Raw genomic sequence first — 57,671 nt, 5'->3', positions numbered from 1 at the left:
TCGCCCTGATCGCAGTAAATTGGATAGTTATGGTATTCCTGTGGATGATGTGATGACGCTGGTTGCCGATGCCATTGGCGGTTCTTCTGCGGGTCAGGTGATTTCTGGCAATGAACGTTATGATATTTATGTGCGTTTGGCTAAAAACTATCGCAATAATGCAGAAGTGATTGGTGCATTGATTTTGCAAACTGCATCGGGTGCATGGGTGCGCCTTGAGGACGTGGCAAGCATTGGTGTGGAACAAGGCCCGCCGATGATTAAACGTGATGACGTGCAACGCCGTATTGTGATTCAAAGCAATGTGGAAGGTCGAGATATGGGCAGTATTGTGGCTGAGCTTGATCAGCGTATTCAAGCTGAAATTGAATTGCCTACAGGTTATTCGGTGGTGTTTGGTGGGCAATTTGAAAATCAAAAACGGGCGCAAGCCAAGTTGATGGTGGTAGTGCCACTTTCATTGTTGATGATTTTCTTGCTGCTATATTTCATGTTCCATTCAGCGGGCCAAGCCACATTGATTATGTTGAATGTGCCGATGGCATTGATTGGTGGGATTTTAGCATTACTGGTATCGGGTCAATATTTATCCGTGCCGTCCAGTATTGGTTTTATTGCACTCTTTGGTGTGGCTGTGCTCAATGGCGTGGTATTGGTGGATGCGATTAACCGACATTTGGGTGATAGTGTTGATGTGGATGAGGCGATTCGTCATGGTTCTGAAAGCAGACTGCGGCCTGTATTGATGACTGCCTTGATTGCAGGGCTTGGGCTTGTGCCATTATTGCTGGCAACTGGCATTGGCTCTGAAATCCAAAAACCACTGGCAACTGTTGTGGTTGGTGGTTTGGTTTCCTCTACATTTTTAACCTTATTTGTGTTACCTTGTTTGTATGCATATTTTAGTAAAGGAACGGTAAGTGACGCACGAAGGACATAATCATGTAAACGATAGCCATGAAGGACACCACCATGGTTTGGGTGCTGCGCTGTGGTTAACAGCAGCATTTATGTTGGTCGAACTGGTGGGTGGGTATATTTCAAACTCATTGGCTTTGATGGCGGATGCAGGACATATGGCATCCGATGTGATGGCACTTGGCTTGGCAATGGTTGCGCAGCGTATTGCTGCGCGACCTGCGCATGCAGGCATGACCTATGGTTATGGGCGCGTTAAGGTGCTTGCAGCACAAGTCAATGGTTTAACATTATGGTTTTTGAGTGGTTGGATTGTTTGGGAAGCTATAGGGCGCTTGGCCAATCCTCCTGAGGTGCAGGGAACTATGGTGTTGGTGATTGCTACTGTAGGTTTGTTTATCAACCTTATTATTATGCGTTGGTTGCATGGTAGTCATGATTTAAATACACGTGCTGCATACTGGCATGTGCTTGGTGATGCTTTGGGTTCAGTGGCTGCTATGGTTTCAGGGGCTGTGATTTTGTTAACAGGTTGGATGCCTATTGATCCAATATTATCCTTTTTTGTGGCTGCGGTGCTTGTTTGGGGAGGTTGGCGTTTGGTTCGTGAGACGACCTTGGAGCTGATGGAAGCCTTGCCAAAAGGGGTGGATATCAACCTTGTTCAACAGAAATTGTTGCAAGTGAAAGGGGTGGTTGGTGTGCATCATATGCATGTTTGGAAGCTACCCAATGCCAAACTTGCGGCCTCAGCACATATACAGGTGGAAGTGATGGAAGACTGGCCACAAACACTTTTGCTTTTGCAGGGGGTGTTGGCAGCCTACCATGTTGAACATGTTACGCTGCAAGCTGAGTTGGTCTGTTGCTCTGAAAGCATAGAAGGAAATTGTCGATAATGTTCGTTTATAGCTTATATTGGTTTGGAAGCGGTCTATAGATAGAGTAATATTTTTCTTGTCCTTATGGGCACTATCGGTAAGGTGGATTTTTTGTTAAGTCAAAGCTATTTATAGCTTTGAAGCTGGTTCACAAAAAGTGAGAAATAAAAAGTATGATTTAGGAACTTGCCAAAAGTGAAAGCTCACGTTAGAAGGCGGTTCTAATTTCAACTGGGAGGACAAACATGTCTGCAGAAATTGAAGCAAAGATTATTAAAATTGTAGCTGATCAACTGAATGTTGATGAAAGTGAAATCAACTCTGATTCATCTTTTGTTGATGACTTGGGCGCTGATTCTTTGGATACAGTAGAGCTAGTTATGGCATTCGAAGAAGAATTTGGCGTAGAAATTCCTGATGATGATGCTGAAGGTATTCAAAGCGTACAAAACGCTATTGATTATATCGCTGCAAAGGCTGACTAATTGTGAGTAAACGCGTTGTTGTCACGGGTGTAGGTCTTGTAACCCCACTTGGTACTGGAACTGATCAATCATGGAATAACCTTATTGCGGGTAAGTCGGGTATTGGTCGTATTACGCATTTTGATGCGGAAGCGGCGGGTATGGCTTTTTCCATAGCAGGTGAAGTGAATGACTTTGATGTCAACGCGTTTATCAACAAAAAAGATGCACGTAAAATGGATAGGTTTATTCATTTTGGTGTAGCAGCAGCAGATATAGCACTCAAACAATCAGGGCTAGAAATCACAGACGAAAACGCAAAACGCGTTGGTGTGGTGATTGGTTCTGGTATTGGTGGTATGCCTGCGATTGAAAAAACCATGCGTGCTTATGAAAAAGGTGGAGCCAGGAAGATTTCACCATTTTTTATTCCCATGACCATTATTAATATGGTTTCAGGTTGGGTATCCATGCTAACGGGTGCAAAAGGACCGAATACTGCAACAGTTACAGCATGTGCCACGGGTACACATGCTATTGGTGATGCATTTGAAATCATCGCTAGAGGTGATGCAGATGCCATGATTGCAGGTGGTGCGGAAGCTTGTGTTTGTGAGCTTGCCGTGGGTGGTTTTTCAGCAGCAAGAGCATTGTCCACACGTAACGATGATCCCCAAACAGCATCTCGTCCTTGGGATAAAGACCGTGATGGTTTTGTGATGGGTGAAGGTGCTGGTGTTTTGGTGCTTGAATCTTTGGAATCTGCACAAAAACGTGGCGCTGAAATCTTGGCTGAAGTGGTGGGTTATGGTATGTCAGGAGATGCTTATCATATGACATCGCCTGCACCAGAAGGCGAAGGTGGTGGTCGTTGTATGCAAGCTGCTTTGGATGGGGCAAAAATCAATCCTGAAGAAGTGGATTATATCAATGCACATGGTACATCAACCCCAATGGGGGATTTGTGTGAAACCCAAGGTATTAAAAATACATTTGGTGAGCATGCGAATAAATTGATGATTTCATCTTCAAAATCAATGACAGGGCATTTACTGGGTGCAGCAGGTGGTATTGAAGCAGCGTTCTCCGTGTTGGCTGTTCATCATGGTATTGTGCCACCAACGATTAACTTGGAAAATCCAAGTGAAGGTTGTGACTTGGACTATGTACCCAATACAGCACGTGAAGTGAATATTGATGTGGCTATTTCAAACTCATTTGGGTTTGGTGGCACCAACGCATCGGTTATTGTCCGAAAATTCAAATAATAGCAAAACAACAACTTTATACACGAACAATTACAGCAAGAGCATGCAGTGCTTTTGCTTTTTATGCTGCGCATCAACATCTTTGCAAAGCATTGTTAGAAGACCCTAAAGGTTCTGGGAAGCAGTTTATTGTTTCCCAAGCTGGGCAAACAAATACCCTTAAAAACAAACAACAACGCGATATATTTTTTAATACATGGCGTAAAGAAATTACAAGCTCACGTATCAACTTTCCAAGTTTACAATTTATTTTTTACTTGGCTTATGAAGCAGGTTTGTTGTTTGAAGACTTACCACAGCCCAAACATGAAAATGACAGCACACTGATTTGGTGGCACCAACCTGAATGGTCGTTGTGTTTTGATGATGAAACCAAACATATCTATATGTCATCCACGGTGTCTGAAGATGTGTTGGATATGTTGGAAGATTTATTGCAAGACACCATGCAGAACGCAACCTATCCGATGAAGATGGGGGCGGTTGATGAAACAAGGTTTGATTATCAACAAGCTGTGAATGCTGTAAAAATATATATTCAGGCGGGTGATATTTTCCAAGCCAATATTGCGCGCTTTTGGTCTTCGCCATTGTCTAAAAATAATTTATTCGCTCTGTACAGTAAACTTCGTGAAGTGAATCCCGCGCCTTTTGCCTGTTTTGTTGAAACAGATGAGGTCTCACTTATTTCAGCATCACCAGAGCGGCTTTTTTCTATCAGTGCAGATGGAGAAGTGTCGGCAAGGCCCATTGCAGGCACACGCAAACGCAGTGAAGGTGAGGCAGATGATGCTTTGCAACATGAGTTGCTTTTATCGGAGAAAGAACGCGCTGAACATATTATGCTGGTTGACTTAGAACGTAATGATTTGGGTCGCGTGTGTGAAGCGGGCAGTATTCATGTGGATGAATGTATGGTGATTGAAAAATATGCCACGGTGCAACATATTGTATCGAATGTACGCGGGAAATTGGCGCAAGGTTTTGATTTGTTGGATGTGCTTGCTGCCAAGTTTCCTGGTGGCACCATTACGGGATGCCCCAAAGTACGTTGTATGGAAATCATCCATGAATTAGAGCCACAGCCACGCGGTCCTTATACAGGCGGTGTGGGTTATATGGCATGGGATGGCAGTGTAGATATGAATATTCTCATTCGTACTTTTTGGCATCAAGATGAAACGCTACATTGGGCGGCTGGCGCAGGTATTGTTGCTGATTCTGTACCCGAACACGAACAAGTAGAAACCGAACACAAAGTGGCGGGTTTATTGCGAGCTTTTAATGATTAAACAAGTTGTAGTGACCGATGCTTGGTATGAACACGATGGTAAGTTGTTACTTAACCCAGCCCTTCAAGCTTATGAGCATCATTTGTTGAAGATGAAGCAGTCATGGGCAAAAAACATGGTGGTCACCCCATTATCTTGGTATGCCCAACAAGGCAAACAACCAGTGGCGGCTTTGTTAGCTGCTATTGCGCAAGGTCTACCTGCAGGTGCTAAGCAATATTGGGTCGCTTCGCCATTTCATGCGCGGCTAACACGAACCTCATTGCGGGTGATGCCTGAAGCCATGTTGGATTGGTCAGCGCAAGAAGGACAGCAAGTATGTGCTGCTGTGAACCCATTATTGGCAGAAGATGGGCTTGAGCTTTTTATGGTGGGTGATGTGCTTATGTTGGCAGCGCAAGATGTTTGGCAAGTGGATATGCCAGACTTTGCGCAGGTTTCGGGGCAAAGTTTGCCCAATCAACATCAGGGCAGTAAAGATGTAGGGCGTTGGTTGCGTATCATCACTGAAATACAAATGAGCTTGCATCAACATCAAGTGTTTAGCAAAGAAGGCATGCAAATTCATGGCTTGTGGTTTTGGGGGCAGTCAGAGACAGTTGCTGATATGCATGATTTAACATTGCCGCATGTTGCAACACGGAATATATATTTGAACACAGTGCTAAAAGCATTGGATAAACAGCAACATGCTTCAGTAATCGTGAGTGAGGCTGAGTTTTTACCATACTTGTTGCCTACACAATTACCCAATGATTGGTTGTTGCTTGGGGCAGGGCAGGCAGTAACCTTGCGTAGTCATGGCTTGACGGCAGCATTGGCAAAAGTAAAAAAACCAACTTGGAAAGGGATGTGAGTGGTTATGCAGTATTCAGCAGCAAAAGGTTTTAAAGCCGAAGCAGAAAAAAAGGTCGGTGTATTGTTGGTGAATCTTGGTACACCTGATGCACCAACGCCAGCGGCACTGCGTAGTTATTTAAAACAGTTTCTTGGTGACCCTAGGGTTGTCGAAGCCAATCGTTTGATTTGGTGGTTTGCACTCAATGTTATCATTCTTAATATTCGCCCCAAGAAATCAGCCCATGCTTATCAAACGGTGTGGACAGATGAAGGCTCACCCTTGATGGTGATTAGCGAGCAGCAACAAAAAGCTTTGCAAGCCAAGTTTACAGGTGATGAAGTGGTGATTGAGCTTGCGATGACTTATGGTAATCCAGCCATTGCGCAAGGCTTGAATAACTTGCGTGAGCAAGGATGTAATCGTTTATTGATTCTACCGCTTTATCCCCAATATTCAGGCAGCACCACGGCTGCAGTGACCGACCAAGTGTTTGATGTGCTTGGGTCATGGCGCAGAGTGCCCGATGTGCGTGTGTTGTCGGCATACCACGATGAGCCTGCTTATATTGATGCCCTAGCTCATTCAGTGCGTGAGCATTGGGGTAAACATGGTAAAGCCGAAAAATTGATGATGTCTTTTCATGGCATTCCAAAACGTTACGTGAATAATGGCGACCCATATCAGTTGCACTGCGAAAAAACCTCAAAACTTTTGGCTGATGCATTGGCTTTAAAAGATGATGAATGGATGCTTACTTTCCAGTCTATCTTCGGGCGTGAAGAATGGCTTCAGCCTTACACTGCAAGCCAACTTAAAACATGGGGTGCAGTAGGCATCAAAGATGTGGATGTGATTTGTCCGGGTTTTGCAGCGGATTGTTTGGAAACCTTAGAAGAAATCACGGTGGAAAATAAAGGCTACTTTATTGAAGCAGGCGGCAAGGACTTGCGTTATATCGCTGCGCTGAATGATAGGGATGACCATATTACTGCACTTGAAGGTCTAATAAAACGCGAATGTGTTGGTTGGTTATAAACCTTTTAGCAAACGAACACGGAAGGTTTTACCTTTAAGTTTGCCCGCGCCCATTTTTTGTTGGGCAATATTCACAACGCTGCTTTCCACAGCGACATAAGACCAGTTGTCACCAATATTAATTTTACCCACTTGTTTGCCAGCAATGCCACCTTCGCTGGTGAGTGCACCTAAAATATCGCCTGCGCGTAGCTTTTGTTTTTTGCCGCCGCCGATTTGTAGGGTCTGATAAGTTGCAGGTTTTGGTTTTTGCGCCAATACCGATTCAGGTGGTAAAGGCTCTGCTTTGATATCTTGCTTTAATACATCTGCAAATAAGGCGATTTGATGCCCTTCGTTAGGTGTGAACAGGCTGCAAGCTGTTCCCTTGCTGCCAGCGCGCCCTGTGCGCCCGATACGGTGGATGTGTGACTCAGGGTCATGCGCCAAATGGTAGTTGACCACCAAATCAAGGTTATCAATGTCTAAACCACGCGCAGCGACATCGGTTGCCACCAATACACTGATACTTTTATTGGCAAACTGAATCAATGTTTGGTCGCGGTCGCGTTGTTCCAAATCACCCGTTAAATCCAAGGCGCTAAAGCCATCTGCTACCAGTGTGTCGGTGACATCCTGTGCGTCACGTTTGGTGTTGCAAAAAACAACCGCAGATTCGGGAGCATAGGTTAAGAGTATGCGTTTGAGTGCATCCAAGCGTTGCCCATCATTTTGTAATTCAAAAAAGTGTTGGCTTATGGTGCTGCTATCGTGGATGGATTCCACTTTAATCACTTTAGGCTCGCGCATCATTTTCTTGGCAATGGTTTTTACCTTGCCTGAATAGGTTGCGCTGAATAATAAGGTTTGCTTTTGAGAAGGCGTTTGTTGATTGATATCGGCAATGGCTTGTTGGAAACCCATATCTAACATTCTATCTGCTTCATCGAGAACCAATGTGTTCACGTTACCCAGTTGTAGTGTTTCGCGCTTGAGGTGGTCTTGAATGCGCCCTGGTGTGCCCACGATGATATGTGCGCCAAATACTAAAGAAGATACTTGGCCTCGAACAGGCACACCGCCACACAAGGTTAACACTTTGATATTACCTAATGCACGCGCCAAGACACGAATTTCTTTGGCGACTTGGTCTGCCAGTTCACGGGTTGGGCAAAGGACTAAGGTTTGTGTGGTTAAAACTTTGCCTGCAAGTTTATGCTCATCCAAGTGTTGTAGGGCAGCTAACGCAAATGCGACAGTTTTACCCGAACCTGTTTCCGCCTGTGCAATCACATCTTGTTTACCCAACATAATCGGCAGGCTTTTTTCTTGGATAGCAGTCATTTCCGTGTACCCCAAGGATTCGATGCTGCTTAGGAGTTCAGGTTTTAGGTTTAATGATGCGAATGAAGCTGATTTCAATGGATGTCCTGTGTTGAAGGTTTATTTTTCTTTCCAAACAAATTTGGGTTTTCCCAAGCTTAAATTTTTACGCGGCTCATCTTGTTTAGGCTGGGTTTTAATACACTTTTTAACTTGAGGTTTGGGTTTGGTCTTTTCTTTGGCTTCTGATTCAACGCGGTACTTGTTTTGCAGACCTTGTAGGAAATTACGTAAAACTTGGTCTTTGCATTGGCGCGATTGTCTATGCTCAGGGGCGCGGAAGAATGCACTTAATTCATGTTTACTGATACGTAAACCCGCATCCTCAAGCAAGGCAAGGATGTCATCATCTTTAAGGTTAAAAGCGATACGTAACTTTTTGAAAATAAGATTGTTGTTAAGCTTGTTTTCGGGGTTGGGCTGAATGCCTTCGCGTTTGCCTCGCTTTTCATTAATCAAACCATTTAAGAATGTTGCCATGGTTCTATCCATACATTCTTCATAACCTGCAGCATCTTCTTTTTTTAACCAAGCACTAATTTGTTGGCGAGATACAGCACGATTTGCCGAGGCAAATATGGCAATCATTTCATTGTCGCTTAAATTAAGGGTATAACGCAAGCGGCGTAAAATATCATTGTTTAACATGGTTGTTGCTGCTTAATCAAAATACCTACTTGAGAAGTTCGTTAAAACGGTCAAACAAATAATCTGCATCTTGTGGACCAGGGCTAGCTTCAGGGTGATATTGCACTGAGAAGATAGCTTTGTTTTTAACTTTGAGACCTTCCACAGTGTTATCAAACAATGAGCGATGGGTGATTTCAACATGAGCAGGTACATCATCATCTGCAACGGCAAAACCATGGTTTTGACTTGTGATTTCAACTTTGCCTGTGGTTAAATCTTTCACAGGGTGATTGCCACCACGATGTCCAAATTTAAGTTTGAAAGTTTTAAGTCCTAAGGCTTGAGATAATAATTGATGACCCATGCAGATACCAAAAATAGGGGTGTCATGTTCAATCAGTGTTTTGATAGTTTCTACAGCATAACCCACAGCTGCTGGGTCACCAGGCCCATTGGATAAAAAGATACCATCAGGGTTCATGTCCAATACTTCTTGTGCAGATGTGTTGGCAGGGACTACGGTTACTTTAATGCCGCGGTCAGTTAATTTTCTGAAAATATTATTTTTGCAGCCAAAATCATAAGCCACCACATGTTTGCTAGAAGTAGGGCTTGTGAACACTGCATTATCAAGGTTATAAGTACCTTGACGCCATGTATCGCTTGATTTACGGCTGACTTGACCAACCAAGTCTTTGCCTTCAAGTCCTTCCCAAGCTTTGGCTTGTTTTACAGCTTCTTCTTCGCTCATACCATCGGAAGCAATCACACCTGTTTGCGCACCGTTGTCGCGGAGATGGCGCGTTAAGGCGCGGGTATCAATATCTGCAATGCCTACAATGTTAGCTGCTTGCAAATAAGCTTCTAAGCTTTGTTCTGCGCGGTAGTTTGATGTTATGCGAGCTGGTGCGCGAACAATCAAACCACGCACTGAAATTTTATCGGATTCCTCATCCACTTCATTCACACCGACATTGCCGATGTGTGGGTAGGTGAATGTGATGATTTGTTCGGTATAAGATGGGTCAGTTAATATTTCTTGGTAGCCAGTCATCGACGTATTAAAACATACTTCTCCGACTGTGTTTCCTGTAGAGCCAAAGGCTATACCATGAAAAATACGACCATCTGCCAGCGCTAAAAATGCAGGAGTTGGCGTGGTTGCAGTATGACTCATGAGGCACCTCTTAAAATGGGAGTGGTAAAGAACGGCGCAACTCTATGGTTTTGATTCTAGACTGTCGATTATTGTTTTTTACTTTGCCGTAAATGTTTCGTGTAGATTAAAATATAGGCTTATAGTGATTATAATTTAGGCACACAAAGAGGTGTTTATGCTTTAATTTGTGTGTTTTACTTCGTTTTTGCAGATGGCATTGGGGTTGCTATATGTTCGTAGCAAATAGCGTAAAGCCAAAAGGCTGACGAAAAAATGGAGAACGACAAATGACAATGAAATTAAAAAATTATGCAATGGCATTGATGGTTGGTACAGGTATGATGGGTGTAAGTGCGCCTGCTCAAGCAGCCGACTTAGAAATTGGTGCAGATATTGGTGTATATAGTGAGTATGTATGGCGTGGTACTGCGTACAGTGCAGGTGCTCCAGCTGTACAAGGTGATTTCGCAACAAGCTTTAATGATAACCTATCTGCAAACGTTTGGTTTTCAAATGTGATTGGTGGTGTAAACGGCCCATCGACTGAGTTTGATTATACCTTGGATTATTCGGGTGAAGTAGGTGATATTGGTTATTCTGTTGGTGCAATTGCTTACCGTTTCTTAAATGCAAGTCCTGATAACTCGTTGGAAGTTTATGCGGGTGTATCTATGGATATGTTAAGCGCAACATTGTATTACGATACCGATTTGTACAAAAAAGACATGTATTTGGAAGTAAGTGCTGAAATGGAATTGGCTGGTTTCTTAACTTCAGCAACAATTGGTTATGTTATTCCTAATGTTGGTACCAGTGAAGTATCAGTCATTACTTTAACTGCAGGTAAAGACTTTGAAATGGGTGATGTAACAGTAAGCCCATCATTTGCTTATAACATTGCTTCTGGTCCCAATGCCGCTGTAACAAATGCTGCAGGTTATGTGACTTCTGGCGGTGACAAAATGGTTGCTGGCGTAAACTTCGCATACTAAGTGATTTAAGGTGCGGTATTCATACTGCACCGCTTTATTTTTGAACGTATAAAGGGAGAGAGCAATGAAGAAAATTACTGCTGTTATCAAGCCATTTAAACTTGATGACGTAAAAGATGCATTGATTGAGCTTGGTGTTTCAGGCATGAGTGTTAGCGAAATTCGCGGACACGGTCGTCAAAAAGGACATACAGAGCTTTATCGTGGTGCAGAATACAATGTGGACTTTGTGCCCAAAACTGAAATTTCAACTGTAGTAACAGCCGACCAAGTAGATGCTGTGGTTGAAGCAATTATCAAAGCTGCAAGCAGTGGAAAAATTGGCGATGGTAAAATCTTTGTGACAGATGTGGAACGCGTGATTCGTATCCGTACTGGCGAAGAAAATGCCGACGCATTGAATTAAGGGAGATTTAAACAATGGAACAGTTATCAGGGGATATTCTCCAAACTAAATACGCACTCGACACCTTCTACTTTTTGGTGATGGGCGCATTTGTGATGTGGATGGCAGCGGGTTTCTCAATGCTTGAAGCAGGTCTTGTTCGTTCAAAGAATACAGCGGAGATTTTGACTAAAAATATCGTGCTTTATTCAATCGCTTGTATTATGTACATGGTTGTGGGTTACAATATCATGTATACAAATGCAGGTGATATTTTTCCATCAGCATTAACATTTGGTCTTGGTGGCGCAGTCGCTGATGATGCAGGTGCAGCAGCAGCTGTATTGGCAGGTGGCGATGATGCACCATATTATTCAATGTTATCTGACTTTTTCTTCCAAGTGGTGTTTGTTGCAACGGCAATGTCTATTGTATCGGGAGCCGTTGCTGAGCGTATGAAGCTTTGGGCTTTCTTTGTGTTTGCAATCATCTTCACTGGATTTATTTACCCACTTCAAGGCATGTGGAAATGGGGCGGTGGTTTCCTAGATGCAGCAGGATTTAGTGATTTTGCGGGTTCTGGTGTGGTTCACATGGCAGGTGCTTCTGCGGCATTAGCAGCGGTTCTTTTGCTTGGTGCTCGTAAAGGAAAATACAATAAAGATGGTTCTGTGAATGCTATTCCGGGTGCAAACCTTCCGATTGCAACTTTGGGTACATTCATCCTTTGGTTGGGTTGGTTTGGTTTTAATGGTGGTTCTGAGCTTAAAGTATCAGATGTTGCTGAAGCCAATGCGACAGCGATGGTGTTTGTGAATACCAACATGGCAGCAGCAGGTGGTGTGGTTGCAGCATTGATGCTAGCTCGCATGTGGTTTGGCAAAGCTGACTTAACCATGGCGCTGAATGGTGCATTGGCAGGTCTTGTTGCGATTACAGCAGAGCCGCTTACGCCATCACCAGAAATGGCAACATTGATTGGTGCGATTGGTGGTTTGATTGTGGTTCCTTCTATCGTATTTATGGACAGAATGTTTAAAATTGATGACCCAGTGGGTGCAATTTCTGTACATGGTGTTGTCGGTATTTGGGGTTTGTTGGCTGTGCCCATGACCAATAATGATGCAACACTTGGCGCACAATTGATGGGTATTGGTACCATTTTTGTATTCGTATTTGTTTCAAGCTTTGTGATTTGGATTGCGATTAAAGCCATTATGGGCATTCGTGTTTCCGAAGAAGAAGAGTTTGAAGGTCTTGATGTTGGTGAATGTGGATTGGAAGCATATCCAGAATTTGGTAGCAGCAAGTAATATCGTAGATATGAAAAGTTTGTGTTACCTGAGGTTTTATTTTTAAAATAACAAATTTGTTTTGTTACCATTCTATTTGCATGAATCGGTAAGGCTTTGGGTAACACAGAGGGCAGGTGAGAAATCACCTGTCCTTTTTTGTGAATTTGGCTATTTTTTTGCATTAAAAAAAATTCACGGTTATGTTTTGCCCTATGTAAATAGAATACAATGTGTTTCGGCACATTTGGAGGGTATATGAAACAGGTCACTGCCATCATCAAACCGTTTAAGCTTGATGATGTAAAAGATGCACTTTTAGAAGTCGGTGTAAGCGGTATGAGCGTGAGTGAAATACGCGGTCATGGGCGGCAAAAAGGGCACACTGAACTTTATCGTGGTGCGGAATATATAGTGGATTTTGTACCTAAAACCAGTATTTCGACCGTAGTGAAAGAAGAGCAAGTGGATGTGGTGATTGAAGCAATTGTGAAGGCTGCAAGCACGGGTAAAATTGGTGATGGTAAAATTTTTGTGACCAGTGTTGAGCGTGTTGTTCGTATCCGTACCGGCGAAGAAGACGCCGATGCGTTAAGTTAAGGGAGACGATGATGGATGTGTTTTTCTTAACGGTGGGGGCAGCCATGGTGCTGGCTATGCATGCTGGGTTTGCCTTTTTAGAAGTAGGTACAGTACGCAAAAAGAATCAGGTGAATGCTTTGGTTCGGGTGATTACGGATTTTGGTTTTTCTACGATTGCCTATTTGTTTATGGGTTTTTATGTGGCTTATGGTATTACTTTTTATGCACCAGTTGGTCAGCTTGAAGTGATGGAAGGTGGCACCAATGGTTATAAAATGGTTCACTTTTTCTTTTTATTAACCTTTGCTGCAGCAATCCCTGCGATTATCTCAGGTGGTATTACAGAAAGGGTTCGCTTTTGGCCCAATGTGTTGGCAACGGTGCTTTTGGTTGGTCTTATTTATCCTTTTTATGAAGGTATGATTTGGAATGGGAACTATGGTTATCAAACTTGGCTAGAAGCAACTTTTGGTGCGCCATTTCATGATTTTGCGGGTTCAGTCGTGGTACATGCCATGGGTGGGTTCTTGGCTTTGGGTGCTGTGATGACGTTGGGCGCAAGGCTTGGCCGCTATACAGAAGAAGGTCGTGTGAATGCCATATTGCCATCGAATATACCCTTTTTAGCATTGGGTTCTTGGGTATTATGCGTGGGTTGGTTTGGTTTTAATGTGATGAGTGCAGGCACTGCTGATGGGGCATCGGGTTTGGTCGCAATGAACTCTTTACTGGCTATGGTTGGTGGATTATTGGCAGCATTGGTTGTGGGTAAAAATGACCCTGGTTTTGTACATAATGGTGCTTTGGCTGGTTTGGTCGCTGTATGTGCGGGCTCAGATATTATGCATCCTTTCGGCGCATTGTTTGTAGGTGTGGTTGCTGGTGCCGTGTTTGTGTATGGCTTTGAACTTTTGCAGAACAAATTGAAAATTGATGATGTATTGGGTGTGATTCCTTTGCATGGTGTTTGTGGTGCATGGGGTGGAATTGCAGCAGGCATTTTTGGTTCAACTGCTTTGGGTGGTGCTGGAGGTGTTACCTTTATGGCGCAGTTGGTTGGCACACTTACAGGGCTAGCCATTGCGGTTACGGGTGGTTTTGTTGTATATACTGGTATCAAAGCAACGCTTGGCATCCGTTTATCTGCAGAGGATGAACATATAGGTGCAGACTTAGCCATTCATCAAATTAGTGCCAACCCTGAAGAGGATATGTCGCGCTAAATTTTCTATGTTGTAATGCTAGGTGAAAAAAGCTGCAGAGATGCAGCTTTTTTGTTGAGATAGGTGCGCTGCTACGTGGAAGTTATTATTTTAGGGCTGCTGTTGGTAATTTAAATGTGGCCAAGTTTTATAAAGTTTAAATGACTTATTCTGCCAATTGAAATGACCTGCTATATTTGCATCAGCATCAATCGTGATACGACCACTGCTTTGTTGCTGGTGTTTGGTGATGTTTAGCGCTGCGGTAAATTGCTCTCGTTTACGTATCGATAGTGCCAATTTATCTGCTTGGATGCGTTTGTTATTTAATAGCCACTTGGCATTATAGACCATGATGTCACCATCACCTTGCCAGCTGTTTAACTTACCCTGTGGGTTGAAATGAGCATCAAGGTTTAAGGTTGCGTAAACACTGCCTTCAAGGTAGCCATCAAACTGTTTATGCAGCCATAACCAGCTATTGAGGCGAATACCACCAGCTTGGATAAGGCTTGTGATGTGTAGTTGATTGTTTTCGGCAGCGATAGTTAGTTTTTTGGCGCGTAGTTTGCCTTGGTAGAAGTGGGACTTCAATTTCTTAAACTTTAACGCATGTTCATTGAGATTATAGGTTGCTGAGGTTTGACTCAATGTGCCCAATGGCATGATAAGTTTTTGTGCAGTAAAACTTCCTGTCGCGGTGAGTGGTATTTGCAGTAAGCTGGTTAAACCAGCGCTGTCTAAGTATTCAGCATTGATGTTCACTTGGGCATGTTGGTTGGTGGTAAACTGGACACGGTTTTTTTCAAACTGCCATGATAACTGGGGTATATGCCATTGTTTGCCTACATAGTTGATCTGACCTGTGAGTCGATGTTTTTTTACACCAAACTTATGAAGCTGAAGCTGTGCATGAAGCAATTGTTGTTGTTCTAAGTCTATATTTATATTGCCTGCGATATTGCCATGCCACTGCTGCAAAGGCTGAGCCAATATAATTCCCTGGTTACTCAACTGATTAAAATCTATTGCCATGTTTTGTAGTGTTAATTTTGCTGGTTTGAAGGTGATGTTGGCATAACTATCTGCCAATTGAATTGATGATCGTAAAGAACTCGGCTGTACCTCATCATTTTCCCATATGATATTGCCTTGTAAGGTGAGGGGAATATTTTTAGGTTTTTTGTAACCTAACCAAGAAAATGAACTTTGACTGGCATCAATGTCAAAGTTTATGGTGTGACTTTTCTCTGCTGTATGTTTGATAACAAGGTGCCCCGTTAATGTACCATCACCGCTAATATTTTTGTTATGTGCTTGCTGGTCAAACATGATTTGACTCAAAGGCAGCCATAAAGAGCTATGTTGCAATTGTAAGGGGACCTTCCAACTATCAGGCTGCAGCGTTGCTGAAGTGATATTGATGCTTGCATTTTTGTTGTCTGCTGTGGATAGAGTCGCTGATTGTAAATGCCAATGTGATTTATTGGAGAATGAGAGACCTTCAAATGTAAACTTGCCCGCACCAATATTGACTTCTTTTTGTTGTGGTAATGGTGTTGATAAGCTGTAATTTATTTTGTTCCAAGAGAATTGACCTTGGCTACTAAAGTTATCTGCATTCCAGTCCGTTTGGATAAGAATATTTTTTAGACTGTTATTTTGTGCAAAATGTTTATATTTTGTATTGTTGAAAAGGTTGGCAATAGGTTCTAAGTTTAACGATGTGCTTTGGCTGTTGATTTGGCATGTGTTCCAAGTGTTACAAGAACCTGAAATTTGCACATTACCAGCATCTTTTATTTTAAGCACCATGTCACTAATCACAAAAAGTTTCGATTTATTTTCTTTCAGCTTACCACGTAGCTCCATATAGTTCCGTTTGTTTTTTTGCAGGGCAAGGTGTCCAAATGTTTGCCATGGTTTGTCTTGGTACATATGGGCTGTAATAGAACCCGTTAATGTTTCCAGCGTTGTATCGTGTGCTATAAAAGAAAGGGGGATATCAATCAGCTTGATGCGGGAGAAACCACGGGTGAGTTTTCCATGTCTGAGATGTAGATAGCCGTGCGCATCAATACGACCATCACCAATATGTGCGCGTAGTTCAGCGCGAGGATTTTTGTTTTTTCCAATATCACGGATGTCGAGGTCGGTTTGTTCTAGGGTAATGTGTTGTTGTTCAAAATGAATCTCACTTTGAGAAATATCAATGCGTTTTAGTTTAAACCGCTCGCTTTCTATAAAGTTCAACCAAGATTCTTTTTCAGTTTGCAAAACATTGATGTCCGCAAAACGAATATAAAGAGCCTGTGGCAAAGCTTTGCCTGTAAGTAGTGCTGCCAAGTTTAAATCAATTGAAATTTGTTCAGCTTGCAAAGTAAAAGCTTGGGTTTGGATGTTTACATCGTTTAAACGAATCGAACCCATATACATGGGGCTAAGATTTAAACCTTTTGCATCCAGTATGACGCCTGTTTGCGCCAATTGTGTTTTGATTGCATGGTAAAGCTTTGTTTCATTGATATTGCTAAGGGTAAAGGTTAAGGCAAGGGCGGCCACCACGCTGGCAAAAATCCACCGACGTGATGACTCTTTCATATCCTTTTAGCCCAAAAGTTCTTTGAGGCGTTGGTTGACCATTGCAGGGTTGGCTTTGCCCTTGGAGGCTTTCATCACTTGCCCGACAAAGAAACCGAACAATCTATCTTGTCCGCCTTTGTATGCTTCAACTTGTCCTGGATTGGCATCCAAGACTTCTTGAATCATGCTATCAATGGCACCCGTGTCAGAGACTTGTTTTAGTCCTTTTTCATCAATAATGGTATCCACATCTTTACCTGATTCCATCATGGCATCGAGTACATCTTTGGCGATTTTTCCTGAAATGGTGTTATCAGCAATTCTATCTAGCAATGATGCCAATGCTTGTGCAGATATGGGTGATTCAGAAATATCTTTACCCAACTCTTTAAGGCGACCAAGCAGCTCATTGGCAAGCCAGTTGGCACATTGCTTAGGATTCGCGGGGTGGGCAGCGACCAGTGCTTCATACCATTGGGCTAAAGCTTGGGTTTGGGTGAGTACATCCGCATCATAAGCAGATAAACCAAATTCCGTTTCAAAGCGTTTACGCAATTGGTTGGGTAACTCAGGCATACCCGCTTTGATGTTATCAACTTCTTCTTGGGTGACACGCAATGGTGGCAAATCAGGCTCTGGGAAATACCGGTAATCATGGGCTTCTTCTTTGCTACGCATCGAACGTGATTCATTTTTCACCGAATCCCAAAGGCGAGATTCTTGTTTGACTTCACCACCGTCTTCAATGATTTCAATTTGACGCAAGACTTCAAACTCAATGGCTTGTTTGATAAAGCGGAATGAGTTCATATTCTTCATTTCAGTGCGTGTGCCCAAGGGTTCACCTTTGCGGCGTACAGAAACATTGGCATCACAACGGAACTGACCTTTTTCCATATCTGCACCAGAAACGCCTAGAAACTTGATGATTTGATGCAGTTGTTTCAAATAAGCAATGGCTTCATCGGCAGAGCGCATGTCTGGCTCAGATACAATTTCCATCAATGGAATACCTGAGCGGTTCAAGTCGATGTGCGACACAGCATCCAAACCTTCATGCATGGATTTACCTGCATCTTCTTCCATATGAATACGGGTCACACCAAGACGTTTTTCACCATCTTTGGTAGGGATATCGATATAACCACCTTCAACGATAGGTACTGCAAATTGAGAGATTTGATAACCTTTTGGAAGATCTGGGTAGAAATAGTTTTTACGGTCAAATTTGGATTCAAGGTTGATGTTTGCGTTGATGGCAAGCCCCGTCAAAATGGTTTTACGCGCTGCTTCATCATTAAGCACGGGCAATTGACCAGGCATCCCCAAACATACAGGACAAGTTTGTGAGTTTGGCTCTGCACCAAATTCAGTTGAGCAGCCACAGAAGGCTTTGGTTTTGGTATTGATTTGGCAATGAACTTCTAATCCGATTACAACTTCCCAGCTCATGTTTCACCTCCGAATTCTTTTGGATGCTGATTGTGCCAGTCCGTAGCATTTTCGTAAGCAGATGCAGCTGCCAAAATTTTATCTTCCTGCCAAGCAGGGGCAATCCATTGTAAACCCACAGGTAAACCTTGGGCGAAACCACAAGGTTGTGACAAGCCAGGTAAACCTGCCAAGTTCACAGCAATGGTGAAAATATCAGATAAATACATGGTTAATGGGTCTTCAGTTTTTTCACCCGATTTAAATGCTGGAATGGGGCTAGTTGGTGTGGCAATCACATCCACTTTTTCAAAGGCCTCTTTGAAATCTTGGCTGATAAGTGTGCGTACTTTTTGTGCTTTTAAATAATATGCATCGTAATAACCCGATGAAAGAGCGAATGTACCTGTCAAAATACGACGTTTGACTTCATCACCAAAACCTTCATCGCGTGAACGGGCATACATATCTTCTAAATCTTCAGGGTTGTCACAACGATGGCCAAATCGAACCGCATCATAACGCGATAAGTTGGTCGATGCTTCCGATGGCGCAATCACATAATAAGCTGCCACTGCATATTCGGTGTGTGGTAGTGAAATATCAACAATTTCAGCACCCATATCTTCACATTTTTTCAATGCAGCTTCCACTTGGGCGCGTACTTCCTCATCCATACCATCAATAAAATACTCTTTGGGTTTACCAATTTTTAAACCCTTCATATCTTTGGCTTCACAAGCGGTTAACCAATCAAAGTTTGGCGCATCAGCAACAGAAGTTGCATCACCTGCATCATGTCCAGACATAATAGATGTGAGCAATGCTGCATCTTTAACGGTACGTGTCATTGGACCAGCTTGGTCTAATGATGAAGCAAATGCGATGATACCACGGCGCGAAATACGACCGTAAGTCGGTTTTAAACCCACCAAACCAGTCAATGCCGCAGGCTGACGAATCGAGCCACCTGTATCAGTGCCCAATGCTGCAGGGGTTAAACCAGCAGCCACGGCAACTGCCGAACCACCCGATGAACCACCCGGGATACAATCGGTGTTCCAAGGGTTTTTACAGCCACCAAATGCAGATGTTTCATTGGATGAACCCATGGCAAACTCATCCATATTGGTTTTTCCAACCAGTACAGCGCCGGCTTCTTTTAAGCGGGTAATCACATGCGCGTCATAAGGCGCTTCAAAACCTTCCAAGATATTTGAACAACAACGCGTTGGACCATTTTGCGTGCAGAAAATATCTTTGACGGCAATCGGTAAACCTTCGAGTGGACGTGGCTCGTGATCTGCGCGATAAGCATCGGATGCTTGGGCTTGGGCTAATACATGCTCGGCATCGATGTGTACAAAAGCATTCAAATCATCGTTGTATTGTTTGATGCGATCCAAATAAAGTTGGGCAACTTCAACAGCAGTTCTTTCGCCTGCATTGAGCTGAGCTTGAATGTCACTGAGTGAACGGAATGGCATAATATGTCCTCAAAAAATGAATTTGGTTTTTAGGGGGAAGTGAGATGGTTACTCAATCACTTTGGGTACAACGTACAAACCAGACTCCGTACGCGGGGCTGGTTTTTGCAAAGCATCACGACGATCGGTATTGGTAACAATATCAGCGCGTTGTGGCATGGCGACATCATGTGGATGTGCGGTTGGCGATACACCTTCGGTGTTCACCTCACTGAGTTTATCAATATATCCCATAATACTGGATAATTGTGGGGCAAGTGCTTTGGCCTCATCGTCGGTTAAACGAATGCGGGAAAGGTTTGCAATTTTTTTTACGTCAATGTCCATAAAGACCACCTGATTCTAAAGTCTGGCGCAGTCTAATCGGCATTACGATATTTCTCTAGTGCTTAAATCCACTCCTCAGCTTTTCTTTGTATTCAGCCAGTGCTATGGCAACTTTCCCTTGTAAAATATACAAGCCGATAAAGTTGGGCAATGCCATGGCGAGTAATAATAAGTCGCTGAAGTCAAGGATATTGCTAGGGCTGCCCAATGTTGCCAGCACGATAAAAATTAAGAAGGTGATTTTATAAACCATGGAAAAGCGTTCGCCAAACATATATGTCCAGCAGCGCTCGCCATAATATGACCATGAAATCATGGTGCTAAAAGCGAATAGAACCACGGAAAGGGATAAAATACTGGAAAACCAAGGTATAACAGAACCAAAAGCTACAGAGGTCAAGGCAGCACCCTGTTTGGCATCAATCAGTGCGACATGTTCAGGTGCATTGTACACACCAGTGACCACTATGACCAAAGCAGTCATGGTGCAAATAATAATGGTATCAATAAAAGGTTCGTATAAAGCTACAATACCTTGGCGCACTGGGTATTTTACCGATGCTGTAGAGTGGGCAATCACGGCTGAACCAATGCCCGCTTCACTGGAAAATGCAGCGCGTTTAAAGCCCTGTACAATTACGCCAACCAAAGCACCAAACCCTGCCTCCATGGAGAATGCACCCTGCCAAATCGTAGCAAGGGCATCTGGGATTGCGTCTATGTTGGCAATAATAATCCATAAACATGTCACCACATAAATAAGCACCATGGTTGGCACAATCGCTTCAGCAGCGTGAGCAATGCGTTTGATGCCCCCAATAATCACAAAACCAACCAATGTTGCCATAATCATGCCAAACATCCAAGGGTAGTCTTTAAAAAATGTTATTTCATGTTGCACCGCCCCCATGGCCTGTGAGACTTGAAAAGCATTGCCACCACCCAATGAGGCTGCGATACAAAAAAGAGTAAACATGATAGCAAGGGTTTTACCTACACCTTTAAAACCTTTTTCTGCTAAACCTTCGGATAAGTAGTACATTGCACCACCCATCAGCCGCCCATCAGGGCGAGTGTGGCGGTAAAGCTGCCCCAGTGTAACCTCGGTAAACTTGGCGGACATGCCAAAGAAACCTGCAATCATCATCCAAATAATAGCGCCTGGCCCACCAATGATGATGGCAATGGCAACCCCTGCGATATTGCCCAAACCAACAGTAGCTGAAAGGGCTGTGGTTAACGCTTGGAAGGGCGTCACTTCACCTTTGTCTTCAGCGCTTTGGTATTTGCCACGTAAAATACTATAAGCATGTGCAATCATGCGTAAGTTGATAAAACCAAAACGAAAGGTCATGTAAATTGCGCCCATGCTTAACCATGCAACAATAAATGGAAACTCTGCTTCACCAGGAAAAACATCATAAAAAAGCACGGTGGCGAGATAGCCATTCATGGTGCCAAAAAAGCTATCCACACCATTGCTTTCAGCAGCAAAGACAGGTGTTGAGCTCAATAAAAATAGGTAAATTGATACTAAAAACTTCATAAATGCGTCGCCCCTCGCCATGATGTACGTGCCCTTGTTTATGTTAGGGAAGTTTTGAATAAGTCATGAATTTGTATCTTGCGCCCAGAGTACCCAAATTCTACATTGTGATTTTGAGCAATAGCTTGGCTATTCCATGCAGCTCACACTTTGTTTACGAGCGTCTACTTTTGGTGACCTTGCATACTTTGAATCACCATCTTCTCCACCCAAACTTATTCATAATTCCCTTCGTGCGCCGCTAGTCTGCCCTGATGATGATTCGCTGCAAGTTTTTGACATGTATAGCTTTGACGTTGCATCTCAAGCTTAGTCTCTTACGATACGTGCATGACGGTTTTATTTCGGTGGATATTTGTGTCCAGTTTTATGCGTATTGTTGCGATTGCTTTGGGTGTGATTCTTTTGTTTATGGTTGCAGAGTCTTTCAGTAAAGCAGCATTGATAGGCAAAACGATGACAGTGAGTCTTTTGTTTGAGTATTTAATGCTCAAAGTTCCTTTTATGGTTGCAGACTTTTTACCAGTAATTGTGCTGCTGGGTGCGGCAATTTATATGACAGAAATATCACATCATCATGAGTTGGTTGCACTTAGAGCGGCGGGGGTGTCACTGCGTTTTATTTTAACACCACTGTTGGTGCTTGCGAGCTGTGTTGGTTTTTTTACGTTTGCATTGGGTGAGTGGGTTGAACCTGTCACCAATGTACGATTAGATACGATGGAAAAGACGCTGGTGCAGGGTAGAAAACCTGTGCGAATGGATGGGGAACAATGGTTTCGTGATAAAGGTAGGTTCTTTCGTATACAACCACTGCAAGGTAAATACTTCAAATTGATGATGTTAGAAACAGATGAGCAAGGTCAGTGGAAAGGGCGAACAGATGCAAGTAAAGCATATTATGAACAAGGCGTTTGGTTTTTAGAAAAGGTGTACGTCAGTCACCCTAATGAAAAACAAGGCATTCATGTGCAGCGCCTACCGCAGCTTACATTGCAATCCAATATTGGTCCTAAAACTGTTGCTGCACCAAGGGCAAGGGATATGCAGTGGCTTACGCTTTATCGGTTTACACAGGCATTGTCGGATGCAGGTTTGGATGCAAAACAATACCAATATCAACTGCATAAAAGGATTGCAGGACCTCTGGCATGTTTGATTATGGTGATGTTGGCATATAGTTTGTGTGGTAATATGGGTAGCCGTATTTCGGCAAACTCTAAAGGTTTGCTGGCTGCGTTAACATTGGGCTTGTTGTTTTACATTTTTAACACATCGATGAACGTGATGAGCAATGGCGGATACTTGCCGGCTATTTATGCAGCCTGGTGGCCGGACGTGATGTTTTTAGGTATTGCAGGTTATTTATTGTTACTGAGGGAAGGTTATTAAACTTATTCAGAGCTTCCTTAATTTTGTACGGGCTCTGAATTGTTAGCGCACAATATAGCTTCCAGTTGTTCCACCAAAGTATGGGGCAGGTAAGGCTTTTGTAAAAAAGCATGAAACTTCACGTCTTGATGCTGTTGGGTAATGTCTTCAACCGTATAACCCGATGATAAAATGATGATTGCTTGAGCATTGATGTTCCATAGGGCTTTGGCACATGTGATGCCATCCATTTCTGGCATGGTCATATCGAGAATAGTGGCATGAATTTCATGTTGATGTTGCTTGTAATAGGTGATGGCTTCTGTGGGGGATATAAAAGCAGCCACTTGATAACCTGCATCTTCCAATACCAATGTTGTGATTTGTAAAATAGAGTTTTCATCATCGATAAGTAAGATGGTTTTGCGCATAGTATGGTGCCTCATGTCTATAAATTATTCCTGCCCCCTATTCATGCCTTACATGGCTAGAAGCACAAAAGATGCCAAGTATTATATGTAATTTTATAGGCAGCTTGAAGTGATTTATGTGTTTGGTTTGGAGAAAAGTGTGGCTATATTATAGATTAAAGATGAAGTAATGCTGACTTTAAGATGAGGGAATTTCAACAAAGGTAAAGAAACGTTTATGTTGATGTGTCGTTTGCTTTCTCGCAATCTTATTCATACGCTGCGACACTATATATTGTGAAGTCTTGAAGTTTTAAGGGGTTTGTTATGCAAGTAGTTATGGTGAAAGAAGCAGGCGGTGTGGAAGTATTACAACTTGGTGATATAGCCAAACCTGAAACATGTGCAACAGATGAAGTGATTGTCAAAGTGATGGCGGCAGGGGTGAATCCTATTGACACAAAGTTGCGACAGAATGGGATGATGTTTGATGCTGCCTACCCTGCAATTTTGGGTTGTGATGGGGCCGGTTTTATTGAGTTTGTTGGTTCAGATGTCAATCATTTGCAAGTGGGTGACCTAGTCTATTATTGTTATGGTGGTTTGGGGCAAAAATCGATTAACGGTGATAGTGTGGGTAATTATGCTGAGTATGCTGTGCTTAAAGCTGCATTTGTTGCCAACAAACCCGATAGCCTTGATTTTGATTCGGCAGCAGCAGCACCTTTGGTTTGTATAACTGCGTGGGAAGCGTTGTTTGATAGAGCTAGGTTACAATCTGGGCAAAAAGTGTTTGTGCATGCAGGTGCTGGTGGGGTTGGTCATGTTGCCATACAACTAGCAAAACTGGCTGGGGCAGAGGTGGCGACAAGCGTAAGCTCTGCGGAAAAAGAAGCTTTTGTGCGCGAACTTGGTGTAGATATGGTGATTAACTATACCAAAGAAGATGTTACACAAGCATTGTTAGCCTGGACAGATGGACAAGGTGTGGATGTTGCTTTGGATACTGTAGGCGGCGATGCCTTGAAACAACTTGTCCCTGCGATGCGTTTGTATGGAGACCTGGTGAGTTTGTTGCAAATTCCTGAAGATTTGGATTGGAAAAACTTGCGTGTAAAAAATGTGCGTGTCAGTCAGGCTTTGATGCTTACGCCGATGTTATTGCAATCGAACTTACTTGGTGAGCATCATGCTGCCATTCTAGAGCAATGCGGACAGTTTTTTGATGAGGGTAAGTTATCAATATATGTGGATAAGACCTTACCTCTGCAAAATGTTAAACAAGCACATGTAAGCATTGAAGAAGGGCATCAAACAGGTAAAATTGTATTGCAAATGCATATGGATGAGATGCAAGCGTAACCATGCAGTGTAGAATTTATTTGGATGTCAATTTTGCGCCTGAAAGCTTGGTGGATATTGGTTTTGAGCAGACCAGATATTTACGGCAAGTGATGCGTTTGCAAGCAGGTGACACGATTGTTGTTTTTAATGGGCGCGGGGGTGAATACTTGGCTGAGCTGATGCGCCTGAGCAAAGATGGTGGGCAATGCCAGCTCGTTGAATTTATTGATGTTCATCGTGAGCTACCATGTCGTGTGCATATTATTCAAGCCGCGAACCGCAGTGAAAAAATTGAGACGGTGTTGCAAAAAGCGACAGAAATGGGTGCGTCCAGCTTTCAAATTGTAAACAGTGAGCGGGCAACATTAAACTTACCGAGCAACAAACGTGACAAACGGTTGCAGCGTTGGCAGAAAATTATTGTTGAAGCAGCAGAGCAGTCGGAACGCACAGCTATGCCTGAAGTGGTTTGGCATGATAAGGTGAGTCAAACAAGTCATCATGGGCAATGTTTTGTGCTTCACCCAAGGGATGCAAGCATGTGGCAAGATATACGCAGTGACTTGTTGCAACAAAAAGATATTACTTTAGCCGTGGGGCCCGAAGGAGGATGGACCAACCAAGAGTTGGATTATTTTCAATCCCAAGGGTTTCAGCCACTGTGTTTTGGTGCTAGAGTAATGCGTACAGAAACAGCAGCGCCAGCATTGCTGGCAGCGATTCAAGCTGTATTATAATTTTACTGGATAAATAAAGGAGTGGATATGCATAAGGTAATGAAACTATCATTGGTAGGCTGTTTATTGCTTGGGCTTGCAAGCTGTGCAGGTAAAACCACGGTGACAAGAGTGGATACAGATACTGTACAAGACTTAAGTGGTAACTGGAATGATACCGATTCTAGACTGGTTTCATCGCGGTTGGTAAATGATATGTTATCACGAAAATGGTTGACCAAATACCAAGTTAAATATGGTAAGAATCCTGTGGTGATTGTGGGTCAGGTGCGTAACCTTAGCCATGAACATATCAACATTCGTACTTTTATTGCAGATATGGAGCGTGAACTTATCAATTCGGGCGAAGTTGAGTTTGTGGCTTCAAAAGTGGAGCGTAGTGAAATTCGTGGTGAGCGTGCTGACCAAGCAGACAATGCAAGTATGGATACGCGAAATGTTTCCGGTGAAGAAACTGGCGCAGATTTTATGCTTAAAGGGCAAATCAATACTATTTTTGATGCTGCTGGTGATACACAAGTGAAATATTATCAAATTGATTTAACACTGATTAGCCTTAAAGATAATCGCAAAGTGTGGTTGGGTCAGAAGAAAATCAAAAAAGTACTTGAAAAATCGAGTTTTCGCTAATCTTTAACCTTTGATGAACAAGCGCGTTGTATGGTTGCCTTTGGCTGTGTTTTTTGCTGTACTTTCAGGGTGTGCAAGTTACAGCCAAGGCTTTCAAAAAGTTGAATTGCTTTTAAGCCAACAAAAACCTGAGTTAGCTTTGCAGGAGCTAGAAAAGAACCCTAGCACTGGGACAGATAAACTTTTATATTTGTTGGATAAAGCGATGTTGCAACGTATGAGCGGTTTATATGAAGCCAGTAATACTACATTTGAGCAAGCCAAAGCTTTGATGGATAAGCTTGAAGCGACCAGTGTGACTGAACAACTTGGTGCACTGACAATTAACGACAGCGCCATGAGTTATGAAGGTGAAGATTACGAACAAACCGCAGTGCATATCTATGCTGCGCTGAACTACATAGAATTGGGCTTGTGGGATGAAGCGCGGGTAGAAGCCTTGCAAATTGATGAACGCATCAAACGTGTCAAAGAAAAGCGTGATGGCAAAGCAGTTGAAGATCCATTTGCTAGCTATTTAATGGGTTTTATTTTTGAGCAAGAGGGTGAGTATAGTGATGCTATGATTGCTTACCGCGATGCATACCAGACCTATCAAAAGTATCAGCAGCCTACGCCGTTGTTTTTGCAACGGGACTTGTTGCGACTGAGCAAGTATTTAGACCTTAGACAAGAGTACCAAACATACATAACAAAGTTTGGTATCAAAGAAAAATATGAGGTTGCACAATTACAAAAACAAGGTGAGATTATATTGTTGATTCACCATAGCCTTGCTCCGATTAAACGGGCGCATGAGACATTAGTGTATAGTTCAACAGGTGTACCTTTGCGTATTTCTTTGCCCGTTTATCAATCACGTCCCAGTTATATTCATCAAGCTCGTTTGCTGGTGGGTAATCGGGCAGTACAAACTGTCATGGTGGATAGTTTTGATAAGTTGGCACGTTTATCTTTGAAGACGCATAGAGCTGCAATGACAGCACGTTTGATTGCTAGAGCCTTAATTAAGAAACAAGCTGCACACCAAGCAGAAGATAAAGGCGGGGCTTTGGCTGGTTTTTTGGTTGATGTTGCAGGTATGGTTACAGAAACAGCAGATACCCGAAGTTGGTTAACGTTACCTAAGAATATTCTTCTTGCTCGTTTACCGCTTCCTGCAGGTACATATTTTGCAAGATTGGAATTGTTAGGTCCGAATGGTCATGTTGTTCAAACGGTTGATTTAGGGGATATAACGTTAACACAAGGTAGAAAAAGAGTGATTGAAAAAAGTTTTATTGGCCCATATTTACAGTGATAGGTTATCATTTAGAATGAACCAGAAGCTGAGAATAGGGCTTGCTTTAGGCAGTGGTTCAGCGCGTGGTTGGGCGCATATTGGTGTGATTTCAGCTTTGAGAGATATAGGCATTGAACCGCATGTGATTTCAGGTTGCTCGATTGGCGCACTTGTGGGTGGCGCTTATGCCAGTGGTCATTTTATGGATTTAGAAAAGTGGGTTTCAGCACTGACTTGGAAAGAAATTGTTGGTTTTTTGGATATGTCAGTTATGCGAGGGGGGGTGATTCGGGGTGAGAAGTTGCTAAGTTTTGCCAGACAGTATATGCAAGAAAAGCCTATCGAAGCTTTGGATATTCCTTTTGCCGCAGTCGCTACAGATTTGGAGAGCGGACGAGAAGTTTGGTTGCGTGAAGGTTCGCTATTAGAAGCTGTGCGTGCATCGATTAGTTTACCTGGATTGTTTACACCAGTGCAGAGAGAAGGTCGCTGGTTGGTAGACGGCGGTTTGGTAGACCCTGTGCCTGTATCACTATGTCGAGCTTTGGGTGCAGAGGTGGTGATTGCAGTGAACTTGAATGGTGATTTATTGGTCAAACATGAAAAACGACAAGATGTAGTAAAAGAAACAAATAAAAGCTTGCGGGCGAATGATTCACTGTGGGAACGTGTATCTGATACATGGAAAAGTGAACTAAGTGAACGTAAGAATATGTTGTTAAAACAATGGTTGAGTAAACGCACGGGTGCGCCAGGTATGTTTGAGGTGATGTATGGCTCACTTAATATTATGCAAGATAGAATTACGCGTAGTCGTCTAGCAGGTGACCCTGCTGATGTGATTTTAGAGCCTAGGCTTGGGCATATTGGCTTAATGGATTATGACAAAGCTGAAGATGCGATAGCAGAAGGTAGGGCAAGTGTGGAACGGTTAAAACCGCAGTTGTTGGCGTTGTTGCACTAGGAGTCTGTCGGACTTATGATAATCTACTGTGAAAAATCGAATATTCATGCTTTTTCACCTGTGTTTTCGTTGAATAGCCTGCTATTCGCCTTATATTCATGCAAAAAATCAAAGAATCTCGATATTTCTCGCTACAATTACCATAAGTCCGACAGACTCCTAAATTATTCCATATCCTCAAAAAACCACTGCATATCGCTTAAATCATGAGCAATGGGTGCTTGGGGTAAATTGCGAATCACTTCTTGACCATAACGTTTGGTATGCAATCGCGAATCCAAAATAGCAATGGCTCCTCGGTCGCTGGTGGAACGAATCAAGCGACCTGCACCCTGCCTAAGCACCGCAATTGCTTCAGGTAATTGGATGTCCATAAAACCATTGCCACCTTGTGCTTCACAGTCTTTAGTGCGCTCTTTAAGCAATGCATCGGTAGGTGGTGCAAAGGGGATTTTATCAATAATGACCAGTGACAATGTTTCACCAGGTACATCTACACCCTCCCAAAAGCTACGGGTGCCACACAAAATCGAGTGTTTATCCTTACGAAATGCTTCGAGAATCATATCGCGACTACCACTTTCACCTTGCACCAAGACTTGCCATGGTAGTGCTTGTTGCAAATGGGTGGCATAGGTTCTTAAAGCATAGTGGGAGGTAAACAAAACAAATGCTCGCCCACGTGAGGTTCGCAACAGCGCTTCAATTTCGCCTTGCATCACTTGTTGGTAGTCCTGAGCTCTGGGGTCGGGGATGTGTTTAGGCAAATAGAGCATGGCTTGCTGTTGATAATTAAACGGTGAGGGGTGGTAACTTTCTTCTGCCAACTCTTGGTTTAATCCTAAGCGGGCGCGATTGTAGTCAAACTTATTGGATACACGCAGTGTGGCTGATAAAAGTACAAATGATGCCTCACGCTCCCACAAATGTTGGGTCAGTACAGGCCCTGTTTGTATGGGGGCAGAGATATACTGTTTTCTGTCATCTTTGCCTTCTTCCCATACCACATAACCCTCTTGAGGGGTGAGGATTTGCTGCATTTCTTCAAGAATCATGGTGGCGCGTTCTACCATTTTAAGCATATCATCATGGCGCTCCTCTCTTGAAATCGCGATATCGAGTAAAACTTCCCAATCATTTTTGATGGTTTTGAGGTCTTTATCTGCCCATTGGGTAATGACTTCGGCACCCAGTTTACGAACTTGTTCTTTTAAATCAGTTTCATCACCAAGGGTATCAAGCACAGCTTGTATATCATTGACCCAATAGATCAATTTGCTACGAGAGAGCTGAATGCCAAATTGGCGGCTTGCTAAATCAGGTAAACTATGAGCCTCATCAAGCACATAGGTGTCGAATATGGGTAAGACCTCACCAAAGTCGCCCGATTTAAGCGAAGCATCCGCTAGCAATAAACTGTGGTTGGCAATGACAATGTCAGCTTGTTGGGCTTTTTGCCGTGCTTTCATGAGTGGGCATTGCTTGTAATGTTCACATTTGCTGCCCGTGCATTGATCTGCTGTTGCAGTGACTAGTGGACCAATGCCTTTTTCAAATACATCAAAGTTTAAGGTGGATAAGTCACCATCGGTTGTTGTTTCTGACCACTTGGCGACTTTAAGCAATGATTTTTTTGCCCAAATTTCTTGTTGGTTGCTTGTGAGATGTATATTGAGGCGCTGGGGGCAGAAATAGTTGCTTCGACCTTTGAGTAAAGCGACTTTTCGGCGTACCCCCAATGCATTTTGTACTGCTGGTAAATCACGAAACATCAGTTGGTCTTGCAAAGCTTTGGTATGCGTGGAAATCAACACCTTATCCGATGAGCGCAAGGCAGGAATAAGGTAAGCCAGTGTTTTCCCTGTGCCTGTTTCAGCTTCGGCAATCAGTATGTTTTGCTGCGCCATTGTGGCGCTGATTTTTGCTGCCAAGTCTACCTGCTCTTGGCGATAGCTATAGCCTTGAAGCCCTTGGGCTAACGAAGATTTGGCATCAAAGTCTGCGTGAACTTGTGCAATAAAAGAAGTTTCGATAATAAACTCAGAGGGTCTTTATTGGGTGAGGCGGGTGAGTGCTTCGCGATACTTATCCGCTGTTTTTTGCATAATATCGACATCAACTTCAGGTGCTGGTGGTGTTTTATCCCAATCTTGCGCTTCTAGCCAGTCGCGAATGATTTGTTTATCAAAGCTTGGAGGGCTGATACCTGGTTGGTAGGTGGCAACATCCCAAAAACGAGAAGAATCAGGGGTTAAAACTTCATCAATTAAGGTGAGCGTACCATTTTCATCCAAGCCAAACTCAAACTTGGTATCAGCAATGATAATACCTTTTTCCAAAGCATAGGTTGCAGCTTCTTGATAGAGTTGAAGACTGACATCACGGATTTGTGTGGCAAGCTCTGTACCAATGATGTCACACATGGTTTCAAAATTAATATTTTCGTCATGTTCTCCCACATCTGCCTTGGTGGACGGGGTAAAAATAGGTTCAGGTAGTTTGTCGGCAAGCTTTAAACCTTGAGGCAGACTGATACCACAGACAGAATCTTGTTTTTGATATTCTTTCCAACCTGAACCAATCAAATAACCACGAACAATGGCTTCAATGGGTAAAGGTTTTAGGCGTTTGACTACCAAAGCGCGGCTACGTACACGTTCACGTTCACCTGCATTGGGAATCGCATCATCTAAGTTTAAGTCAGACATTTGGTTGGGAATGATATGCCCAAGTTTATGAAACCAAAAGTCCGAAACCTGGTTTAATATTTCACCTTTTTGGGGCACAGGTGATGGCAATATAACATCAAATGCAGATAGGCGGTCTGTAGTAACAATCAATAGATGTTGATCATCAATCGCATACATATCACGAACTTTACCGCTGTGTAAAAGTTTCAAACTTTGAATGTCGGCATGCAATAATGTTTTGGGGCTGCTCATATTGTCTCTCACTATGATGATAAAATTAATCGCGAAACGTGCCATAGTGAGCTTAAAGCGACAAGTATTGTGCTTGTTAGCGTTGGTGCACAGTGATATAAAAGAAGAATGCAGTGTTTTATATAATCACTTTAAATATTTATGGTTAAGCTGTTGAGAGTGTTGTAAACACTACGTTTCTCTAATGTTTTTGTGTTATTTTGTGCCTTAAGTTACCTTTTTTTTGTTGCATATTGTATGACTTGTTCGCATAGTTAATGCCTTGCCACACAGGGATGTGAGTTTGAAGGCATTGGAGATTTTATGTTTAAGTTTGTACTGATGATTGGTTTGGTATTGTCCATGAGTATGTTATCTGTGGATCATGCTTCTGTTGGTATAACTCAAGTGCAAGCCGCGGATAATATGGCTCAAGTACGTTTGATTTTGAAAAAGCTTCGTGGTTCCATGGCAAGTATGAAAGATTTTGACGAGCTTGAAGCTGCTGGTATGGATAAAGCAGATGTGGATAAATTGCGCAGAGCAATGAAGTCCAAAATAAAACAAATGACCAAGGATGCTGTCGATTTAATTACAGCATTATAGGTTTACTCTTTCGCACTATATTAAGGTGCTTCATTAGTAGGATTTTTTTGTTAGGGTTCGCGTATAATTTATAAGTGAGTAAAACAAGTGGGCAGACATTGTATCTGCCCACTTGTTTGCTTGGATTTAGGTTAACAAGATTAAGACTTACGAGGTTAGACCATATGCCACGTCGCAATGATATTCAAACCATTATGATTCTAGGAGCTGGGCCGATTGTTATTGGTCAAGCTTGCGAGTTTGATTATTCTGGGGTTCAGGCGTGTAAAGCACTGAAAGAAGAAGGTTTTAGGGTTGTGCTGGTCAACTCAAATCCTGCAACCATTATGACAGACCCAGAGTTTGCTGATGCAACCTATATCGAACCTGTGACTTGGGAAGTTGTCGAAAAGATTATTGAAAAAGAACGTCCTGATGCAATTTTACCAACTATGGGTGGGCAGACTGCACTGAACTGTGCCTTGTCATTGAATAAACACGGTGTGTTAGAAAAATACAATGTGCAACTAATTGGTGCACAACCTGATGCCATTGATAAAGCTGAAGATAGAGAGCGCTTTAAACGTGCGATGGATAGCATTGGTTTGGAAATGGCGCGTGGTGGTTTTGCGCACTCTATGCAGGAAGCACGTGATTTGGCTGATGACATTGGATACCCGATTATAATTCGCCCTTCGTTTACCTTGGGCGGTTCAGGTGGTGGTATCGCATACAACCCCGAAGAGTTTGAACAAATTGCAGGTTCGGGGTTGGATGCTTCACCAACCGATGAGATTCTGGTTGAAGAATCGATTATTGGTTGGAAAGAATATGAAATGGAAGTTATGCGTGACCATGCCGATAACTGCGTGATTATTTGTTCCATTGAAAACTTTGATGCTATGGGTGTGCATACTGGTGACTCCATCACGGTTGCACCTGCACAAACGTTAACAGATAAAGAATACCAAAAAATGCGTGATGCATCGATTGCTATTTTGCGTGAAATTGGCGTGGAAACAGGTGGTTCAAACGTTCAGTTTGCAGTCAACCCTGTAGATGGGCGTTTGATTGTGATTGAAATGAACCCACGCGTATCCCGGTCTTCAGCGCTTGCCTCTAAAGCGACAGGGTTCCCGATTGCTAAAATTGCGGCGAAGTTAGCTGTGGGTTATACGCTTGACGAAATTCCTAATGATATTACCGGTGAAACGTTTGCTGCTTTTGAGCCAAGCATTGACTATGTGGTTACCAAATTGCCACGTTTCGCTTTTGAAAAATTTGAAGGTGCAGATACGCGTTTAACCACACAAATGAAGTCTGTGGGTGAAGTGATGGCGATTGGCCGCACATTCACAGAGTCTTTGGGCAAAGCTATGCGTGGTTTAGAAGTCGACTCTTGTGGTTTTGATAAAACCATACCTGAAGATGTGGATGTTAAAGTATTCTTGCAAGAGAAGCTGGCTGTACCTGGTGCAGATAGATTATGGTGGATGGGAGAAGCGCTTCGTATAGGTTGGAGTGAAGATAAAGTTTTTGATGTCACAAAAATTGACCCTTGGTTTATTCGTGAGCTTTCAGTTGTCATCGCTTTGGAACAAACCTTGGCAGGGCGAGATGTGGCAAGCTTGAGTAAAGCAGAATGGAGACAAGCCAAGCGAGAAGGTTTGTCTGACCAACGTTTGGCAATGTTGTTGGCTGTTGATGAAAATATTGTCCGTGAAACACGCTCTGCTTTGGGTGTGAAACCTGTATTTAAACGCGTCGATACTTGTGCAGCAGAGTTTGTTGCTAAAACGCCGTATATGTATTCAACTTATGAAGAAGAATGCGAATCTGAACCCACAGATAAGAAAAAAATCATGGTGCTTGGTGGTGGCCCTAACCGTATTGGGCAAGGCATTGAGTTCGATTACTGCTGTGTACATGCAGCATTTGCTTGTTCAGAAGATGGTTTTGAAACCATTATGGTCAACTGTAACCCAGAAACGGTTTCTACTGATTATGATACATCTGACAGGTTGTATTTTGAGCCGCTGACCTTTGAAGATGTGATGGCGATTGTTGATGTTGAAAAACCCTATGGTGTGATTGTGCAGTTTGGTGGGCAAACGCCGTTAAAACTTGCAGAATCATTACAAGCAGCAGGTGTACCGATTATTGGTACAAGCCCTGACATGATTGATTTGGCAGAAGATAGAGAGCGTTTTCAAGCCTTGTTGCATGATTTGAAGTTGTTGCAACCTGAAAATGGTACTGCACGTTCCACAGAAGAAGCCGTGCAAGTGGCTAAAGAAGTGGGTTATCCTGTTGTCGTTCGCCCATCGTATGTGTTGGGTGGTCGTGCGATGCAAATTGTGCGTGATGAGAAAGGTTTATTGCGTTATATGAATGAAGCTGTGCAAGCTTCACCTGATCATCCTGTGTTGTTGGATAGGTTTTTAAATCAAGCTATTGAATTGGATGTGGATGCTTTATGTGACGGCAACCGTGTGGTGATTGGTGGCATCATGGAGCATATTGAAGAAGCTGGTGTTCACTCGGGCGATTCATCATGTTGTTTGCCGCCACACTCAATCTCACAAGCCATTATTGATGAAGTGACACGCCAAACCAAAGCTTTGGGTATGGCATTAAATGTGCGTGGATTGATGAATATTCAGTTTGCGTTACAAGGTGAGACACTTTATGTCTTGGAAGTAAACCCTAGAGCTTCGCGTACGGTTCCATTTGTATCTAAGGCTACGGGTGTGCCGCTGGCGAAGATGGCAGCGCGTATTATGTCGGGTCAGACTTTGGATGATTTGGGTATTGATGAAATTAAGCAACCCAAAACATTCAAATCAGTCAAAGAAGCTGTGTTCCCTTTTGTGAAGTTCCGAGGTGTTGATCCACTTTTAAGCCCTGAAATGAAATCTACAGGCGAAGTGATGGGGCTTGCTAAACATTTCCCAGCAGCTTTTGCCAAAGCACAGTTGGGTGGTGGTTCCCGTTTACCCAAACAAGGTACTGCTTTTGTCTCCGTGCGTGAGGCAGATAAACATCGCGTGGTAGAATTGTCGGCAAACTTGGTTAAAGCTGGTTTTGAGCTTTTGACTACGGAAGGTACAGGTGCAGTGTTGGATGCAGCGAATGTACCCAATACACGTGTTGCAAAGGTGACCGATGGTGTGCGACCACATATTGTTGATAAATTATTGTCTGATGAAATTAACTTTATTGTCAATACTACGGAAGGTGAACGTGCTATTGCTGATTCAAAATCGATTCGTCAAGCTGCATTGGATCGTGGTATTGTATATTTCACCACGGTTGCAGGTGGTTTGGCGGCAGCAGAATCCATGGTTGATGGTTCGGATGTAACAGAAGTAAAAAGTATTCAAGATTACCATAAAGACGAGGTGGCATAATGGAACGTATTCCAATGACCCAAGAAGGTGCCGATGCTATGCGTAAAGAATTGGCAATCATGAAAGGTGAGAAACGTCATCATATCATTGCGGCAATTGAAGAAGCATTAGCGCATGGCGATTTATCCGAAAACGCGGAATATCATGCGGCGAAAGAAGAGCAGGGCATGAATGAAGCGCGTATCAAGTTGATGGAAGATAAACTTGCACGGGCGCAAATTATTGACCCTAAAACCATTGAATCGGATAAGATTGTGTTTGGTGCAACTGTGAAATTGTTGGATTTGGACACAGATAAAGAAATCACATACAAGATTGTTGGTGAGGATGAAGCCAAAATTGAAAATGGTACGATTTCCATCACATCGCCGATTGCCAGAGCTTTAATTGGCAAGGAAGAGGGTGATATGGCAACGGTTCGTGCACCGGGTGGTGATAGGGAACTTGAAATTGTTGAGATTATATACCAATAATGATGCCTGAAACAGTGATGAATAAAGCAAAAGGTGCTCACTTTTCAGGGCTAAAGTTAAGTTTAGCACTGGTGTTAGGGTTATTGTTGGTTCCCGCTTATGTGGTTGCGCCTGTTTTGTTTACTGAGCTAGAGTCAGTGCAAGCAGGGTTGATTGCAGGCAAGATTTTTTATATGTCAAACCTAGCCATTCTCATTTTGCTTGTTTCGGCAGCGGTGTTTGCTTACCGCATTCAAGTGAAAAAATCGACATGGTACTTGTTGGGTTTGGTTGGCTTTATGGTTGCCATCAATGTGTTTGGCGTGACCAATATGATGAGCATGATTAAAGCTGAAGCTGGTGATATTTCAGCCCTAGCGGATGATGATCCATTGCGTTGGGCTTTTGCTTTCTGGCATGGTATGGGAAGTATATTGCAGTTAATCAGTAGCCTTTTGGTGGTGGTTTTGGTGATGCGCAATGATAGTTCGCATACCCAAGAGACACAGGTTTAAAGATGCGCTCGGTGTTGGCATGGTTTGATAAACAGCTGGAAGACACTGAGTTGATGATGCTGCTGGCATTTTTGCTGCTGGTTTTTGTACTCTTAGGCTTGTTTGGTTCCACTTTAGCGCCCGCACTGGTTGCGATTGCATTGGCTTATGTGTTGGATGGCATTGTATCACTTTTGGTATCATGTAAAATGCCAAGGCTTTTAGCCGTTATTCTTGTTGGAATTGGCGCGTTATTGGCGGTGTTGTTTGCCATGCTTGCGATTGTCCCTGTGTTATCCGATCAGATTGGATTGCTGGTTTCAAAAGTGCCACAATATGTGCAGCTTTTAAAGGATACTGTGCATGATTTACAACAGCGTTACCCCACGGGTTTAAATGCTGATTATTTGCAACAATCTATTGCATCGGGTGCAGAAAAAGTTCAAGAGTGGGGTGGTTTGATTTTGTCCAAATCTTTGGCATCCATTCCCAATGTCATTGCCTTGGGTGTTTATGTATTTCTTGTGCCTGTATTGGTGTTTTTCTTGCTTAAAGATAAGCAACGTATCCAATTATGGGCGCAACAGTTTTTACCCAAACAACGCACACTTTTAACCCGTGTTTGGGGTGAGTTAGATGTACAAATGGGGAACTATATCCGTGGTCGCTTTTGGGAATCATCACTGGTTGGTTTGGTCATGTGGGTGGTGTACTTTTTTATGGGGCATGAATATGCCTTATTATTGGCAGTGCTGACGGGTATTTCTGTTTGGATTCCATTTGTTGGTGCTGCGGTTGTAACAATTCCTGTTGTGTTATTATCCTATTTTCAATGGGGCTGGACGGATATGGCGATGTATAGCCTTTTGGCTTATGCGATTATTCAGCTTATTGATGCCAATATTGTGATTCCTTGGTTATTTTCCGAAGTGGTGAATCTTCATCCGATTGCCATTATTGTTGCTGTGCTTGTGTTTGGTAGTTTTTGGGGTGTTATTGGTGTGTTTTTTGCTATTCCATTGGCTGCTTTGGTGCAGTCTGTATTGGTTATTATTGCTGAACGTACCAAACATTCAGCGTCTAATAGTTAATACTTACAAGTTTTTCCCGGTTTGATTACGTTTGGCGAAATAAACTTTCGCGGTAATGTTTTAGTTCCGCAATAGACTCTTCAATATCAGCCAATGCCAAATGTGCACCACGTTTTTTCCAAGATGGCAACTCTGGATACCAACGTTTTGCCAACTCTTTCACGGTACTCACATCGATATTACGATAATGTAACCAACTTTCTAAACGCGGCATATACTTTACCAAAAAGCGACGGTCTTGATGAATAGAGTTGCCACAAAGTGGAGAATCGCCTTCGGTTACATGTCTACGGATAAAGTCTAGGGTTTGCTGCTCTGCCTGCTTTAAAGAAAGTTTTGAGTCTTTAACACGTTGCGTTAAACCTGAATCACCATGGTATTTAACGCACCAATCATTCATGCGAGACATCACTTCATCGGATTGATGAATCACAAGGTTAGGGCCTTCGGCGATAATATTAAGCTGACCATCGGTGATAATGGTTGCCATTTCAATGATGGTATCTGTTTCAGGGTCCAAACCAGTCATCTCCAAATCCATCCATACCAAATAATCATTGGTTTTATTGCTCATCGGTGTCGCTCCATACTTTCATACCTAAACCTAACAGAAAAAATTCAGGCGATGTTTTACGACTGGCTTTAGGTTTGATGTTTTTAATGCGTTTAAACGATTTTCCCATATCACGGCGGAAATTATCATAACCTTCACCCATAAATGTTTTCATCAGCACATCACCATCAGGTCGCAAATATTGTTTGGCAAAGTGTAAGGTCATTTCGTTTAAACCAATCATACGCATTTGGTCGACAAGTTTGTGTCCGCTCATTTCTGGTGCCATATCAGAGACCACCAAATCAACTTTACGTCCATCTAATGCTTGTTTTAAGGCTTCTTGACCTTTTAGCGAATCAAAGTCACCTTGAATGATGGTCACGCCACGAATGGGGTCTAGGGGGAGTAAATCAATACCGATAATTTTGCCTGAGCTATCGATGTAGTTGCGTAATTCTTCGCTCCAAGAGCCTGGGGCACAACCCAAATCAACAATGACGGCATCTTTTTTGATATGAATACTGTTCGAATCGAGAATTTCTGTAAGTTTAAAAACAGCACGCGAGCGTTTGCCTTCACGTTGTGCGCGTTTCACATGCGGGTCATTGGCATGACGTTGAAACCATGCGGAAGTTTTTCTATCTTTTTTGCTTTTACTCTGTTTCACGTTTTTCCTTGATGGTTTAGCTTTTTCAGTGGCAATTAAACCACAAAGCGACAAGGCGACAAAGCCTTTGCAATATTTATAAAAAAACGACCCCTAAAAAGAGGTCGTTTTATATGTTTGAAACAGTTGGAATTAAAGCTTGTCAGCTTCTTCAGCCAAATATGAAGCCACGCCTTCTGCGTCTGGTTTCATAGCTTTGTCACCTTTGTTCCAGCCTGCAGGGCAAACTTCACCATGTTCTTCGGCGAATTGAAGTGCATCAACCATGCGCAACATTTCGTCAACATTACGGCCCAATGGAAGGTCGTTAATCACTTGGTGGCGTACTTTACCTGCTTTATCAATCAAGAAAGAACCACGAAGTGCAACATCGCCACCCAATAAGTGGTATTGTTCACCATCTTCATCTTCAACAGTGGTATTGCCCATCAATACATCATAATCAGCAGCAATTGATTTGCTCAAGTCTGCAACCAATGGGTATGCAACAGGTCCAATACCGCCTTCGTTGATGGGTGTATTGCGCCATGCAACATGTGAGAATTGTGAATCCACTGAGCAGCCAATCACTTGCACGCCACGTGCTTCAAATTCTTTGATGCGGTGGTCGAATGCAATAAGTTCACTTGGGCAAACAAATGTGAAATCCAGTGGGTAAAAGAAAAGTACAACTTCTTTACCTGCATAATCTGATAATGAAAATTCTTCGTTAATGCTACCATCTGGCATCACTGCTACTGCAGTAAATTGTGGTGCATCTTTTCCAACTAATACGCTCATGTCTAACTCCTTAACTTAAACTCAGAGGGGAAGTATATCATAAAAATATGACATGGCGTAACCCATATATTTAATAAGTGTTTTCCTTGGTTTTCTTGGAAAGTGGTATGCATTTTGCTTTCATGAAGTGTGGATATTGTCAGGAGAATAGAACTATGCGTAATAACCAACCCGTGAATAGCATTGAACACCGTATGAAGGATGGTGATATTTTGGTGTCAAAAACTAATTTAAAGGGTAAAATAACCTATGCAAATGAAGCATTTTGTAGTATTGCAGGCATGACTGAAGCGGAGCTGATTGGTCAGCCGCATAATGTGGTGCGACACCCCGATATGCCATCAGCTGCATTTGCAGATTTGTGGGCGACGATTCAAGCGGGAAAACCATGGACTGGTTTGGTAAAAAACCGTTCAGCAGATGGTGGTTATTATTGGGTGAAAGCCAATGTTGCTCCTGAATATGATGAACGAGGGCAGTTGCAAGGGTATATCTCTGTGCGAACTTATCCTACGGATAGAGAAATTAAAGATGCTACAGCTTTGTATGCATCCATTAATAAAGGGCAAGCTACGTTGCCAAGCACACTTGATTTCCCTTGGTTTCGCAGCATTAGTATCAAACATATGATGGGGTTATCATTGTTGCTGATGATGTTGCCACTGCTTATGGTTGCATGGGTTTTATCTCAAGGGGATGTGCTTGGTGATGGTATGCAGTTTTTATTAATGTTAAGTGCTGTCAGCATGAGTTTTGCCTTGCTGGTGCAGTGGAACAATATGCGAGAAACCATCAAACCAGTTCAAGAAGTGATTGGTGTACTTCAAGCTATTGTCAGTAATAACTTTGATAGCGAACTTCACAAAAGATCAGAGAATGAAATCGGTGAAATGAAGGACTTAATTAAGGTTATTCAGTCTAAGTTACAATTTGAAATATTTGAATCGAGAAAGGCAGCTGAGCGACAAAAAGCATTGGATATTCAGCGTAGAGAAGAAGAGCAACAAGAAAATATTATGTTAGCCAATACATTTGAATCAGATGTAGGAACCTTGGTAACTGAGCTTCATCAAAATGCTTCTCAAATTTATAAATCAATGGAGAGTCTTTCACAAATTGCAGACCATTTGAATGATCAATCGAATGGTGCACAAAACAATGTGTCACAAAGTTCAGACTATGTGGGTTCTACGGCTGCAGCCATTGAGGAAATGTCTATTTCTGTGGCAAGTGTGGTTGAACAAATCAACAAGACATTAAATATATCACAACAAGCGGTGAAAGAAGCCAATAGTAGCGCACACATTATGAAAGAACTGGTTGTTGCTTCTGAGGAAATTGGCTCTGTTGTGGATACCATCAGTGATATTGCGGAACAAACTAATTTATTAGCACTAAATGCGAGCATTGAGGCTGCAAGGGCTGGTGATGCGGGTCGAGGTTTCGCAGTGGTTGCTGGTGAGGTGAAGGAGCTTGCAAATCAAACATCTCAAGCCACTGGTAAAATAAGTAAGCAGGTTGAACAAATTCAAAAACAGAGCCAAAAGGCAGGCTCATCTATCCATTGTATTCAAGAAATTATTGAACAAGTTAGTGAGCATAGTAGTCATGTGGCTTCAGCTATGGAGCAACAAAGTGAGGCTACGCATGAAATGTCTGAGGGTGCACAATATGCCAATGCAAGCATGCAAGAAGTAAAGGTATCTGTAGGTGAGGTGTCTATTGGAGCTAGCAAAGTAGATGATTCTGCTGAAGACAACCTCAAGCGAGTGAAAGAAATGATTGAACAAATGACAGTTGTACAACATCAAGTGCAAAATTTTGTGGCTAAATTAAGAGCTTAAATACAGATAAATTTAGGCTGGATCTGTGAATCCAGCCTATATCAGTTGGTTTTAAAACTTGGGCATACCTGGTATGCCACCACCTAGGCCCATTTTACCAGCCATGGCTTGCATCATACGTTTGCCTTTGCCGCCTTTCATTTTTTTCATCATTTTCTGCATTTGCGCAAATTGTTTTAACATTTTATTGACTTCTTGAACCGATGTTCCCGAGCCTGCAGCAATACGTTTTTTACGGCTGCCGTTGATGAGTTTGGGGTAGGTGCGTTCTTTGGCAGTCATAGAATATACCATGGCTTGCATGCGTTTGATGGGTTTATCATCGAATTGTCCTAAGGCTTCTTGCGGCACATTCATGCCAGGCATCATTTTCATAATGCCACTGATACCGCCCATATTTTGCATTTGTCCCATTTGTTCGGCGAAATCCATCAAATCGAACTTGCCCTTACGCATTTTTTGTGCTGCTTTTTCAGCTTGTTCATGGTCAACATTGGCTTGGATTTTTTCAACCAAGCCAACAATGTCGCCTTGCCCAAGAATGCGACCAGCCATACGTTCAGGGTCAAACAATTCGAAAGCATCCAGTTTTTCACCAGTACCCACATAACGCACAGGAACACCTGTGCTAAAAGCAACCGATAATGCTGCACCACCACGCATATCAGCATCGGTTTTGGACATGATGCAGCCCGTTAATGGCACCGACTTGTGGAATGTTTCGGCAATTTCTAGTGCTGTTTGACCAGTCATCGCATCAAGCACCAACAGACGCTCTGTAGTGCCTACTGCCTTTTCTACAGCCTGAATTTCTGCCATAAGCGCAGCATCAACCACTTGGCGACCTGCAGTATCTAAAATTAAAACATGATGCCCGCCTGTTCGCGCCAGTTTAAGCGCTGTGGCTGCCATTTTCTCAGGGCTATTGCCTTCACCATGTAAGTAAGGAACATTGACTTGTTCAGCTAGGATTTGTAGCTGTTCACGCGCAGCTGGTCGGGTCGCATCCACGGATGTGAGCGCAACTTTTTTACCTTGTGCTGTGAGTAGTTTGGCAAGTTTACCTGCAGTCGTGGTTTTACCCGCACCTTGCAAACCGCAAAGCATGATGACGGATGGAATTTTAGATGTATTTAAATCGCGACGTTGTCCACCCAGTACCACAGCCAATTCATCATGCAGTATTTTAATAATAACCTGACCAGGTTGCAGACTTTTTGCGACATCTGCGCCTAATGCGCGTTCTCGAACGGCAGCCAATAAGTGTTTAACCACAGCAAGTGCAACATCAGCTTCGAGTAATGCCATGCGCATTTCTCTAAGGGTTGCATCTAAGTCTGCCTCGGTAACGCGGGCTGAACCACGTAGTTTATTAGCAATATTACCGAGTTTAGTGGTTAATGAATCAAACATGTATGTACTCTCTTATCTTGGTTTTCAAAACAGTTTTCAAAATGGTTGTTAAAAAGTGAAGGGCAAGCATAGCGGTTGCCTTGTCAAACTTCCATTCTAAGATGTTGCCATGCCGAATACTTCACGCGTTCAACAAGCTTATGTTCACTGTCATAACATTGCCAATGAACATTATGAAAATTTTCCAACTGCTTCTTTACTGTTAAAAAAGCAGCTGCGACCTGCTGTGGCAGTGATTTACACTTTTGCACGTACGGCGGATGATTTTGCCGATGAAGGTGATTTTACTGTTGCCCAGCGTTTAGCCATGCTGGATGACTGGGAACATCAGTTGGATTTAAGCTTAGAGGGTAAGTCAGAAAACCTTGTGTTTATTGCCTTGGCTGATGTGATGCATACGTTTGATTTGGATGTACAACTGTTTCGTGATTTACTTAAGGCATTTCGTATGGATGTGAGTTTCAAAGGTTTTAAAACTTTGGATGAGCTGATATTTTATGCTAAACATTCTGCCGACCCTGTGGGGCGTTTGATGCTTGCCTTGCATGGTATTAATGATACCAAAGCATTGCAAGCATCCGATGCGATTTGCACAGCTCTGCAATTGACCAATTTTTGGCAAGATTTTAAAGTGGATATACCCAAAGGGCGCTGTTATCTCGCCGATGAATGGTTGAGCAAGGTTAATATATCGCGGGATGATGTGTTGCAGGGGAGTGTAGGCATTGAAACGTTGCGACCAGCGATTGATGAAGCGATTTCTGAAACACAAAAGTTATTCAATCAAGGTTATGCACTTTTACCCTATTTGCCTCTTCGTTTGCGTATACAAATTGCCGCAACATTGGCAGGTGGCACTTCTATTTTGCATGTTACTCAAGCGTTGGAGAACCCTTTGCAACAACGCCCCACATTAAACAAGCTTGATTGGCTGAAAGTGAGCCTTAGCATTGTCAGCATGACACTACGCCCGAATTATTATAGTCAACGAGGATATGCATGAGCCCTGAAAAGTATTGTGAAGATAAAACCAGAGGTTCGGGTTCATCCTTTTTTTATGCCTTTTTATTTTTATCGCCTGAAAAACGCCGTGCCATGATGGCATTGTATGCATTTTGTCGGGAAGTGGATGATATTGCTGATGAAATCAAAGAAAAAGAGGTTGCTGTTCGTAAGCTTGTTTTTTGGCAAGAAGAAATCGACAGGGTGTTTGAAGGGGTAGCGCGTCACCCTGTAGGCAAAGAATTGATGTGGACACTTGCCCATTATCCTATCGAAAAAAGTATGTTTACCGAAATGATTGAAGGTATGCTAATGGATGTATCGGGTAAACCGATAGTGACTGATGAAGATTTAAACTTGTATTGTTACCGAGTGGCGGGCGTGGTGGGTTTGATGTCCATTGCTGTATTTGGGTTTACACAAGAAGCATCCAAAACCTTTGCACTTCGTATGGGTGATGCTTTGCAGCTCACCAATATTCTGAGAGATGTGCATGAAGACACCAAAATTGAGCGTATTTATTTGCCACAACAAATCCGTGCCAAGTTCAAGGTAACCGACCATGATATTCGCCAAGGTTTTACTGATCATGAAGAAGCCAATGCCAACCTCAAAGCTTTGATGCAGCATTATTATGATAAAGCAGAGCAGGCCTATGCTGATGCCTTAAAAGCATTACCCGCAGAAGATAGGAAAAGTTTGACCCCATCCTTGATGATGGGTGCAATTTATTATGCACATTTGGCAAAACTTAAGAAAGTGAATTTTGATGTATGGCAACACCCTGCACGGCTTACACCATTGAAGAAAATCTGGGTGGCATGGAAAGCTTATCGTTATGAGAAAAAGGCTGTGAAGAAAGGTTTGCCGTTGCGGTTAGACTTTTAATGGCGCAATCTGATAGCAAACGTATTGCTGTTGTCGGCGGAGGCATTGCAGGTTTAACGGCTGCATTGCGTTTGGCAGAATCAGGTTATCAGGTGGACCTGTTTGAGGCTGCTCCAGCATTGGGTGGGCGCACCAAATCTTTTTACGATGAAGAAGTGGATGAATGGGTAGATAATGGTCCGCATGCGATGGTGGGGGCATATCATGCCACATTGAAATTGCTCGCTGATGTGAATGCGTTGCAGCATGTGAGCTGGCAATCATCACTCACTTTATCGCTTTGGGATAAACAACGCGGTTTGTTTGATTTAAAAGCGGTGTCTTGGTTGCCTGTGAACTTGGCATTGATTTGGGCGGTTTATCGTTTGCCTAGGCATGATTTTTCCAGTGTAAAAGGCATGTTACGCTTGGCGATAACCATGATGAACCGCACTGAAGAGCAAACCGTGCAACAATGGATGGATGAGATCAAAGCACCCAAGCGGTTGGTTGAGGATATGCTGGAAGTCTTGTGTTTGGGGGTGATGAATGAACCCATGCACACTGCCAATGCCAAAACCTTTGCTAGAGTGCTTGCCACATCCTTTTCATCACATAAAAATGCAAAAATGGGTTGGTTTAACCAACCATTGTCACAAGCCTTGGTTGCGCCTGTTGCCGATAAATTGCGTGATTTGGGTGTAAATATGGAATTGCGGCATACTGTGCGTAGCCTTGATGAACTTAACCATGATGCTGTGGTGTTGGCATTGCCTGCCTTTGCTAGGAACCGTTTGCTGGGCATCAAGGAAGAAGTGCCAACCCAGGCCATCACCAATATTCATTTGTGGTTTGAAGAAAACCTAAACTTACCCAATATGATGCAAGGTATGTTGGGCACTTATGGGCAGTGGTTGTTTGATGTATCCAAGATGTTGCATCAAACAACAGGGCTTCATCATGTATGTATGATTATCAGTGCTGATGAAACAGACTTATCACAAATATCACAAAAGGAATTGATAGACAGGGTTTTGCATGAAGCGGAAATGATGTTGGGTAGAGCGCTTCCTGAACCGAAAAAAGTACGTTTTATTCGTGAGAAAAGAGCAACCGTTTTGGTCAGAAATCAGAAGAGCTTTGATTTGCCTGAACATGTTTTTCTTGCATGTGAATCACCTGCTCCCGGTGAACTGCCTGCAACCATTGAACTTGCGGTAATATCGGGTGAAAAAGCAGCCCATGAGCTGCTTGGTTGGGACAAAAATCACAAAATTAATGCTTGACACAGTAACTTATTCACTTTTTTGAGGCTGTGTCATATCTTTATCACAATTAGATAGGCTTGTTTGTTTAACCTTGTAACAATGCATAGATAAACTATTGTAAATAAAGGGAATAATATCATTGCCTAAAAAATAGACAGCAGGGGCATGTAGCTTAAGTGTTTAATATTATGCTGGTTGCATGCAGTGTTATCCACAAAGTTATCCACAGGTTACGTGGACAACTTTTTAAGAGACATTAAAAAAGCTTAATCGATAAGGGTTTCGGTGGGCTTTCAGGTTAAAGAGAGTGTAAAATGATGCAAAAAGATACCCCTATAGATTCAGTAAAAGTGGCGAAAAGAGATGCTTATGCAGTCATTAAGGCTTCGGGCGAAAGCCTCTTGAAATATTTGCAAGGTCAGGTTGCTCAAGATGTATCCAAACTATCTGAAACACAGGCTATTTATAGTGTGATTTTAACACCACAGGGTAAACCTGTTTCAGACTTTTATCTTTTGCTGACCAAGAAGAAAGAGACTTGGGCCGAGGTGATGTTTTTATGTCCCAGTGCATTTGCTTTAAACTTAGTAGAGCGCTTACGTATGTTTGCTCTGGGTTATGAGCTAAGGATTGGTAAAGTTTCATCTTGGCAGGTGTTTTCTGTGCAAGGCGGTGATGTTGATGATTTTTTGCAAGCCAATGCTTTACCTATGCCTACGCATGAGAAACTGGCATCAGCACATACCGACACGGTTTCAATTTTGCGTATGTCTGAGCCCAGTAAGAATGGGGTGTGGGTGATGGGGTCTGATTTACCTTTGTCGTGTAATGCTGATGAAAATGAAATTGAACGCGGGCGTATTTTGCAAGGAACACCACTTTTGGGTGTAGATTGGGATATCAAGTTGCATCCATTGAATGCCAATTTGATGGATAGAGATGGGGTAAGTTTTGATAAAGGGTGTTATGTAGGGCAGGAAGTGACCAGTCGTATGCATTGGCGCGGTGGCATCAAAAAGAAACTGTATCGCGTAAAGCTTGAGAAAGATGTGCGTCTGCCGTGCGCCGTGTTGACCACGGTCAAGGTGGGTGAAGTGACCAGTTTGGCGCAAGATGGTGATGCCTATCAAGGTATCGCCTTGCTTCCGATTGAAACGGTTGAGGCAAATCAGCCATTGCAAACCGAAGCTGGGGATAAAGTGCAAGTGCTTGGTGTTTGTGGCGAATGAAGCCAATTCGTGATTTAAGAGATTTGGGTGCAAAGTCTGAGCAAAGCTTAGCCATAATTGGCATTGTATCTGTTGCAGATATAGAGGAAGAGGGGGATGTGCAGTCTTTATGTGTTTAAAGCAAGCTGGTTTAAAGGCAAATATGAACTTTTTATATGTACTTGCGGGTGCATTGGAAGATAGAAGCTAGCTTGATGTTTCCCAGCATGAAAAAGGAAAACCATTTGATGGAAATGGAAGTTTATTAATTAAGAACAGAAAAAGTTGTTGGATAAGTAGAAAAATCATACTTATTTAGAGTGGGCGGTGAATTGTAAAAGATCCAATTTGACTTTTTGGGAAATAAAAGTTTTCAGGTAGATAAACGCTTGTCTTTATGTTTGTTTTCGTTTTGCTTTGTGCGTATCAGTATATGATACAGTTGAGGGGGGCTATATGCAGTTAGAGGTTGTTGGCGTTCATGATATGCTTTTAGTGGGTGTATCGATTTTTGTTGCTGTTGTATCTTCTTTTGTCGCTTTTAGTACAGTTTCAAGAATAGCGAAAGCAACAAATGCTAAAGCAAGGTACACTTGGTCAGCATTGTTTGGTGTTAGTTTTGGTGTAGGTGTTTGGGGTATGCACTTTGTGGGCATGCTTGCTTTTCAGCTACCATTAAAAGTTAGTTATGATTTGGATTTGACGACATTGTCACTTTTACTTGTAGTCGTCGTTTCGGGTTTTACTGGTATATTTATAACAAATACAAAAAAGATTCGAGGTTTAAGGCTTGCCATATTGGCGACGATTTTAGGTTTGTCTATTGCATCTATGCATTATGTAGGTATGGCAGCCATGGTTGTGAATGCAACAATGCATCATAACCATTGGATAATGTTTGCTTCTGTTGCCATTGCGATTGTTGTTTCAGGTGTTGGGCTGTATTTATTAGAAGAAGTGAAACTTTCTTATACCTTTGGGCAATTAAGGTATAAAATCCCTGTGGCTGTACTCATGGGGGCTGCTGTTTCTTCTATGCATTATACAGCTATGACAGGGGTTAGTTTTGTACCTATTCAGGGTATGAGTGTTATACATACAGGTTTGCAGCAAGGGTCTCTAGCGATATATGTTTTAATTGTACTCTTTCTTATTGAAGCTGGAGTGTTGGTTGTTTCGCTTATGGATGAAACGATTTCCAGTGTTAAAGCCAAACTTCTTGCAGAGGAGCAATCTAAACGTTTGGCATCCGTGATTGAGCAAGCAGATGAGTTGGTCATTGTTACTGATGTAGAAGGTGTGATTATTTATGTTAATCCTGCTTTTGCGAGGGTGAGCGGTTTTTCGGCAGAAGAAGCGCTTGGTGAAACACTTGAGCTGGTTTGGAGTGATGAAGTAGGGCAACTAAAATATCATGAAATATGGAAAAACCTCCAGTCGGGTAAACCTGTGTTGAACCTTTTGTTTAATAAATCCAAAAGTAATGCCTTGTATCAGGTTTCACAAAATGCTTTCCCGTTATATGATAAAAATGACTGTATTAATGGTTTTGCTATTATACAAAGGGATGTAACATTGCAACAGAAGATGGAGAAAAAGTTGCATCATGCAGACAGAGTGAATTCACTGGGGGTTCTTGCTGGTGGAATTGCGCATGATTTTAATAATATTATGACTGCAATTCTGGGGAATGCTTCGCTGGCAATAAAAAAAGTTCGTGTTAATGACCCTGTTTATAAACATATCGATTGCATTGTTGAAGCAAGTCACAGTGCTGCTGATTTATGTAGGCAGATGTTAGCTTATTCTGGTAAGGGTAAATTTGTAGTAGAACCCGTTAATTTATCAAATTTGGTACGTAATATGATGAAGTTGATTGAGGTCTCTATACCTAAGAAAATTGCGTTACATTATGACATGCCAGATAACCTTCCGTTAATTGATGCTGATGCAGCACAAATTCAACAGGTAGTATTAAACTTGTTAACGAATGCAGCAGAAGCTATGGAGGGTAAGGCTGGAAGAATAACCTTGGCAACAGGTGAGATGTATGCAGATGCGGATTATTTGTTGGGTACTTATGGGGACGCTGAAAAACATGAAGGTGATTATGTTTTCTTAGAAGTTTCTGATACCGGTTGTGGTATGAGTAATGAAGTTCAAAAACAGATGTTTGATCCTTTTTTTACAACGAAGTTTTCAGGCCGAGGTTTGGGCATGAGTGCAATGCTCGGCATTGTAAATGGTCACCAAGGTGCGCTTCGTGTGTACTCAGAGGAAGGTAAAGGCACAACTTTTAAATTAATATTCCCTGTATCTTCGGCAACAGAGGAAAAGAAAATGAAGCGATCTAAAACGCAGTTGAACAAAGTTTCTGGGTTGGTGTTGGTGATTGATGATGAAACATTTATATGTGAGACGGCTTGCGCAATGCTTGAAGATATGGGTTATACTGTGGTTACAGCCAATGGTGGTAAACAAGGTATTGCGGTGTTTACTGAATATCAAGATGACATTCAATTTGTTTTATTGGATATGACAATGCCTGAAATGGATGGTAAAGAGTGTTTTCGTTTATTGAGGGCAATTAAACCTGATGTGCAGGTCATACTTTCATCGGGCTATAATGAGCAAGAGGCAACCAGCCAATTTGTTGGCAGAGGGCTGGCTGGGTTTATTCAAAAACCTTATTCTGAGCATGTGTTGAGAGAGAAGATAAAAGTATTCATATATCAGTAACTTACACCTTTCTTATTGAAGTAATGATACTGAAAAGTGAATAACCGCAAAAATCACATGATTTTATGTGTAAGGCTTGTTATCTTGCGTCCCAAATTATAAAGATGTATTCAAACCGTTAGGGGAACCCATGTTAAACTTTTTGACCAAAATGTTTGGTAATCGCAATGAACGTATACTTAAAGGCTTGTATCCACTTGTAAGTAAAGTGAATAGTCTCGCAGATGAGACGGGTAAGTTATCGGACGAAGCATTGATGGCAAAAACGGATGAGTTTCGTGCTAGAATTGAAAAAGGTGAAAGTTTAGACGATTTATTGCCTGAAGCTTTTGCAGTTGTTCGTGAAGCATCGGATAGAGTGATGGGTATGCGTCATTTCGATTCGCAAGTGATGGGTGGTATTATTTTACACCAAGGTAAAATTGCTGAGATGAAAACGGGTGAGGGTAAAACTTTAACCGCTACACTACCTGTATATTTAAATGCATTGTCAGGTAAGGGTGCACATGTGGTAACGGTAAACGACTACCTTGCTTCGCGTGATGCTGAAGAAATGGGTAAACTTTATTCGGCATTGGGTCTCACCACAGGTGTGATTGTGAGCAATATGACCCATGAAGACCGTCAAGCTGCTTATGCCGCAGATATCACTTATGGTACCAACAATGAATTCGGTTTTGATTATTTACGCGATAATATGGCGTTTTCAGTTGATGATTTGGTGCAACGTGGATACAACTTTGCCATTGTGGATGAGGTGGATTCCATCCTGATTGATGAGGCGCGTACACCATTAATTATTTCAGGGCCCACTGAGCAAGCAGGTGAACTTTACACATTAACAGATGGTTTGATTCGTCAACTTGATGCTGATGATTATGATTTGGATGAAAAAGATAAAGCTGTTTCTTATACAGAAAAAGGAATGGAGCATATTGAAGAGCTTTATCGTGAAGCTGGTGCGCTTAAAGAGGGAAGTTTATACGACCCTGAAAACATTAATTTATTGCATGCTGCTACCCAGTGTCTAAGAGCGCATACCTTATTTACCCGTGAAAAAGATTATATTGTGCGCGATAATGAAGTGGTGATTATTGATGAGTTTACTGGGCGTATGATGGCGGGTCGTCGTTATTCAGATGGTCAACATCAAGCCTTGGAAGCCAAAGAAGGGGTCACCATTCAGCCTGAGAACCAAACACTTTCATCCATTACATTCCAAAACTTCTTCCGCATGTATGATACGTTGTCAGGCATGACAGGTACGGCAGATACAGAAGCTGAAGAATTCAAAAAAATCTATGATTTGGAAGTGGTGATTGTGCCCACCAATAGAGATATGATTCGTAAGGATCTAAGTGACCTAATTTACCGTGATCAAGAAGATAAGTTTAATGCCATTGTAGAAGATATCGTGGGTACATCCAATACGGGAGCGCCTGTATTGGTGGGTACAACTTCGATTGAAAAATCGGAAATGCTTTCGGAAGTATTGAAGAAAAAAGGCATTAAACATGAAGTATTAAATGCCAAACACCATGAGCGTGAAGCTGAAATTGTATCGCAAGCAGGTCGTAAAGGTGCTATCACGATTGCCACCAATATGGCAGGCCGTGGTACAGATATTATGTTGGGTGGTAATCCCAATATGCTGATTGCACAGTTGTCGGATAAGTTAAGTGATGAAGAACGTGCGAAGAAAGTAGCTGAAATCAAGGCGGCTTGTCAAAAAGAGCATGATGAAGTGATTGCTTTGGGTGGTTTGCATATTATTGGTACAGAGCGTCATGAATCGCGTCGTATTGATAACCAGCTTCGAGGTCGTGCGGGTAGGCAAGGTGACCCAGGTTCAACCCGTTTTTACTTATCGCTTGAAGATGACTTGATGCGTATTTTTGGTGGTGAAAAAATGCAAGGCATGCTCACCAAGATGGGTTTTGATAAAGGGGAAGTGATTGAGCATCCTTGGGTAAGTAAAGCCATTGCCAACTCGCAGAAAAAAGTGGAAGGACGCAACTTTGATATGCGTAAACAACTGCTTGAGTATGATGATGTGATGAACCAGCAACGTGAAGTGATTTACTCGCAACGCCGTGAACTGCTTGAATTGGATGATGTACAAGAAGTCATTGAAGACATGATGTTGGACTATGTGGATGAACTTGTTGCTGAGTTTTTATCGGATATTCCAGATAACTGGGATGTTGAAGGTTTAAAAACAACATTGCTTGAGAAACTTACCATTGAAGCTGATGTGCAAGCTTGGGCTGAGAGCGATGATGTTGAATCAGCAGAGGGTATGCGTAACAAGTTGGTTGAAGCCCTAAAAGCGCATCTGGCTGAAAAAGAAGAAGCTACGGGTGCTGAGCAAATGCGTGGTTTTGAGAAATGGCTGCTATTGCAAATCCTTGATCATCATTGGAAAGAGCACTTGTTGGCGATGGATCACCTGCGTCAAAGTGTTGGTTTGCGTGGTTATGCACAAAAAAATCCAATTCAAGAATACAAACATGAATCATATGAGTTGTTTAGCAGTATGTTGGGTAAAATTCGCACAGAAACTGTGATTTCATTGTTCCGTGTTGAAGTCAAAGAACCCGAGCCGCAACCCGAACCAGAAAAAATTAAATACAATATTGTGAATAAAGAACCTGAAGCTGTTACTGAAACATACCAACGCCAAGGTGAAAAAATTGGACGTAACGACCCATGCCCTTGTGGTTCGGGTAAAAAGTATAAACAGTGTCACGGTAAGAAGCGTTAATCATGCCAGTATTGCCTTATACTTTGCAAAAGCCGCTTCCAGTTCCTGGATTTAAGGTTGGTTCGGCTTCGTGCGGTGTAAAATCAGCTGACTTAAAAGGTAAACGCCAAGATGTTACTTTGATTGTGGCTGATGTGCCTGCGCAAGCAGCCGCAGTATTTACGCAGAATGCATTTCGTGCGGCATGTGTAGACTTGGGTGAGCAAACAGTGCGTGAACATGCCACCAATATCCGTGCCATTGTTGCCAATGCGGGTAATGCCAATGCGGGTGTGGGTGAGATGGAGCGGGTGTGGTCACAGCAGTTGATTGATTTGGGTGCTGAGGTTGCAGAAGTTTCATCATATCAAGTGTTGTCTGCATCAACAGGTGTGATTGGTGAACCTTTCCCTATCGAACGTATTCGTGATGCGATTGACGAGGCAGGAAGTTCGTTGGCAGAAGACAATTGGCTGCAAGCTGCTGAAGCCATTCGTACTACCGATACTTTTGCTAAGTATACCTCACGTCAGTTTGAGACGAATGGCAAAACGTATACGATTACAGGTGTATCTAAGGGCAGTGGCATGATTCACCCTAATATGGCAACTATGCTGGGTTTTATGGCGACCGATGCGCCAATTCGCGCGGAAGTGTTGCAGGATATATTATCAAGGGTTACTGATGAGTCGTTTAATAGCATTAGCGTAGACGGTGATACATCAACCAATGACACGGTGTATTTATTATCATCAGGTTTGGGTTTAGGTGACACAGAGCTTCAAGATATCACAGTTTTTGAGAAAGCTTTAAGCGAAGTTGCTATTGAACTAGCGCAATTGATTGTACGCGATGGTGAAGGTGTGACCAAGTTTGTTACCATTGAAGTTTCAGGTGCAGAAAATGAGACACAAGCACGTGAATTAGGGCGAACCATTGCCGTGTCGCCATTGGTAAAAACTGCATTTGCAGGCTCAGATGCGAACTGGGGTAGAATTATTATGGCGATTGGTAATAGTGGTTCGTATATCCAATCGGATAAGGTGAGCATCAAAGCCGATGATGTTTTGATTTTAAAAGATGGTAACTTACATCCTGATTACCGTGATGACATGGGTATGGCAGTGTTTGCCAAGCAAGAATTTACGTTGTCTGTGGATATTGGATTGGGTGATGCATCTGCCAAAGTGTGGACAGGTGATTTAACCCATGAATATATCACCATCAATGCCGAGTATCGGTCTTAAAAGTTTAGAGGAAAGAAGGAGTAGGGTATGAATGTATATAGTTTCACAGGGCGTTTAGCGCGAGATTGCGAGCAACGTTTTACACAAAGTGGTATGGCAATTTGTTCGTTTTCAGTCGCAGTTGATTATGGTTTTGGTGATAATAAAGGCACCAACTGGATTCGTGCATCTTTGTTTGGTAAACGTGCTGAGGGTGGTTTACCACAGTATTTAAAGAAAGGTACACAAGTTGCTATTTCTGGTGAACTTAGGATTCGTGAATATGATGATAAAGAAGGTGTGAAACGTACTTCAGTTGAAGTTTCTGTAGATAAACTTGATCTTATTGGTGGTCGCGATGGTGGCGGTCAATCTGGCGGTGGTTATCAAGGTGGTGGGCAACAACAAGCCCAACCTGCAAAACAAAATGACCCGTTTGCAGACCAGCCAGACTTTAACTCAGCACCCGTGGATGATGATATCCCATTTTAGTGTATCTTATACCTTAATGGTAACTATATAAATATAACCTGCTAGAAATAGTGGGTTATTTTTTTGTATTTTTTATGGTATAAAAAAAAGCCGCTTTATGACTGAATATAAAGCGGCTTGTTATTTTTAAGGCTAAAGTTTTATGCCTTGTGGTAAATTTTACCACCTTTTTCATTGAAGTTGGCTGCTTGCTCATACATACCTTCTTCAATGGCTTTCATGGCATCAATACCGTGTTCTGCTGCATAATCACGTACATCTTGGGTGATTTTCATAGAGCAGAATTTCGGGCCACACATGGAGCAGAAATGTGCTACTTTGGCGGACTCTTTAGGCAATGTTTCATCATGGAATGATTTGGCGGTGTCTGGGTCTAAACTCAAATTAAATTGATCTTCCCAGCGGAACTCAAACCTTGCTTTAGATAATGCATCATCGCGCTGTTGCGCACCAGGGTGACCTTTGGCTAAATCGGCTGCATGCGCAGAGATTTTATAAGTAATCACACCCGTTTTTACATCATCACGGTTAGGTAAACCCAAATGTTCTTTGGGTGTTACATAACATAACATAGCGCAACCATACCAGCCGATTTGGGCGGCACCGATACCAGAAGTGATATGGTCGTAACCTGGCGCAATATCTGTGGTCAAGGGGCCAAGCGTATAGAATGGCGCTTCATCACAGTAATCAAGTTGCAAGTCCATGTTTTCTTTAATCATTTGCATAGGTACATGACCCGGGCCTTCAATCATGGTTTGCACATCATGTTTCCAAGCAATTTTGGTGAGTTCGCCTAATGTTTCAAGCTCACCCAATTGTGCTGCGTCATTGGCATCAGCAATCGCGCCCGGGCGCAAACCATCACCCAACGAAAATGACACATCATAAGCTTTCATGATTTCACAAATATCTTCAAAATGGGTGTATAAGAAGTTTTCTCTGTGGTGTGACAAACACCATTTCGCCATAATTGAACCACCGCGAGACACAATACCAGCTAAACGGTTGGCTGTGAGTGGTACATAGCGCAGCAATACACCTGCATGAATGGTGAAATAATCTACACCTTGCTCAGCTTGTTCAATCAATGTGTCACGGAATACTTCCCACGTTAAATCTTCAGCAATACCGTTTACTTTTTCCAAAGCTTGGTAAATCGGCACTGTACCAATCGGTACTGCAGCATTGCGAATAATCCATTCGCGGGTTTCATGAATATTTTTACCCGTCGATAAATCCATGATGGTGTCCGAGCCCCAGCGGGTTGCCCAAGTCATTTTATCCACTTCTTCTTCAATGGATGAGCCCAAAGCGGAGTTACCAATATTCCCATTGATTTTCACCAAGAAATTGCGCCCAATAATCATAGGCTCTAATTCAGGATGGTTGATATTGGCAGGGATAATGGCGCGGCCACGTGCTACCTCATCGCGTACAAATTCAGGGGTAATCACATGTGGAATACTTGCGCCAAAATTTTGCCCAGGATGTTGTTTGGTGATTTCACGCAAGTGTTCACGTTTTTGATTCTCACGAATGGCTACATATTCCATTTCGGGCGTAATAATACCTTGTCTGGCGTAATGCATTTGTGAAACGTTTTTGCCAACCTTGGCTTTACGTGGTTGTTTTAAGTGTTCAAAGCGTAAATGGTCAATGCTTTCATCATCGCGGCGCTCATTACCATATTTGGATGATAAACCTGTTAAAAAAGCTGTGTCTTCACGCTCTTCAATCCATGTCGTACGTACATCTGGAAGCCCTTTTTGTAGATCTAGTTCCACATCTGGGTCGGTATATGGACCTGAAGTGTCATAAACAAGAATAGGGTGATTTTCTTCAAAACCATCCGATGTTTGCGTTGGCGATAATGAAATTTCACGCATAGGTACACGAATATCAGGTCGGGAACCCTCAATATAGACCTTTTTTGAGTTAGGGTAAGGCTGGCGAGCCTCATTGGTTCCTGAACTCATTTGCACTGAAATTCCACTGCTTGAATCTGATGTTAACGAATCTGACATAAACTAGACATCCTTTGTGTATCAAAAAAGAAGCGCAATGATAACCATCTTCTAGGGTAAGATATAGCTAAACATAGTATGTGTACAAGGGTATGAAATAAGCCTTTGCAAAATAAGCGAATTTTTCCAATATGGGGGCATGAATGAAGCGAATGTAGTGGTGATTGGTGCAGGTGCGGCGGGTTTGATGTGTGCGATTACAGCGGCATCTCGCGGAAAATCTGTGTTGGTGTTGGATAAATCGACTAAGGCTGCGGAGAAAGTTCGTATTTCAGGTGGTGGTAAGTGCAACTTCACCAACTTGGATGTCACTGCTGAAAACTATATCTCCAACAACAAACATTTTTGCAAATCAGCATTGGCAGGGTTTAATCAGTGGGATTTTATTGATTGGGTGGTGCAAGCAGGTATTGATTATCATGAGCGTGAGCATGGGCAGTTATTTTGTGATAAATCAGCGAATGAAATTATTAAAATGCTTTTGGACAAGTGCGATGGTTATGGTGTGCAGCTTGAGTTGGATGTTAAGGTGAAATCCATTGAAAAAAAAGATGATTTTAAACTAGAAACCAATATAGGTGAACTGGCATGTGAATCTTTGGTAATCGCAACGGGTGCATTATCGATTCCTAAAATGGGCGCTACAGGTTTTGGCTTTAAAGTTGCCAAACAGTTTGGTTTGAACACGATTCAAACGCGACCAGGTTTGGTTCCCTTTACCTTTACAGGTAAAAATAAAGATGATTTTAAGGCACTTGCTGGCATTGCATTACCCGTGGTGGTCTCACTTGTTGAGCGCAAAGCACCAAGTTTCAAAGAAGCGATGTTGTTTACACATAGAGGTCTTTCAGGACCTGTGATATTGCAAATTTCTTCCTATTGGTTGCCCGGTGATAGTATCAGTATCAATTTAATTCCTGATTTGGATTTGAAAGCTTTTATGGATAAAAAAAAGAAAGAACATCCCCAAGCCTTATTGGCGACAGTATTAAGTCATGCCTTCCCCAAGCGTTTGGTTTCACTATTAGTGGATGAATTCCCTATGCAACAAAAAGTAGCATCATTATCCGATAAAGATGTTCAGCACTTAGAAGATTTTTTGCAAGCTTGGGTGATTAAACCCAGCAGCACGGAAGGTTATCGCACAGCTGAGGTGACAGTGGGTGGTGTGGACACTGCTGACTTGGATTCTAAAACCATGCAAGCTAAGAAAGTAGAAGGTTTATACTTTATTGGTGAAGTTGTGGATGTGACAGGCCATCTTGGTGGGTTCAACTTTCAATGGGCTTGGTCAAGTGGCTTTGCTGCAGGAAGTGCAGTTGCATAGCTGAGTGCGCACCCACTCATATCAAAATGATAGTGTTTGTTTTATCATTGTTTATCCGTGTTCATCTGTGGCTTTTTTAGCTTGTTCATTTCTTTGCTGTTAAAGAAAAGGCTAACAAAGGGTGGGACTGTGTCATCCCGAGCG

Annotated in this window: 50 protein-coding genes (1 of these 50 only partly in view); 34 read left to right on the top strand and 16 right to left on the bottom strand. The window is 42.5% G+C overall.

The window, feature by feature from the left end; translation table 11 throughout:
• The 7 genes from DM09_RS08795 to hemH form a co-directional block, all read left to right on the top strand.
• Positions 1–940: the final stretch of an efflux RND transporter permease subunit gene (locus tag DM09_RS08795; RefSeq protein WP_038250038.1), read on the top strand. It extends 2,201 nt beyond the left edge of the window; the window shows 940 of its 3,141 coding nt (coding positions 2,202–3,141); the start codon falls outside the window, past its left edge; its stop codon occupies positions 938–940.
• A complete protein-coding gene (locus DM09_RS08790; RefSeq protein ID WP_038250036.1) occupies positions 921–1,817 on the top strand; it encodes a cation diffusion facilitator family transporter in 897 nt (298 codons plus the stop codon). Before DM09_RS08795 ends, DM09_RS08790 begins: the two co-directional genes overlap by 20 nt.
• Positions 1,818–2,044: 227 nt before the next feature.
• Positions 2,045–2,284, top strand: a complete 240-nt coding sequence (gene acpP, locus DM09_RS08785) for an acyl carrier protein (RefSeq protein WP_038250033.1) — start codon at positions 2,045–2,047, stop codon at positions 2,282–2,284.
• Between the two features lie 2 nt (positions 2,285–2,286).
• On the top strand, positions 2,287–3,531 hold the full coding sequence (gene fabF / locus DM09_RS08780; protein ID WP_038250031.1) for a beta-ketoacyl-ACP synthase II: 1,245 nt from the start codon (positions 2,287–2,289) through the stop codon (positions 3,529–3,531).
• A gap of 92 nt (positions 3,532–3,623) precedes the next feature.
• A complete protein-coding gene (locus tag DM09_RS08775) occupies positions 3,624–4,823 on the top strand; it encodes an anthranilate synthase component I family protein (RefSeq protein WP_232507795.1) in 1,200 nt (399 codons plus the stop codon).
• Positions 4,816–5,679 carry a hypothetical protein gene (locus DM09_RS08770; RefSeq protein ID WP_038250025.1) on the top strand — a complete coding sequence of 288 codons (864 nt, stop codon included), beginning with the start codon at positions 4,816–4,818 and terminating at the stop codon, positions 5,677–5,679. The genes DM09_RS08775 and DM09_RS08770 overlap by 8 nt, the downstream gene beginning before the upstream one ends.
• A 6-nt stretch (positions 5,680–5,685) precedes the next feature.
• Positions 5,686–6,699, top strand: a complete 1,014-nt coding sequence (gene hemH, locus DM09_RS08765) for a ferrochelatase (RefSeq protein ID WP_038250263.1) — start codon at positions 5,686–5,688, stop codon at positions 6,697–6,699.
• On the opposite strand, the gene dbpA is transcribed toward hemH, so the two are convergent.
• From dbpA to carA, 3 genes are read right to left on the bottom strand one after another with little or no spacing between them, the layout of a single operon-like run.
• On the bottom strand, positions 6,694–8,100 hold the full coding sequence (gene dbpA / locus DM09_RS08760; RefSeq protein WP_038250021.1) for an ATP-dependent RNA helicase DbpA: 1,407 nt from the start codon (positions 8,098–8,100) through the stop codon (positions 6,694–6,696). The genes hemH and dbpA overlap by 6 nt on opposite strands.
• 21 nt (positions 8,101–8,121) lie before the next feature.
• Positions 8,122–8,709: a YehS family protein gene (locus DM09_RS08755; RefSeq protein WP_081881174.1), complete on the bottom strand. Its 588-nt coding sequence runs from the start codon at positions 8,707–8,709 to the stop codon at positions 8,122–8,124.
• A gap of 25 nt (positions 8,710–8,734) precedes the next feature.
• Positions 8,735–9,868: a glutamine-hydrolyzing carbamoyl-phosphate synthase small subunit gene (gene carA, locus DM09_RS08750; RefSeq protein WP_038250018.1), complete on the bottom strand. Its 1,134-nt coding sequence runs from the start codon at positions 9,866–9,868 to the stop codon at positions 8,735–8,737.
• Between the two features lie 269 nt (positions 9,869–10,137).
• Between carA and DM09_RS11180 the strand changes: the two genes are divergently transcribed.
• From DM09_RS11180 to DM09_RS08725, 5 genes are all read left to right on the top strand, one after another.
• Positions 10,138–10,842 (top strand): TorF family putative porin, encoded by a 705-nt coding sequence (locus DM09_RS11180; RefSeq protein ID WP_051938342.1) that lies wholly within the window; start codon positions 10,138–10,140, stop codon positions 10,840–10,842.
• 64 nt (positions 10,843–10,906) lie between these two features.
• Entirely contained in the window at positions 10,907–11,248 is a 342-nt protein-coding gene (locus DM09_RS08740; protein WP_038250015.1) for a P-II family nitrogen regulator, read from the top strand.
• Between the two features lie 14 nt (positions 11,249–11,262).
• Entirely contained in the window at positions 11,263–12,540 is a 1,278-nt protein-coding gene (locus DM09_RS08735) for an ammonium transporter (protein WP_038250012.1), read from the top strand.
• A 237-nt stretch (positions 12,541–12,777) separates the two neighbouring features.
• Complete coding sequence (locus DM09_RS08730) at positions 12,778–13,119, top strand: P-II family nitrogen regulator (protein ID WP_038250009.1); 342 nt, start codon at positions 12,778–12,780, stop codon at positions 13,117–13,119.
• Positions 13,120–13,130: 11 nt separating this feature from the next.
• The gene (locus tag DM09_RS08725; protein WP_038250006.1) at positions 13,131–14,324 is read left to right on the top strand and encodes an ammonium transporter; all 1,194 of its coding nucleotides are present in this window, start codon (positions 13,131–13,133) and stop codon (positions 14,322–14,324) included.
• Between the two features lie 90 nt (positions 14,325–14,414).
• On the opposite strand, the gene DM09_RS08720 is transcribed toward DM09_RS08725, so the two are convergent.
• From DM09_RS08720 to DM09_RS08700, 5 genes are read right to left on the bottom strand one after another with little or no spacing between them, the layout of a single operon-like run.
• Positions 14,415–16,904 (bottom strand): AsmA family protein, encoded by a 2,490-nt coding sequence (locus DM09_RS08720; protein WP_038250003.1) that lies wholly within the window; start codon positions 16,902–16,904, stop codon positions 14,415–14,417.
• A 6-nt stretch (positions 16,905–16,910) separates the two neighbouring features.
• Complete coding sequence (gene gatB, locus DM09_RS08715) at positions 16,911–18,338, bottom strand: Asp-tRNA(Asn)/Glu-tRNA(Gln) amidotransferase subunit GatB (RefSeq protein ID WP_038249999.1); 1,428 nt, start codon at positions 18,336–18,338, stop codon at positions 16,911–16,913.
• A complete protein-coding gene (gatA, locus tag DM09_RS08710) occupies positions 18,335–19,804 on the bottom strand; it encodes an Asp-tRNA(Asn)/Glu-tRNA(Gln) amidotransferase subunit GatA (protein WP_038249997.1) in 1,470 nt (489 codons plus the stop codon). The genes gatB and gatA overlap by 4 nt, the downstream gene beginning before the upstream one ends.
• Positions 19,805–19,852: 48 nt before the next feature.
• The gene (gene gatC / locus DM09_RS08705) at positions 19,853–20,131 is read right to left on the bottom strand and encodes an Asp-tRNA(Asn)/Glu-tRNA(Gln) amidotransferase subunit GatC (RefSeq protein WP_038249995.1); all 279 of its coding nucleotides are present in this window, start codon (positions 20,129–20,131) and stop codon (positions 19,853–19,855) included.
• A gap of 55 nt (positions 20,132–20,186) precedes the next feature.
• Positions 20,187–21,677, bottom strand: a complete 1,491-nt coding sequence (locus tag DM09_RS08700) for an alanine/glycine:cation symporter family protein (protein WP_038249993.1) — start codon at positions 21,675–21,677, stop codon at positions 20,187–20,189.
• Positions 21,678–22,034: 357 nt separating this feature from the next.
• Between DM09_RS08700 and DM09_RS08695 the strand changes: the two genes are divergently transcribed.
• Positions 22,035–23,069: an LptF/LptG family permease gene (locus DM09_RS08695; protein ID WP_051938341.1), complete on the top strand. Its 1,035-nt coding sequence runs from the start codon at positions 22,035–22,037 to the stop codon at positions 23,067–23,069.
• Between the two features lie 17 nt (positions 23,070–23,086).
• Here the strand turns inward: DM09_RS08695 and DM09_RS08690 are convergent, their stop codons facing one another.
• Positions 23,087–23,479: a response regulator gene (locus tag DM09_RS08690; RefSeq protein ID WP_051938340.1), complete on the bottom strand. Its 393-nt coding sequence runs from the start codon at positions 23,477–23,479 to the stop codon at positions 23,087–23,089.
• A 306-nt stretch (positions 23,480–23,785) separates the two neighbouring features.
• On the opposite strand from DM09_RS08690, the gene DM09_RS08685 reads away from it, so the two are divergent.
• Genes DM09_RS08685 through rssA form a run of 5 tightly spaced genes read left to right on the top strand, consistent with a single transcriptional unit; the run spans position 23,786 to position 28,415 of the window.
• The gene (locus DM09_RS08685) at positions 23,786–24,820 is read left to right on the top strand and encodes a zinc-dependent alcohol dehydrogenase family protein (RefSeq protein WP_038249988.1); all 1,035 of its coding nucleotides are present in this window, start codon (positions 23,786–23,788) and stop codon (positions 24,818–24,820) included.
• A 2-nt stretch (positions 24,821–24,822) separates the two neighbouring features.
• Positions 24,823–25,539, top strand: coding sequence for a 16S rRNA (uracil(1498)-N(3))-methyltransferase (locus tag DM09_RS08680; RefSeq protein ID WP_038249987.1), 717 nt, complete (start codon positions 24,823–24,825; stop codon positions 25,537–25,539).
• Between the two features lie 27 nt (positions 25,540–25,566).
• On the top strand, positions 25,567–26,169 hold the full coding sequence (locus DM09_RS08675) for a penicillin-binding protein activator LpoB (RefSeq protein WP_038249986.1): 603 nt from the start codon (positions 25,567–25,569) through the stop codon (positions 26,167–26,169).
• Between the two features lie 13 nt (positions 26,170–26,182).
• Complete coding sequence (locus DM09_RS08670) at positions 26,183–27,469, top strand: COG3014 family protein (protein WP_038249985.1); 1,287 nt, start codon at positions 26,183–26,185, stop codon at positions 27,467–27,469.
• 16 nt (positions 27,470–27,485) lie between these two features.
• Positions 27,486–28,415: a patatin-like phospholipase RssA gene (rssA, locus tag DM09_RS08665; RefSeq protein ID WP_038249983.1), complete on the top strand. Its 930-nt coding sequence runs from the start codon at positions 27,486–27,488 to the stop codon at positions 28,413–28,415.
• 164 nt (positions 28,416–28,579) lie between these two features.
• Here the strand turns inward: rssA and DM09_RS08660 are convergent, their stop codons facing one another.
• Together DM09_RS08660 and DM09_RS08655 are read right to left on the bottom strand one after the other, a co-directional pair.
• The gene (locus DM09_RS08660; protein WP_232507794.1) at positions 28,580–30,346 is read right to left on the bottom strand and encodes an ATP-dependent DNA helicase; all 1,767 of its coding nucleotides are present in this window, start codon (positions 30,344–30,346) and stop codon (positions 28,580–28,582) included.
• Positions 30,347–30,466: 120 nt separating this feature from the next.
• Entirely contained in the window at positions 30,467–31,357 is an 891-nt protein-coding gene (locus DM09_RS08655) for a phosphoribosylaminoimidazolesuccinocarboxamide synthase (RefSeq protein WP_038249977.1), read from the bottom strand.
• Between the two features lie 303 nt (positions 31,358–31,660).
• On the opposite strand from DM09_RS08655, the gene DM09_RS08650 reads away from it, so the two are divergent.
• The 5 genes from DM09_RS08650 (at position 31,661) to DM09_RS08630 (ending at position 37,368) form a co-directional block, all read left to right on the top strand.
• Complete coding sequence (locus DM09_RS08650) at positions 31,661–31,942, top strand: hypothetical protein (RefSeq protein ID WP_038249975.1); 282 nt, start codon at positions 31,661–31,663, stop codon at positions 31,940–31,942.
• Between the two features lie 164 nt (positions 31,943–32,106).
• Positions 32,107–35,331, top strand: coding sequence for a carbamoyl-phosphate synthase large subunit (gene carB / locus DM09_RS08645; protein WP_038249972.1), 3,225 nt, complete (start codon positions 32,107–32,109; stop codon positions 35,329–35,331).
• Entirely contained in the window at positions 35,331–35,804 is a 474-nt protein-coding gene (gene greA, locus DM09_RS08640) for a transcription elongation factor GreA (RefSeq protein WP_038249970.1), read from the top strand. Before carB ends, greA begins: the two co-directional genes overlap by 1 nt.
• Positions 35,805–35,821: 17 nt before the next feature.
• The gene (locus tag DM09_RS08635) at positions 35,822–36,298 is read left to right on the top strand and encodes a DUF4149 domain-containing protein (protein ID WP_157753678.1); all 477 of its coding nucleotides are present in this window, start codon (positions 35,822–35,824) and stop codon (positions 36,296–36,298) included.
• A 2-nt stretch (positions 36,299–36,300) separates the two neighbouring features.
• Complete coding sequence (locus DM09_RS08630; RefSeq protein WP_038249968.1) at positions 36,301–37,368, top strand: AI-2E family transporter; 1,068 nt, start codon at positions 36,301–36,303, stop codon at positions 37,366–37,368.
• A gap of 25 nt (positions 37,369–37,393) precedes the next feature.
• Here DM09_RS08630 and orn read toward each other — a convergent pair whose 3' ends face one another.
• The 3 genes from orn to DM09_RS08615 all read right to left on the bottom strand — a co-directional run bounded on the left by orn (position 37,394) and on the right by DM09_RS08615 (position 39,371).
• Positions 37,394–37,942, bottom strand: a complete 549-nt coding sequence (gene orn, locus DM09_RS08625) for an oligoribonuclease (protein ID WP_038249964.1) — start codon at positions 37,940–37,942, stop codon at positions 37,394–37,396.
• Positions 37,932–38,591, bottom strand: a complete 660-nt coding sequence (locus DM09_RS08620) for an RlmE family RNA methyltransferase (protein ID WP_038250249.1) — start codon at positions 38,589–38,591, stop codon at positions 37,932–37,934. The genes orn and DM09_RS08620 overlap by 11 nt, the downstream gene beginning before the upstream one ends.
• A gap of 132 nt (positions 38,592–38,723) precedes the next feature.
• Positions 38,724–39,371, bottom strand: coding sequence for a peroxiredoxin (locus tag DM09_RS08615; RefSeq protein ID WP_038249962.1), 648 nt, complete (start codon positions 39,369–39,371; stop codon positions 38,724–38,726).
• A 155-nt stretch (positions 39,372–39,526) separates the two neighbouring features.
• Here DM09_RS08615 and DM09_RS08610 point away from each other — a divergent pair, with 155 nt between their 5' ends.
• Positions 39,527–41,215 (top strand): methyl-accepting chemotaxis protein, encoded by a 1,689-nt coding sequence (locus tag DM09_RS08610; RefSeq protein ID WP_038249959.1) that lies wholly within the window; start codon positions 39,527–39,529, stop codon positions 41,213–41,215.
• Positions 41,216–41,266: 51 nt separating this feature from the next.
• Here DM09_RS08610 and ffh read toward each other — a convergent pair whose 3' ends face one another.
• The gene (ffh, locus tag DM09_RS08605; protein WP_038249957.1) at positions 41,267–42,628 is read right to left on the bottom strand and encodes a signal recognition particle protein; all 1,362 of its coding nucleotides are present in this window, start codon (positions 42,626–42,628) and stop codon (positions 41,267–41,269) included.
• A 109-nt stretch (positions 42,629–42,737) separates the two neighbouring features.
• Between ffh and hpnC the strand changes: the two genes are divergently transcribed.
• From hpnC to DM09_RS08565, 9 genes are all read left to right on the top strand, one after another.
• On the top strand, positions 42,738–43,631 hold the full coding sequence (gene hpnC, locus DM09_RS08600; protein ID WP_038249954.1) for a squalene synthase HpnC: 894 nt from the start codon (positions 42,738–42,740) through the stop codon (positions 43,629–43,631).
• On the top strand, positions 43,628–44,518 hold the full coding sequence (hpnD, locus tag DM09_RS08595; protein ID WP_038249951.1) for a presqualene diphosphate synthase HpnD: 891 nt from the start codon (positions 43,628–43,630) through the stop codon (positions 44,516–44,518). The genes hpnC and hpnD overlap by 4 nt, the downstream gene beginning before the upstream one ends.
• The gene (locus DM09_RS08590; protein WP_051938338.1) at positions 44,518–45,783 is read left to right on the top strand and encodes a hydroxysqualene dehydroxylase; all 1,266 of its coding nucleotides are present in this window, start codon (positions 44,518–44,520) and stop codon (positions 45,781–45,783) included. The genes hpnD and DM09_RS08590 overlap by 1 nt, the downstream gene beginning before the upstream one ends.
• A gap of 296 nt (positions 45,784–46,079) precedes the next feature.
• Positions 46,080–46,994: a CAF17-like 4Fe-4S cluster assembly/insertion protein YgfZ gene (gene ygfZ, locus DM09_RS08585; RefSeq protein ID WP_051938337.1), complete on the top strand. Its 915-nt coding sequence runs from the start codon at positions 46,080–46,082 to the stop codon at positions 46,992–46,994.
• Positions 46,991–47,113, top strand: coding sequence for a TfoX/Sxy family protein (locus DM09_RS11750; RefSeq protein WP_232507793.1), 123 nt, complete (start codon positions 46,991–46,993; stop codon positions 47,111–47,113). The genes ygfZ and DM09_RS11750 overlap by 4 nt, the downstream gene beginning before the upstream one ends.
• Positions 47,114–47,429: 316 nt before the next feature.
• Positions 47,430–49,712 carry an MHYT domain-containing protein gene (locus DM09_RS11175; RefSeq protein ID WP_051938336.1) on the top strand — a complete coding sequence of 761 codons (2,283 nt, stop codon included), beginning with the start codon at positions 47,430–47,432 and terminating at the stop codon, positions 49,710–49,712.
• Between the two features lie 130 nt (positions 49,713–49,842).
• On the top strand, positions 49,843–52,476 hold the full coding sequence (gene secA, locus DM09_RS08575; protein ID WP_038249948.1) for a preprotein translocase subunit SecA: 2,634 nt from the start codon (positions 49,843–49,845) through the stop codon (positions 52,474–52,476).
• A gap of 2 nt (positions 52,477–52,478) precedes the next feature.
• On the top strand, positions 52,479–53,702 hold the full coding sequence (gene argJ / locus DM09_RS08570) for a bifunctional glutamate N-acetyltransferase/amino-acid acetyltransferase ArgJ (RefSeq protein WP_038249946.1): 1,224 nt from the start codon (positions 52,479–52,481) through the stop codon (positions 53,700–53,702).
• 27 nt (positions 53,703–53,729) lie between these two features.
• On the top strand, positions 53,730–54,173 hold the full coding sequence (locus DM09_RS08565) for a single-stranded DNA-binding protein (protein ID WP_038249944.1): 444 nt from the start codon (positions 53,730–53,732) through the stop codon (positions 54,171–54,173).
• A 140-nt stretch (positions 54,174–54,313) separates the two neighbouring features.
• Here DM09_RS08565 and thiC read toward each other — a convergent pair whose 3' ends face one another.
• Positions 54,314–56,152, bottom strand: coding sequence for a phosphomethylpyrimidine synthase ThiC (gene thiC, locus DM09_RS08560; RefSeq protein WP_038250239.1), 1,839 nt, complete (start codon positions 56,150–56,152; stop codon positions 54,314–54,316).
• Positions 56,153–56,339: 187 nt separating this feature from the next.
• On the opposite strand from thiC, the gene DM09_RS08555 reads away from it, so the two are divergent.
• Positions 56,340–57,527 (top strand): BaiN/RdsA family NAD(P)/FAD-dependent oxidoreductase, encoded by a 1,188-nt coding sequence (locus tag DM09_RS08555; protein WP_038249943.1) that lies wholly within the window; start codon positions 56,340–56,342, stop codon positions 57,525–57,527.
• Positions 57,528–57,671: the final 144 nt, after the last annotated feature.

Source organism: Ghiorsea bivora, from assembly GCF_000744415.1.
GTDB lineage: Bacteria > Pseudomonadota > Zetaproteobacteria > Mariprofundales > Mariprofundaceae > Ghiorsea > Ghiorsea bivora.
This window is presented reverse-complemented; position numbering and strand designations above follow the sequence as displayed.

Excerpts from the sequence above, each read along its gene's own strand:
- DM09_RS08690 (WP_051938340.1), bottom strand. The coding sequence starts at position 23,479 with ATGCGCAAAACCATCTTACTTATCGATGATGAAAACTCTATTTTACAA.
- gatA (WP_038249997.1), bottom strand. The coding sequence starts at position 19,804 with ATGCCATTCCGTTCACTCAGTGACATTCAAGCTCAGCTCAATGCAGGC.
- DM09_RS08675 (WP_038249986.1), top strand. The coding sequence starts at position 25,567 with ATGCATAAGGTAATGAAACTATCATTGGTAGGCTGTTTATTGCTTGGG.
- DM09_RS08735 (WP_038250012.1), top strand. The coding sequence starts at position 11,263 with ATGGAACAGTTATCAGGGGATATTCTCCAAACTAAATACGCACTCGAC.
- DM09_RS08685 (WP_038249988.1), top strand. The coding sequence starts at position 23,786 with ATGCAAGTAGTTATGGTGAAAGAAGCAGGCGGTGTGGAAGTATTACAA.
- DM09_RS11180 (WP_051938342.1), top strand. The coding sequence starts at position 10,138 with ATGACAATGAAATTAAAAAATTATGCAATGGCATTGATGGTTGGTACA.
- gatC (WP_038249995.1), bottom strand. The coding sequence starts at position 20,131 with ATGGACATTGACGTAAAAAAAATTGCAAACCTTTCCCGCATTCGTTTA.
- DM09_RS08730 (WP_038250009.1), top strand. The coding sequence starts at position 12,778 with ATGAAACAGGTCACTGCCATCATCAAACCGTTTAAGCTTGATGATGTA.
- DM09_RS11750 (WP_232507793.1), top strand. The coding sequence starts at position 46,991 with ATGAAGCCAATTCGTGATTTAAGAGATTTGGGTGCAAAGTCTGAGCAA.
- DM09_RS08720 (WP_038250003.1), bottom strand. The coding sequence starts at position 16,904 with ATGAAAGAGTCATCACGTCGGTGGATTTTTGCCAGCGTGGTGGCCGCC.
- rssA (WP_038249983.1), top strand. The coding sequence starts at position 27,486 with ATGAACCAGAAGCTGAGAATAGGGCTTGCTTTAGGCAGTGGTTCAGCG.
- DM09_RS08755 (WP_081881174.1), bottom strand. The coding sequence starts at position 8,709 with ATGTTAAACAATGATATTTTACGCCGCTTGCGTTATACCCTTAATTTA.
- DM09_RS08630 (WP_038249968.1), top strand. The coding sequence starts at position 36,301 with ATGCGCTCGGTGTTGGCATGGTTTGATAAACAGCTGGAAGACACTGAG.
- DM09_RS08615 (WP_038249962.1), bottom strand. The coding sequence starts at position 39,371 with ATGAGCGTATTAGTTGGAAAAGATGCACCACAATTTACTGCAGTAGCA.
- greA (WP_038249970.1), top strand. The coding sequence starts at position 35,331 with ATGGAACGTATTCCAATGACCCAAGAAGGTGCCGATGCTATGCGTAAA.
- DM09_RS08740 (WP_038250015.1), top strand. The coding sequence starts at position 10,907 with ATGAAGAAAATTACTGCTGTTATCAAGCCATTTAAACTTGATGACGTA.
- hpnC (WP_038249954.1), top strand. The coding sequence starts at position 42,738 with ATGCCGAATACTTCACGCGTTCAACAAGCTTATGTTCACTGTCATAAC.
- carB (WP_038249972.1), top strand. The coding sequence starts at position 32,107 with ATGCCACGTCGCAATGATATTCAAACCATTATGATTCTAGGAGCTGGG.
- DM09_RS08680 (WP_038249987.1), top strand. The coding sequence starts at position 24,823 with ATGCAGTGTAGAATTTATTTGGATGTCAATTTTGCGCCTGAAAGCTTG.
- DM09_RS08725 (WP_038250006.1), top strand. The coding sequence starts at position 13,131 with ATGGATGTGTTTTTCTTAACGGTGGGGGCAGCCATGGTGCTGGCTATG.
- argJ (WP_038249946.1), top strand. The coding sequence starts at position 52,479 with ATGCCAGTATTGCCTTATACTTTGCAAAAGCCGCTTCCAGTTCCTGGA.
- DM09_RS08555 (WP_038249943.1), top strand. The coding sequence starts at position 56,340 with ATGAATGAAGCGAATGTAGTGGTGATTGGTGCAGGTGCGGCGGGTTTG.
- gatB (WP_038249999.1), bottom strand. The coding sequence starts at position 18,338 with ATGAGCTGGGAAGTTGTAATCGGATTAGAAGTTCATTGCCAAATCAAT.
- DM09_RS08590 (WP_051938338.1), top strand. The coding sequence starts at position 44,518 with ATGGCGCAATCTGATAGCAAACGTATTGCTGTTGTCGGCGGAGGCATT.
- DM09_RS08670 (WP_038249985.1), top strand. The coding sequence starts at position 26,183 with ATGAACAAGCGCGTTGTATGGTTGCCTTTGGCTGTGTTTTTTGCTGTA.
- secA (WP_038249948.1), top strand. The coding sequence starts at position 49,843 with ATGTTAAACTTTTTGACCAAAATGTTTGGTAATCGCAATGAACGTATA.
- DM09_RS08700 (WP_038249993.1), bottom strand. The coding sequence starts at position 21,677 with ATGAAGTTTTTAGTATCAATTTACCTATTTTTATTGAGCTCAACACCT.
- orn (WP_038249964.1), bottom strand. The coding sequence starts at position 37,942 with ATGAGCAATAAAACCAATGATTATTTGGTATGGATGGATTTGGAGATG.
- hpnD (WP_038249951.1), top strand. The coding sequence starts at position 43,628 with ATGAGCCCTGAAAAGTATTGTGAAGATAAAACCAGAGGTTCGGGTTCA.
- DM09_RS08655 (WP_038249977.1), bottom strand. The coding sequence starts at position 31,357 with ATGAGCAGCCCCAAAACATTATTGCATGCCGACATTCAAAGTTTGAAA.
- DM09_RS11175 (WP_051938336.1), top strand. The coding sequence starts at position 47,430 with ATGCAGTTAGAGGTTGTTGGCGTTCATGATATGCTTTTAGTGGGTGTA.
- DM09_RS08635 (WP_157753678.1), top strand. The coding sequence starts at position 35,822 with ATGAATAAAGCAAAAGGTGCTCACTTTTCAGGGCTAAAGTTAAGTTTA.
- ygfZ (WP_051938337.1), top strand. The coding sequence starts at position 46,080 with ATGATGCAAAAAGATACCCCTATAGATTCAGTAAAAGTGGCGAAAAGA.
- carA (WP_038250018.1), bottom strand. The coding sequence starts at position 9,868 with ATGAGTCATACTGCAACCACGCCAACTCCTGCATTTTTAGCGCTGGCA.
- DM09_RS08650 (WP_038249975.1), top strand. The coding sequence starts at position 31,661 with ATGTTTAAGTTTGTACTGATGATTGGTTTGGTATTGTCCATGAGTATG.
- DM09_RS08770 (WP_038250025.1), top strand. The coding sequence starts at position 4,816 with ATGATTAAACAAGTTGTAGTGACCGATGCTTGGTATGAACACGATGGT.
- ffh (WP_038249957.1), bottom strand. The coding sequence starts at position 42,628 with ATGTTTGATTCATTAACCACTAAACTCGGTAATATTGCTAATAAACTA.
- DM09_RS08565 (WP_038249944.1), top strand. The coding sequence starts at position 53,730 with ATGAATGTATATAGTTTCACAGGGCGTTTAGCGCGAGATTGCGAGCAA.
- hemH (WP_038250263.1), top strand. The coding sequence starts at position 5,686 with ATGCAGTATTCAGCAGCAAAAGGTTTTAAAGCCGAAGCAGAAAAAAAG.
- DM09_RS08610 (WP_038249959.1), top strand. The coding sequence starts at position 39,527 with ATGCGTAATAACCAACCCGTGAATAGCATTGAACACCGTATGAAGGAT.
- thiC (WP_038250239.1), bottom strand. The coding sequence starts at position 56,152 with ATGAGTTCAGGAACCAATGAGGCTCGCCAGCCTTACCCTAACTCAAAA.
- acpP (WP_038250033.1), top strand. The coding sequence starts at position 2,045 with ATGTCTGCAGAAATTGAAGCAAAGATTATTAAAATTGTAGCTGATCAA.